45 protein-coding genes, 1 tRNA gene and 1 pseudogene (1 of these 47 running past the window's edge) are annotated in these 57,671 nt (G+C 70.7%); 29 read left to right on the top strand and 18 right to left on the bottom strand.

What is annotated here, in order from left to right; genetic code table 11:
• The 9 genes from ACIA73_RS36410 to ACIA73_RS36370 form a co-directional block, all read left to right on the top strand.
• Window positions 1–2,367: the 3' portion of a ThuA domain-containing protein gene (locus tag ACIA73_RS36410; RefSeq protein ID WP_399443248.1), read on the top strand. The gene continues 1,374 nt to the left of window position 1, outside the view; only the last 2,367 of its 3,741 coding nucleotides appear in the window; the start codon falls outside the window, past its left edge; the stop codon is at window positions 2,365–2,367.
• A gap of 96 nt (window positions 2,368–2,463) precedes the next feature.
• A complete protein-coding gene (locus ACIA73_RS36405; protein WP_399443247.1) occupies window positions 2,464–3,660 on the top strand; it encodes an inositol-3-phosphate synthase in 1,197 nt (398 codons plus the stop codon).
• Window positions 3,657–4,718: an SCO3242 family prenyltransferase gene (locus tag ACIA73_RS36400; RefSeq protein ID WP_399443246.1), complete on the top strand. Its 1,062-nt coding sequence runs from the start codon at window positions 3,657–3,659 to the stop codon at window positions 4,716–4,718. The genes ACIA73_RS36405 and ACIA73_RS36400 overlap by 4 nt, the downstream gene beginning before the upstream one ends.
• Complete coding sequence (locus ACIA73_RS36395; RefSeq protein ID WP_399443245.1) at window positions 4,715–5,704, top strand: sugar phosphate isomerase/epimerase family protein; 990 nt, start codon at window positions 4,715–4,717, stop codon at window positions 5,702–5,704. Before ACIA73_RS36400 ends, ACIA73_RS36395 begins: the two co-directional genes overlap by 4 nt.
• Window positions 5,701–6,543, top strand: coding sequence for an EboA domain-containing protein (locus tag ACIA73_RS36390; RefSeq protein WP_399443244.1), 843 nt, complete (start codon window positions 5,701–5,703; stop codon window positions 6,541–6,543). The genes ACIA73_RS36395 and ACIA73_RS36390 overlap by 4 nt, the downstream gene beginning before the upstream one ends.
• Window positions 6,543–7,397 carry a TatD family hydrolase gene (locus ACIA73_RS36385; protein ID WP_399443243.1) on the top strand — a complete coding sequence of 285 codons (855 nt, stop codon included), beginning with the start codon at window positions 6,543–6,545 and terminating at the stop codon, window positions 7,395–7,397. The genes ACIA73_RS36390 and ACIA73_RS36385 overlap by 1 nt, the downstream gene beginning before the upstream one ends.
• A gap of 75 nt (window positions 7,398–7,472) precedes the next feature.
• Entirely contained in the window at window positions 7,473–8,711 is a 1,239-nt protein-coding gene (eboE, locus tag ACIA73_RS36380) for a metabolite traffic protein EboE (RefSeq protein ID WP_399443242.1), read from the top strand.
• The gene (locus tag ACIA73_RS36375) at window positions 8,708–10,258 is read left to right on the top strand and encodes an alkaline phosphatase family protein (protein WP_399443241.1); all 1,551 of its coding nucleotides are present in this window, start codon (window positions 8,708–8,710) and stop codon (window positions 10,256–10,258) included. Before eboE ends, ACIA73_RS36375 begins: the two co-directional genes overlap by 4 nt.
• Window positions 10,259–10,391: 133 nt before the next feature.
• Window positions 10,392–11,447, top strand: a complete 1,056-nt coding sequence (locus ACIA73_RS36370) for a sugar phosphate isomerase/epimerase family protein (RefSeq protein ID WP_399443240.1) — start codon at window positions 10,392–10,394, stop codon at window positions 11,445–11,447.
• A 93-nt stretch (window positions 11,448–11,540) separates the two neighbouring features.
• Here ACIA73_RS36370 and ACIA73_RS36365 read toward each other — a convergent pair whose 3' ends face one another.
• Window positions 11,541–12,890 (bottom strand): DUF2254 domain-containing protein, encoded by a 1,350-nt coding sequence (locus tag ACIA73_RS36365; RefSeq protein ID WP_399443239.1) that lies wholly within the window; start codon window positions 12,888–12,890, stop codon window positions 11,541–11,543.
• A 174-nt stretch (window positions 12,891–13,064) separates the two neighbouring features.
• Between ACIA73_RS36365 and ACIA73_RS36360 the strand changes: the two genes are divergently transcribed.
• Window positions 13,065–13,538, top strand: a complete 474-nt coding sequence (locus tag ACIA73_RS36360) for a hypothetical protein (protein ID WP_399443238.1) — start codon at window positions 13,065–13,067, stop codon at window positions 13,536–13,538.
• 96 nt (window positions 13,539–13,634) lie between these two features.
• Window positions 13,635–13,722, top strand: a tRNA-Leu gene (locus ACIA73_RS36355).
• A 370-nt stretch (window positions 13,723–14,092) separates the two neighbouring features.
• On the opposite strand, the pseudogene ACIA73_RS36350 reads toward ACIA73_RS36355, so the two are convergent.
• Window positions 14,093–14,602 (bottom strand): annotated as a pseudogene (locus ACIA73_RS36350) (XRE family transcriptional regulator); the annotation flags it as partial.
• Here ACIA73_RS36350 and ACIA73_RS36345 point away from each other — a divergent pair.
• Window positions 14,592–15,026, top strand: coding sequence for a glycine-rich domain-containing protein (locus ACIA73_RS36345; protein WP_399443237.1), 435 nt, complete (start codon window positions 14,592–14,594; stop codon window positions 15,024–15,026). The pseudogene ACIA73_RS36350 and the gene ACIA73_RS36345 sit on opposite strands and share 11 nt — an antisense overlap.
• 82 nt (window positions 15,027–15,108) lie before the next feature.
• On the top strand, window positions 15,109–15,738 hold the full coding sequence (locus ACIA73_RS36340; RefSeq protein WP_399443236.1) for a class I SAM-dependent methyltransferase: 630 nt from the start codon (window positions 15,109–15,111) through the stop codon (window positions 15,736–15,738).
• Between the two features lie 409 nt (window positions 15,739–16,147).
• Here ACIA73_RS36340 and ACIA73_RS36335 read toward each other — a convergent pair whose 3' ends face one another.
• From ACIA73_RS36335 to ACIA73_RS36310, 6 genes are all read right to left on the bottom strand, one after another.
• Window positions 16,148–17,191, bottom strand: coding sequence for a nucleotidyl transferase AbiEii/AbiGii toxin family protein (locus ACIA73_RS36335; RefSeq protein ID WP_399443235.1), 1,044 nt, complete (start codon window positions 17,189–17,191; stop codon window positions 16,148–16,150).
• Window positions 17,188–17,826, bottom strand: a complete 639-nt coding sequence (locus tag ACIA73_RS36330) for a hypothetical protein (protein WP_399443234.1) — start codon at window positions 17,824–17,826, stop codon at window positions 17,188–17,190. Before ACIA73_RS36330 ends, ACIA73_RS36335 begins: the two co-directional genes overlap by 4 nt.
• 139 nt (window positions 17,827–17,965) lie before the next feature.
• A complete protein-coding gene (locus tag ACIA73_RS36325) occupies window positions 17,966–18,337 on the bottom strand; it encodes a polysaccharide lyase family 8 super-sandwich domain-containing protein (protein ID WP_399443233.1) in 372 nt (123 codons plus the stop codon).
• A 522-nt stretch (window positions 18,338–18,859) separates the two neighbouring features.
• The gene (locus ACIA73_RS36320; RefSeq protein ID WP_399443232.1) at window positions 18,860–20,068 is read right to left on the bottom strand and encodes a GDSL-type esterase/lipase family protein; all 1,209 of its coding nucleotides are present in this window, start codon (window positions 20,066–20,068) and stop codon (window positions 18,860–18,862) included.
• Window positions 20,065–20,919, bottom strand: a complete 855-nt coding sequence (locus tag ACIA73_RS36315) for a hypothetical protein (RefSeq protein ID WP_399443231.1) — start codon at window positions 20,917–20,919, stop codon at window positions 20,065–20,067. Before ACIA73_RS36315 ends, ACIA73_RS36320 begins: the two co-directional genes overlap by 4 nt.
• Before the next feature lie 126 nt (window positions 20,920–21,045).
• Entirely contained in the window at window positions 21,046–21,279 is a 234-nt protein-coding gene (locus tag ACIA73_RS36310) for a hypothetical protein (RefSeq protein WP_399443230.1), read from the bottom strand.
• A gap of 132 nt (window positions 21,280–21,411) precedes the next feature.
• On the opposite strand from ACIA73_RS36310, the gene ACIA73_RS36305 reads away from it, so the two are divergent.
• The 4 genes from ACIA73_RS36305 (at window position 21,412) to fxsT (ending at window position 29,795) form a co-directional block, all read left to right on the top strand.
• Window positions 21,412–22,659: a hypothetical protein gene (locus tag ACIA73_RS36305; RefSeq protein ID WP_399443229.1), complete on the top strand. Its 1,248-nt coding sequence runs from the start codon at window positions 21,412–21,414 to the stop codon at window positions 22,657–22,659.
• Window positions 22,660–22,732: 73 nt separating this feature from the next.
• Window positions 22,733–24,340 carry a hypothetical protein gene (locus ACIA73_RS36300; protein WP_399443228.1) on the top strand — a complete coding sequence of 536 codons (1,608 nt, stop codon included), beginning with the start codon at window positions 22,733–22,735 and terminating at the stop codon, window positions 24,338–24,340.
• On the top strand, window positions 24,337–25,386 hold the full coding sequence (locus ACIA73_RS36295; RefSeq protein ID WP_399443227.1) for an AAA family ATPase: 1,050 nt from the start codon (window positions 24,337–24,339) through the stop codon (window positions 25,384–25,386). The genes ACIA73_RS36300 and ACIA73_RS36295 overlap by 4 nt, the downstream gene beginning before the upstream one ends.
• The gene (gene fxsT / locus ACIA73_RS36290; protein ID WP_399443225.1) at window positions 25,386–29,795 is read left to right on the top strand and encodes an FxSxx-COOH system tetratricopeptide repeat protein; all 4,410 of its coding nucleotides are present in this window, start codon (window positions 25,386–25,388) and stop codon (window positions 29,793–29,795) included. Before ACIA73_RS36295 ends, fxsT begins: the two co-directional genes overlap by 1 nt.
• Before the next feature lie 100 nt (window positions 29,796–29,895).
• Here the strand turns inward: fxsT and ACIA73_RS36285 are convergent, their stop codons facing one another.
• The 3 genes from ACIA73_RS36285 to ACIA73_RS36275 all read right to left on the bottom strand — a co-directional run bounded on the left by ACIA73_RS36285 (window position 29,896) and on the right by ACIA73_RS36275 (window position 33,270).
• A complete protein-coding gene (locus ACIA73_RS36285) occupies window positions 29,896–31,803 on the bottom strand; it encodes an aKG-HExxH-type peptide beta-hydroxylase (RefSeq protein ID WP_399443224.1) in 1,908 nt (635 codons plus the stop codon).
• A 45-nt stretch (window positions 31,804–31,848) separates the two neighbouring features.
• On the bottom strand, window positions 31,849–32,028 hold the full coding sequence (locus ACIA73_RS36280) for a hypothetical protein (protein ID WP_399443223.1): 180 nt from the start codon (window positions 32,026–32,028) through the stop codon (window positions 31,849–31,851).
• 150 nt (window positions 32,029–32,178) lie between these two features.
• Window positions 32,179–33,270, bottom strand: a complete 1,092-nt coding sequence (locus ACIA73_RS36275) for a hypothetical protein (RefSeq protein ID WP_399443222.1) — start codon at window positions 33,268–33,270, stop codon at window positions 32,179–32,181.
• Window positions 33,271–33,438: 168 nt separating this feature from the next.
• On the opposite strand from ACIA73_RS36275, the gene ACIA73_RS36270 reads away from it, so the two are divergent.
• From ACIA73_RS36270 to fes, 6 genes are all read left to right on the top strand, one after another.
• The gene (locus tag ACIA73_RS36270; protein WP_399443221.1) at window positions 33,439–34,137 is read left to right on the top strand and encodes a TetR/AcrR family transcriptional regulator; all 699 of its coding nucleotides are present in this window, start codon (window positions 33,439–33,441) and stop codon (window positions 34,135–34,137) included.
• 47 nt (window positions 34,138–34,184) lie between these two features.
• On the top strand, window positions 34,185–35,618 hold the full coding sequence (locus ACIA73_RS36265) for an MFS transporter (RefSeq protein WP_399443220.1): 1,434 nt from the start codon (window positions 34,185–34,187) through the stop codon (window positions 35,616–35,618).
• Window positions 35,619–35,831: 213 nt separating this feature from the next.
• Window positions 35,832–36,053, top strand: a complete 222-nt coding sequence (locus tag ACIA73_RS36260; protein WP_399443219.1) for a hypothetical protein — start codon at window positions 35,832–35,834, stop codon at window positions 36,051–36,053.
• A 131-nt stretch (window positions 36,054–36,184) separates the two neighbouring features.
• Window positions 36,185–37,054 carry a JmjC domain-containing protein gene (locus ACIA73_RS36255; RefSeq protein WP_399443218.1) on the top strand — a complete coding sequence of 290 codons (870 nt, stop codon included), beginning with the start codon at window positions 36,185–36,187 and terminating at the stop codon, window positions 37,052–37,054.
• An 82-nt stretch (window positions 37,055–37,136) separates the two neighbouring features.
• The gene (locus ACIA73_RS36250; RefSeq protein WP_399443217.1) at window positions 37,137–38,078 is read left to right on the top strand and encodes a JmjC domain-containing protein; all 942 of its coding nucleotides are present in this window, start codon (window positions 37,137–37,139) and stop codon (window positions 38,076–38,078) included.
• Window positions 38,079–38,142: 64 nt separating this feature from the next.
• Complete coding sequence (fes, locus tag ACIA73_RS36245) at window positions 38,143–39,420, top strand: enterochelin esterase (RefSeq protein WP_399443216.1); 1,278 nt, start codon at window positions 38,143–38,145, stop codon at window positions 39,418–39,420.
• A 69-nt stretch (window positions 39,421–39,489) separates the two neighbouring features.
• On the opposite strand, the gene ACIA73_RS36240 is transcribed toward fes, so the two are convergent.
• The 6 genes from ACIA73_RS36240 to ACIA73_RS36215 all read right to left on the bottom strand — a co-directional run bounded on the left by ACIA73_RS36240 (window position 39,490) and on the right by ACIA73_RS36215 (window position 47,309).
• Window positions 39,490–39,690: an MbtH family NRPS accessory protein gene (locus ACIA73_RS36240; protein ID WP_399443215.1), complete on the bottom strand. Its 201-nt coding sequence runs from the start codon at window positions 39,688–39,690 to the stop codon at window positions 39,490–39,492.
• Window positions 39,690–43,622, bottom strand: coding sequence for an amino acid adenylation domain-containing protein (locus ACIA73_RS36235; protein WP_399443214.1), 3,933 nt, complete (start codon window positions 43,620–43,622; stop codon window positions 39,690–39,692). Before ACIA73_RS36235 ends, ACIA73_RS36240 begins: the two co-directional genes overlap by 1 nt.
• On the bottom strand, window positions 43,619–43,873 hold the full coding sequence (locus ACIA73_RS36230) for a phosphopantetheine-binding protein (protein WP_399443213.1): 255 nt from the start codon (window positions 43,871–43,873) through the stop codon (window positions 43,619–43,621). Before ACIA73_RS36230 ends, ACIA73_RS36235 begins: the two co-directional genes overlap by 4 nt.
• A 4-nt stretch (window positions 43,874–43,877) precedes the next feature.
• Complete coding sequence (locus tag ACIA73_RS36225) at window positions 43,878–44,510, bottom strand: isochorismatase family protein (RefSeq protein WP_399443212.1); 633 nt, start codon at window positions 44,508–44,510, stop codon at window positions 43,878–43,880.
• A gap of 67 nt (window positions 44,511–44,577) precedes the next feature.
• A complete protein-coding gene (locus tag ACIA73_RS36220; RefSeq protein WP_399443211.1) occupies window positions 44,578–46,188 on the bottom strand; it encodes a (2,3-dihydroxybenzoyl)adenylate synthase in 1,611 nt (536 codons plus the stop codon).
• A 128-nt stretch (window positions 46,189–46,316) separates the two neighbouring features.
• On the bottom strand, window positions 46,317–47,309 hold the full coding sequence (locus tag ACIA73_RS36215; RefSeq protein ID WP_399443284.1) for an ABC transporter substrate-binding protein: 993 nt from the start codon (window positions 47,307–47,309) through the stop codon (window positions 46,317–46,319).
• A gap of 167 nt (window positions 47,310–47,476) precedes the next feature.
• On the opposite strand from ACIA73_RS36215, the gene ACIA73_RS36210 reads away from it, so the two are divergent.
• Genes ACIA73_RS36210 through ACIA73_RS36200 form a run of 3 tightly spaced genes read left to right on the top strand, consistent with a single transcriptional unit; the run spans window position 47,477 to window position 50,531 of the window.
• Complete coding sequence (locus ACIA73_RS36210) at window positions 47,477–48,565, top strand: FecCD family ABC transporter permease (RefSeq protein ID WP_399443210.1); 1,089 nt, start codon at window positions 47,477–47,479, stop codon at window positions 48,563–48,565.
• Window positions 48,562–49,716, top strand: a complete 1,155-nt coding sequence (locus tag ACIA73_RS36205; protein WP_399443209.1) for a FecCD family ABC transporter permease — start codon at window positions 48,562–48,564, stop codon at window positions 49,714–49,716. The genes ACIA73_RS36210 and ACIA73_RS36205 overlap by 4 nt, the downstream gene beginning before the upstream one ends.
• 5 nt (window positions 49,717–49,721) lie before the next feature.
• Window positions 49,722–50,531: an ABC transporter ATP-binding protein gene (locus tag ACIA73_RS36200; protein ID WP_399443208.1), complete on the top strand. Its 810-nt coding sequence runs from the start codon at window positions 49,722–49,724 to the stop codon at window positions 50,529–50,531.
• A 28-nt stretch (window positions 50,532–50,559) separates the two neighbouring features.
• Here the strand turns inward: ACIA73_RS36200 and ACIA73_RS36195 are convergent, their stop codons facing one another.
• Window positions 50,560–51,747 (bottom strand): M20 family metallopeptidase, encoded by a 1,188-nt coding sequence (locus ACIA73_RS36195; protein ID WP_399443207.1) that lies wholly within the window; start codon window positions 51,745–51,747, stop codon window positions 50,560–50,562.
• A gap of 134 nt (window positions 51,748–51,881) precedes the next feature.
• Between ACIA73_RS36195 and ACIA73_RS36190 the strand changes: the two genes are divergently transcribed.
• From ACIA73_RS36190 to ACIA73_RS36180, 3 genes are all read left to right on the top strand, one after another.
• Entirely contained in the window at window positions 51,882–53,552 is a 1,671-nt protein-coding gene (locus tag ACIA73_RS36190; protein ID WP_399443206.1) for a cytochrome bc complex cytochrome b subunit, read from the top strand.
• Between the two features lie 222 nt (window positions 53,553–53,774).
• Window positions 53,775–56,999, top strand: a complete 3,225-nt coding sequence (locus ACIA73_RS36185) for a M36 family metallopeptidase (RefSeq protein WP_399443205.1) — start codon at window positions 53,775–53,777, stop codon at window positions 56,997–56,999.
• Entirely contained in the window at window positions 56,999–57,532 is a 534-nt protein-coding gene (locus tag ACIA73_RS36180; RefSeq protein WP_399443204.1) for a hypothetical protein, read from the top strand. Before ACIA73_RS36185 ends, ACIA73_RS36180 begins: the two co-directional genes overlap by 1 nt.
• Window positions 57,533–57,671 lie beyond the last annotated feature (139 nt).

The following is a 57,671-nucleotide window of genomic DNA, read 5'->3' as shown; positions in this document are numbered from 1 at the left end:
CCGTTCCCGTGGACCGGCACCCAGGTCATGGACAGCGCCTTCGGCCCCGACGGCGCCCTGTACGTGCTTGACTACGGCACCGCCTGGTTCGGCGGCGACGAGAACTCCGGGCTCTACCGGATCGAGAACGCCACCGGCGGCCGCTCCCCGGTTGCGGTGGCGACGGCCGGCAAGACCTCCGGGCAGGCCCCGCTCAGGGTCCAGTTCTCCTCGGCCGGCACCACCGACGGCGACGGCGACGCCCTCACCTACAGCTGGGACTTCGGCGACGGCACGGCCCCCTCGACGGAGGCCAACCCCACGCACACGTACAAGAAGAACGGCACCTACACGGCGACCGTGACCGCGAAGGACCCGACCGGTCGCACCGGCTCGGCCAGTGCGCACATCGTCGTCGGCAACACCGCGCCCAAGGTGACCCTGGAACTCCCCGCCGAGGGAACGCTGTTCTCCTTCGGCGACGAGATCCCCTTCAAGGTGAACGTGACCGACCCGGAGGACCAGGCGGGCGGCAAGCCGATCGACTGCACCAAGGTCAAGGTGACGTACATCCTCGGCCATGACAGCCACGGCCACCCGATCACCTCGGCCAACGGCTGCTCCGGCACCATCAAGACCTCCTCCGACGGCGGCCACGACCCCAACGCCAATATCTTCGGGGTCTTCGACGCCGAGTACACCGACGGCGGAGGCGGCGGCCAGGCCGCGCTGACCACCCACGACCAGGCGCAGCTCCAGCCCAGGATGCGTCAGGCCGAGCACCGCAACGCCGAGTCCGGGACGCGGATCTACGACAAGGCGGCCGCCCACGGCGGACGTACCGTCGGCGACATCAACAACAACGACTGGATCTCCTTCAAGCCCTACAACCTCACCGGTACCACCAAGCTCACCGCCCGAGTGGCCTCCGGCGGGGTCGGCGGCTTCCTCGAAGTACGCACCGGATCGGTGAACGGGCCGATCCTCGGCTCGGCGCCCATCCCGGTGACCGGCGGCTGGGAGGTCTTCCAGGACGTCGACGTACCGCTGAGGGCCGTACCGAAGAAGACCACCGAGCTGTTCCTGGTCTTCAAGGGCGGAGCGGGCGCGCTCTACGACATCGACGACTTCACCCTGTCGAACACCGCCCCCGACAAGACCGCCAAGCGCGTCCTGGTCTTCTCCAAGACCGGAGGCTTCCGGCACGACGCGATCCCCGAGGGCGTCGCGGCCCTGAAGGAGCTGGGCAAGTCCAGCAACATCACGGTCGACGCGACCGAGGAGGCCGGCCAGTTCACCACCAGCAACCTGGCGCGCTACGACGCGGTGGTCTTCATGTCGACCACGGGTGAGGTCCTCAACGCCGACCAGCAGAAGGCGTTCGAGAACTACATCCGCACCGGTGGCGCCTACATGGGTGTCCACGCGGCGGCCGACACCGAGTACGACTGGCCGTTCTACGGCGGTCTGGTGGGGGCGTACTTCGACTCGCACCCGCAGATCCAGAAGGCGACCACCCGTGTCGAGGATGCCAGCCACCCGGCGACCGCGCCGCTCGGCAAGTCCGTCGAGCGCACCGACGAGTGGTACAACTACCGCACCAACCCGCGCGGCAAGGCCCGCATCCTCGCCACCCTCGACGAGACCACGTACACCGGCGGCACCATGAAGGGCGACCACCCGATCGCCTGGTGCCAGACGTACGAGGGAGGTCGCTCCTTCTACACCGGCAGCGGCCACACCAAGGCGTCGTACGCCGAACCGGCCTTCCGCCAGCACCTGTTGGGCGGACTGCGCTACGCGGCCGGCCAGGTCAAGGCCGACTGCAAGCCGCAGACCGGCTACCGGCCGCTCTTCAACGGTGAGACGGCGGAGGGCTGGAAGCAGGCGGGCCCCGGCAAGTTCAACGTCGCCGGTGGTGAGTTGCGGTCCGAGGGCGGCATGGGGCTGCTCTGGTACCAGGCCAAGGAGTTCAAGTCGTACTCCCTGAAGATGGACTGGAAGATGACCGCCGACGACAACTCCGGTGTCTTCGTGGGCTTCCCGGCCTCCGACGACCCCTGGTCGGCCGTCAACAAGGGGTACGAGATCCAGATCGACGCGAGCGACGCGGCGGACCGCACCACCGGCTCCGTCTACTCCTTCAAGTCGGCGAACCTCAAGGAACGCGACCGGGTGCTGCGCCCGCCGGGTCAGTGGAACAGCTACGAGATCCGGGTCCAGGGTGAACGTCTGCAGATCTTCCTCAACGGGGCGAAGATCAACGACTTCACCAACGCGGACCCGGCGCGCAGCCTGAAGGACGGCCACATCGGGCTCCAGAACCACGGGGCCGGTGACCAGGTGTCCTTCCGGGACATCCAGCTGAGGGAACTGCCCTCCGCCTAGGGGGTGTTGAACCTCGACGCGGTGGCGGGCGGGAGGCGCCGTACCTCCCGCCCGCCGTTCCCCCCTACCTCCTCTTTTGTTGCTTTGTCGCGCGATATGTCTTTTGCGTCATTCACGACCTACGACCCCACGGACAGGGAGGCTCCCGTGCCGAATCCCGCAGTCGAGGAAGCCGAGCAGGCAGGCGTGCGTACCGGAGTCTGGTTCGTGGGGGCCCGTGGCTCCGTGGCCACGACGGCGGTCGCCGGCTGGGCGGCCGTGGTGGCGGGTCTGCGCCCGCCGACCGGCATGGTCACGGAGACCGGACCCTTCACGGACGCGGGACTGCCGCCGCTGGCCTCGCTGGTCTTCGGTGGCCACGACACGGCGAGCTGCCCACTGCCGAAGCGGGCGGAGGAACTGGAGGCCGGGGGAGTCCTGCCGCACGGCCTGGCCTCGGCGGTGCGGGGCGAACTGGCGGCGGTGGAAGACGAGATCAGGCAGGGGGGCCCGCTCCCGGGGGACACCCGGCCGCACTCCGAGCTGATCGAGGGGTTCGCGGCCGACATCGCGGACTTCCGCGCACGGCGGACGCTGGCCCGGGTGGTCGTGGTCAATGTTTCTTCCACGGAGCCGGTGCCGCCGGACGACCACGTCCTGGCGCCGAGTTCGCTCTATGCGGCGGCGGCGATCCGCGCCGGGTGCCCATACGTCAACTTCACGCCGTCGACCGGGATGAACTCCCCCGCACTGGCAACGGAGTTGGCCGCCAGCGGCATTCCGTACGCCGGACGTGACGGAAAGACCGGGCAGACACTGCTGCGGGCCGTGCTGGCCCCTATGTTCGTCCAGCGCGCCCTGCCGGTACGGGCCTGGTCGGGGACCAACCTGCTCGGCGGCGGCGACGGGGCGGCACTCGCCGACCCGGCGGCGGCAGCGGCGAAGAACGCGGGCAAGAACCGGGTACTGACGGACTCGCTCGGCGAACTCCCGCAGGGAGAGGTCCACATCGACGAGGTCCCGGCGCTCGGCGACTGGAAGACGGCCTGGGACCACATCGCCTTCGACGGCTTCCTCGGCACCCGGATGACCCTCCAGACCACCTGGCAGGGCTGCGATTCGGCGCTCGCCGCTCCCTTGGTGCTGGACCTGGCCCGGCTGGCTGCGAGGGCCGGGGAACGCGGCCTCTCGGGACCGTTGCCCGCACTTGCCTTCTACTTCAAGGACCCGGACGGGGAGGGCTCGGCGTCCCTGTCCGACCAGTACGCGCAGCTGGTCGCGTTCGCGGGAACGCTGGGGGAGGGGGTCGCGTGAAGAGCCCCGTCCAGCTGTCCCCTCAGTGGTCCGCTCAGGGGTCCGCGTGGGCCGAACTCCTGCGGGTGTCAGCCGTGTTCAGCGTTCCTGGTGACGCGCTGGCCGGAGCGGCCGCCCTCGCCGTACGTCCGCACAGGGGTACGTTGCTGGCGGCCGCGGCATCCCTCTGCCTGTACGAGGCGGGCATGGTGCTCAACGACTGGGCGGACCGGGCCCAGGACGCCGTGGAACGGCCGCACCGGCCGATTCCTTCGGGGCGGATCGCGCCGGGGGCGGCCCTGGCGGCGTCCTGCGCACTGACGGCCGGAGGGCTGGCCCTGGCGGCGCGGGCGGGCAGGCCCACGCTCGCGCTGGCCACGGCGCTGACGGCCACCGTGTGGGCGTACGACCTCAAGCTCAAGCACACCGCGGCGGCGCCGGGGGCGATGGCGGCGGCTCGGGCACTGGATGTACTGATGGGGGCGGTGGGGACGGCGGGAGTGGGGGGTCTGCGGCAGTCGGGGCGCGGGAGTGGGCTCCGGGGGTCCCGCCCTTCGCCCCCGGGGGTGCCGTTGACCGCGCGCTCCGCCGGGCTTCCTGACGTGCTCGCCGCCGCACTGCCAACGGCTGCCGTGATGGGTGTGCATACGTACGCGGTGACCGAGGTGTCGCGGCACGAGGCGCAGGGGGGTTCGAGCAGGGCCCCGCTGGCGGCGCTCGCCACTGCGGGGGCGGTGGCCTCCGTGGTGGGCGCCGCGGCGAAGGGGGCAGCCCGCTCCGTTGCTGAGGCGGTGACGCAGGGACGACGCCCCGGCGCGGACGTCCGGGATCCGCTCCCGCTCCTGGCAGCCGGTGCCTTCGCGGCCGTCTACCTCCGTACCGCCGCCACACCCCTCCTTCACGCGGCTCTGCACCCGTCCCCGCCACTCACCCAGCGGGCGGTCGGCGGAGGCATCCGCGCCATGATCCCCCTGCAAGCCGGGCTCGCCGCCCGGTCCGGTGCGGCCGGGACCGGAGCCGCACTGCTGCTGATGGCCCCCCTCGCCCGGCGCCTCGCACGAAAGGTGAGCCCCACATGACGGTCTCCGCGACACCACCTGTGCCAGGGAACCCCCTCCGCTTCGGCTACGGCACCAACGGCCTCACCGACCTCCGCCTGTACGACGCCCTCGGCCTCCTCGCGGACCTCGGTTACGACGGCGTCGGGCTCACCCTCGACCACATGCACCTCGACCCACTCGCGCCGGAACTGCCCGCCAGGACAAGGGAATTAGCGCGCCGTCTGGAGCGTCTGGGCCTGACCGTCACCATCGAGACCGGTGCACGCTACGTCCTGGACCCCCGCCGCAAACACGGCCCCACCCTCCTCGACGAAGACCCGGACGCCAGGGCGCTCCGCGTCGGACTCCTCCGTACGGCGGTCGAGGTCGCCGCAGACCTCGGCGCCCACGCCATACACCTCTTCAGCGGCATCACCCCGGCGGGCACCGCACCCGGAACCGCCTGGCAACGCCTGACCGGCTCACTCGAACCCGTCCTGTCGGCAGCCACCGCCCACGGCGTCCCGCTCGCCATCGAACCCGAGCCGGGACACCTGCTCGCCTCCCTCGCCGACTTCCACCACCTGCGCCACCTCACGGGCGGCCCGGAGCTCCTGGGCCTCACCCTGGACATAGGCCACTGCCAATGCCTGGAGCCGACCCCGCCCGCCGACTGCATCCGTGAGGCCGCGCCCTGGCTGCGCCACGTACAGATCGAAGACATGCGGCGAGGCGTCCACGAGCACCTCCCCTTCGGTGACGGCGAGATCGACTTCCCACCGGTCCTGGCCGCCCTGGCAGCCACCGGATATCGAGGTCTGACCGTGGTCGAACTTCCCCGCCACTCCCATGCGGGTCCTCAACTGGCCCGCGATTCGATGGAGTTCCTGAGGTCGCACGGGCCCGCCGAAGCCGCCTCGGCCCGGACAGACGTGGCCCTTGCCGCGCCCCGGGCGGGCCTGGACTCCGTACCGCCCGGGGCAGGGCTGACCTCGGGCGGGCCCCGGGCAGGAGTCACCCCATGACGACGTATCCCTCGGCGTCGGCCACGCCGGCGCAACTCAAGTCCGCGCTCCTGGCCGGCCTGAGCCCGGCATCCCGCACCTGGCTGGACCAAGCGCTTGCCGCCGCACACCGATCCCGATCCGACGACACACCCTCGCCGCCCCACGAGCACGGGTACGGCGCCACACGAGCTTCCGTCCCCGCCCCCGCCTCTCCGCCCCCGCCCGGACGGCCCCGTATCCCTTCCTGGGAACTGCGCTTCGCCGAGGCCGGTCGCCGCTGTCAGGCACGTACGGCCAGCCCTCCGAACCCACCTCCCAGCAACACCATCTGCACCACCGGCCTCCCGGGCCGCCCCCACCCCGCTCCCACCACCACGGCACTTCCCGACCTCGCTGACGCCGCCCGTGTCCTCCTCCTCCACGCGGCGGACGCCGAGTTCGTCACCGTGCAGCGCCTCTACTCCACCGGCACCGCCGCCGAACGCCGTGCCGTCCTCATGGCGCTGCCCCACCTCGACCGCCTGCGCGACGGCTCGGCGCTGCCACTCGTCGAGGACGCCCTGCGCGCCAACGACACCCGGCTGGTCGCCGCGGCGGTCGGCCCGTACGCCGCCGCCCACCTGCCCCCGCACGCCTGGCGGCACGCCGTCCTCAAGTGCCTGTTCACCGGTGTCCCCGTGGCGGCGGCGGCCGACCTCGCCCGCCGCGCGCTCGGCGACAGCGAACTCGCCCGGATGCTCACCGACTACGCAGCCGAACGCAACGCGGCCGGCCGTCCGGTCCCCGCCGACCTCCACCGCGTCCTCGCTCTCGTCCTCACCGACCCTGCTCGCACGGCGCCCTCCGAGGAGTCCTGATGCGCATCTTCGACCCGCACATCCATATGACCTCCCGCACCACGGACGACTACGAGGCGATGTACGCGGCCGGTGTCCGTGCCGTGGTCGAACCCTCCTTCTGGCTGGGCCAGCCCCGCACCTCGCCGGCCAGCTTCTTCGACTACTTCGACGGGCTCCTCGGCTGGGAACCCTTCCGCGCCGCCCAGCACGGCATCGCCCACCACTGCACCATCGCCCTCAACCCCAAGGAGGCGAACGACCCCCGCTGCACGCCCGTACTCGACGAGCTGCCCCGCTATCTGTCCAAGGACTCGGTCGTCGCCGTCGGTGAGATCGGCTACGACTCGATGACCCCCGCCGAGGACACCGCTCTGGCCACCCAGCTCCAGCTCGCCGTGGACCACGGCCTGCCCGCCCTCGTCCACACCCCGCACCGCGACAAAATCACCGGCCTGCACCGCACCCTCGACGTCCTCCGCGAGTCCCATCTCCCCCCGGACCACGTCGTCCTCGACCACCTCAACGAAACCACCGTGAAGCCCGCCGCCGACAGCGGCTGCTGGCTCGGCTTCTCCGTCTACCCCGACACCAAAATGGACGAGGACCGCATGGTCGCGATCATCAAGGAACACGGCACCGAACGCATCCTGGTGAACTCCGCCGCGGACTGGGGCCGCAGCGACCCCCTCAAGACCCGCAAGGTCGCCGACGCCCTCCTCGCCGCCGGATTCTCCACCGACGACGTCGACCAGGTCATGTGGCGCAACCCCGTCGCCTTCTACGGCCTCAGCGACCGCCTGCACCTCGCCGCCCCCGCCGCGCCGCCCCCACCTCTGCACGAAGGCAACTCCATCCTCCGCGGCGGCGGTTGACACGGCGCTCGTCCCCGCGCCCACCCCCGCCCACGCCACCCGCCCCGGACACCGGAACGGAAGGGGACCCCCACCATGCGCTTCCGTCACCCCGACGGCTCGACCGTCCACCTCGCGTACTGCACCAACGTCCACCCCGCCGAAACCCTCGACGGCGTCATGGACCAGCTCCGCGACCACTGCGAGCCCGTACGCAAACGACTCGGCCGGGACCGCCTCGGCATCGGTCTGTGGCTGGCGAGGCCCGCCGCGCACACCCTCGACAGCGACCCTGCTGCCCTCCGCGCCCTCCGCGCCGAACTCGACCGGCGCGGCCTCGAAGTCGTCACCCTCAACGGCTTCCCGTACGAAGGCTTCGGCGCGCAGGAGGTCAAGTACCGCGTCTACACACCCGACTGGACCGACCCGCAGCGCCTCTCCCACACCACCACCCTCGCCCGCCTGCTCGCCGCCCTCCTCCCCGACGACGTCACCGAGGGCAGCATCTCCACCCTCCCGCTCGCCTGGCGCACCCCGTACGACGCGGATCCCGCAGCCGCCGCCACGGCCCACTCCGCGCTGACCACCCTCGCGACCCGCCTCGACGCCCTGGAGGAACTCACCGGCAAAAGCCTCCGCATCGGCCTCGAACCCGAACCCGGCTGCACCATCGAAACCACCGCCGACGCCCTCGCCCCCCTCTCCGCGGTGGCCCACCCCCGTATCGGTATCTGCGTGGACACCTGCCACCTCGCCACCTCCTTCGAAGACCCGACCACCGCCCTGGACGCCCTCACCTCCGCGGGCATCACCCTCGCCAAGGCCCAGCTCTCCGCCGCCCTCCACGCGGACCACCCCCACCTCCCCGAAGTCCGCGCCGCCCTGGCCGACTTCGCCGAACCCCGCTTCCTGCACCAAACCCGCGCCCAGCCCCGGCCCCAGCCCCCTTCCCCGGCGGCCCCCGCGCCGAGCGGCCACCCTCACCACCGGCCCACCCCCCTCCTGGGCACGGACGACCTCGCCGAAGCCCTCACCGGCACCGCCCTCCCCGACGACACCCCCTGGCGCTCCCACTTCCACGTCCCCCTCCACGCCCCGCCCGCCCCGCCACTCACCTCCACCCTCCACGTACTCAAGGACGTCCTGTCCCGCCTCGTCGCCGGCCCCACCGGCCACCCCCTCACCCGCCACCTGGAGGTCGAGACCTACACCTGGCAGGCCCTCCCACCCGAGCTGCGCCCCCGCACCCGCGCCCAGCTCGCCGACGGCACGGCCGCCGAACTCACCCTCGTACGCGACCTCCTGACGGACCTCGGCCTGAAGGAACTCCCATGACCAGCCCACTCCGGCCCGAGCCCCAGCGCCACCCCGAGCCCCAGCGCCGGCCCGAGCCCCAGCGCCACCCCGAGCCCCAGCGCCAGCCCGAGCCCCAGCGCCACCCCGAGCCCCAGCCCGTGTCCGCGCCGCACCCCGCGCCACCCCCCTCCAGCGGCCCCAGCCCCAGCCCTGCCCCCACCCCCCTCCTCGTCCTGGACGTCGTCGGCCTCACCCCCCGCCTCCTCGACCACATGCCCCGCCTCAAACAGCTGGCGCAGTCCGGTTCCAAGGCGTCCCTGGGCACCGTCCTGCCGGCCGTCACCTGCGCGGCGCAGTCCACCTTCCTCACCGGCACCACCCCCGCCGAACACGGCATCGTCGGCAATGGCTGGTACTTCCGCGACCTCGGCGAGGTCCTCCTGTGGCGCCAGCACAACGGCCTGGTCGAGGGCGACAAGATCTGGGACGCCGCCCGCCGCGTCCACCCCGGCTACACCGTGGCCAACATCTGCTGGTGGTACGCCATGGGCGCGGACACCGACATCACCGTCACCCCCCGCCCCATCTACTACGCCGACGGCCGCAAGGAACCCGACTGCTACACCCGCCCCCCTTCCCTCCGCGACGAACTGACCTCACGCTTCGGTACGTTCCCCCTCTTCCACTTCTGGGGCCCGGGCGCCGACATCGTGTCCTCTCGCTGGATCGTCGACGCCACCCGCCACATCCTCCGCACCTCCCACCCCGACCTGGCCCTCTGCTACCTCCCCCATCTCGACTACGACCTCCAGCGCTACGGCCCCGACGACCCCCGCTCCCACCGGGCGGCCGCCGACCTGGATGCCGCCATGGCCCCCCTCCTCGACGACGCCAAGGCCGAGGGACGTACCGTCGTCGCCCTCTCCGAGTACGGCATCACCCGTGTCTCCCGGGCCGTCGACATCAACCGCGCCCTGCGCCGGGCCGGACTGATCGAGGTCCACACCCAGGACGGCATGGAGTACCTCGACCCCACGACCTCCCGCGCGTTCGCCGTGGCCGACCACCAGATCGCCCACATCTACGTACGCCGCCCCGAGGACCTGGAACCGGCCCGCGCCGCACTCGCCGACCTGGAAGGCATCGCCGAACTCCTCGACGACGAGGGCAAGAAGGCCCACGGACTCGACCACCCCCGCTCCGGCGAGCTGGTCGCCGTCGCCGCCCCGGACGCCTGGTTCACGTACTACTACTGGCTCGACGACGCCAGGGCCCCGGACTTCGCCCAGCTCGTCGAGATCCACCGCAAACCGGGCTACGACCCGGTCGAGCTGTTCCTCGACCCGCTCGACCCGTACGTACGCCTCAAGGCCGCCAAAGCGGTCGCCCGCAAGAAACTCGGCATGCGCTACCGGATGGCCGTGGTCCCCCTGGACCCGTCACCTATTCGCGGCAGCCACGGCCGCCTCCCCGAGAGCGACGACGAAGGTCCGCTCATCCTCTGCTCCACCCCCCACGCGATCACCGGCCGCACCGCGGCCACCGAAGTGAAGGCACTGCTGCTCCACCTGGCAGGCCTGCACTGATTTCCCACTGACTCCACTGAAGCAGACGCCACTGACAATCCGCCCAGGCCGAATCCGGCCCCACCCACCTCACCTCACGCAAGCACGTCACCTCACTCCAGCTCCCATCACACACCCGAGGGGATCCACGACCATGAACCACTCCAGCAAGGCCAACGACCCCGAACTCACCCACAGGCTCTCCAGACGCAACATGCTCTCAGTCGCGGTCGGCACCACCGCCGCAGCCCTCCTGGGCCTGGGCGCCACCTCCGCGACAGCGGCGGAAACCCCGTCAACCGCCGCTCGCGGCAAGGGCTGCGGCCGCCCGGTGCTGCCCCCCGGCCGCCTCGGCATCCAGCTCTACTCCCTCCGCGACAAGGTCTCGACCCTCGGCTTCGCCAAGGTCTTCGCCGAGCTGGAGCTCTACGGCTACGACGAGGTCGAGTTCGCCGGCTACACCCAGGGCTCCGCGGGCCCCATCACGCTGCCCCAGCTCCGCAGCCTCACCCGCGATCACGGCCTGCGCGGCATCGGCAGCCACGTCGGCTACTACGACGACAACAACCCGAACGCCTACACCTTCGCCCAGAACCTCACCAAGGTCCTCGACGACGCCCAGGCCCTCGGCCTCCCGCACATCGGCACCGCCTCGGGCCCCTGGCGCTACGGCACCACCGTCGACGGCTGGAAGCGCTGCGCCGAGGACTTCAACAAGTACGGCGAGGCGGCCCGCAAGCGCGGCATGAAGTTCTATCAGCACAACCACGCGGAGGAGTTCTCCTTCGCCACCGACAAACCAGGCGTCCGCCTCTACGACGTCCTGCTCGCCGAGACCGACCCCAAGCTGGTCCACCTCGAAATGGACATCTACTGGGCGTACGTCGCCCAGTTCCGCTTCTCCCAGCGGGTGGACGGCACGCCCGCCCCCTTCGACCCGCTCCGCTACGTACTCAAGCAGCCGCACCGCTACCCGCTCTTCCACGTCAAGGACGGCGAGCACGACACCGCCACCCGCGACGGCTACCGGATGACCGACGTGGGCGACGGCGACATCGACTACAAGCGCTTCATCTCCGCGGTCAACCGCACCCACCAGGGCCGCACCGGCCACCACTGGCAGGCCGAACACGACCAGCCCGCCGAGTCCTTCGCCTTCGCCCGCAAGTCCAGCGCCCACCTGCACTCCCTGCGCGAACGCGACTGCTGACGCCCCTCACCGCAGCACCGGGGCCCGGCCGATCCCCGCCCCTCGCCAGGACGCCGGGGTCGGCCGGTCCCCACCTCTCCGCCCCCGGCGGGCTCAGCCGATCCCCTGCCGGTCGGGCAGCAACGCGAACTCCCGCTCGGCGGGCTCAGGCACCGTGCGCTCCACCAGCTCCACCAGGAGTGCACGGTGCCGCAGCAGCGGCGCGCGCCGGTCCTCGTACCCCTCCTCACCCTCCTGCCCCTTCTCCGCCTCGGCAGCGAGCAGCACCAGATCGTCCAGCCCTGCCATCAACCTCCGCGACACCTGTGGGTTCCCCTCCGCCACCATCCTGACCTCGCTGAATGCCAGGTCCACCAGATCTCCCCAGGTCGGCACCGACTGCACGAGCCGCACCGTGCCGCCCTTGTCCAGGTGGTGCAAGGCGCCCAGCGGCAACCCCACCGCCACCGAAAGGAACTGCACGATCCGGTCGATCGCCTGGACCGCCGTCGTCGGATCGTTCACCGCGGGGGACAGGGCACGCAGCGCGATGTCCGACAACTGCCGCAGCCCGAACCCGAGATCCTGGTGAAACGTCCGCTCCACCCCCACCGACACACTGCGCCGCAGCGCCCCCCGCTTGGGCGCCCGCCCACCGTGCACCGCGAGCACCGGAGTCCCCGGAACCACGAAGTCCCCGATCCGCGGAATCAGCCGCAGCACCACCCCGGACCGCGCCGCCACCCGCACCAGCCGCGCGATGTGCACATCCCGCAGTACCCCGGCCCGCCCCTCGTACGCGATCCGCGCGGTCTCCTCACCCAGCTCCGCCCCCCGCTCCCACCCCCGCTCCTGCTTGCGCAGCACGGCGACGGCCTCCCGGCTGATCCGGTCGATGACGTACCCGACCCGCATCAGCCGCAGGGTGGAGTTCACATACGCGATGAACAAGGCCAGGCTCAACGCCACCATCGCCATGGTCAGCGCACTCTGCACCAACGGCACCGAGCTCACCAGCCGCGGATCGCCCTCACCGTCGTACGCCGCCATGACCAGCAGCGACATCACGAAGGTGGCCAGGAAGACACTGAAAGTGAGCTTGGTGATCCGGCTGCGGACGAAGATCCGTACCACCCGCGGCGTGAACTGCCCGCTCGCCATCTGCACCGCCACCAGCGAGATGCTGAAGACCACGCCGATGAATGTCAGCATGGCCGAGCTGACGGTCGTAATGATCGTCTTCGCGTCCTCCGCGATCCCGATCAGCTGCCCCAGTTCGTCGTACGACTGAGACTCCCGCAGCAGCTCAACGACCTCCGTATCGACGGCCGCCGCGACGCCCCACGCCACGAACGTCACCGCGAGCCCGAGGGCCGGCGCGAACCAGAAGGTGTCCCGCAGATGCTCCCGCAACGGCGAAAGTGCCCGCGGCCTGCGATAACGCGAACCAAGTGGAGTACTCACCCCGCGACAGTAGGTGGCCCCGACCCCCTAGGTGCTCACCCGTCCGCATGCCACCTCAGGCGTACGCACAACGGTCCTCCGGTCTGACCCGTACGGCCGAATCGCCCGAGAGGATTGACCCATACCGCCCCATTCGCCACATCCGCCCCCCTCGTGCGTCCCGGAGCTCCCGCCATGAAGACCGCAGTCATCCTCGCCACCACCGGAACCGTCGCCGCCGCGGCCTTCCTCGGTTTCGTCGCAGGCCCCGCCGTCCACGACTGGTACGAGGGCCGCCACCAGGAATCGGCCACCTACGCCACCGGCACCGCCGCCAAGGAGGCCCGCCCCTCGGTCCCGCGCTGGCTCCCCGACACCGCCCGCACCATTTCCTACTCGATGAAGACCACCGGCGGCGACCGCCTCATCAAGGCAACCCTGCCCGCCTCCTCCACCCCCGCCTCCCTCCCGCCCACCTGCAAGAAGCTCGACCACCCCGCTGCCCCCGCGGACCTCTCCCTCCAAGCCTCCTGGTTCCCGAAGGACGCCCGCAACAAGCCCACTCACCGCTGCGACCTCTACTACGCGTACACGGACGGCGACACCCTGTACGCCTGGCAGCTCAACGACGACTGGATCGCTTCCAACAAGGCAGCCGCAGGTCACTGACCACGCAATATGCAGGTGAAACCGACCCCGAACCCCTGGTATTGTTTTCCATGTCGGAAGGGGTCAGCGCAAAACGGCCCCCACCACACACACCTTGTCCGGGTGGCGGAATGGCAGACGCGCTAGCTTGAGGTGCTAGTGCCCTTTATCGGGCGTGGGGGTTCAAGTCCCCCCTCGGACACCAGCTGAGACCCCACTTCACGTGGGGTTTTTTGCTTTTCCGGGCTGTGGCGTGACCAACCACGTGACCAACAGCCGGGAGACCCTGATCAGTCCAGGGAAAGGCACTTCCCGGCATCGTCGTCACCGTGGAACGCTCCGGCAGGACAGGCCGCCCCTCCACCGTATTCACTCTGGAAGAGAGCGCCCCCGTTCCTGCGGAACCGTCTCCGATGCCCAATCACGTTCCTGAGCCCAACCCGTTCCGCTCCCTCCTCTGATCTAACGAACAAACCCAGAACACCCCCGCTGTGATCGGCGGGGGTGTTCCTTTGTTTCGGAGACCACTCAGATGGATCCTCCTGGGCCATGAAGGCCAGCGTGATGGTGCTCGCCTACTCCGGTACGACCGAATGGCGTTCGACGCTGGCCTTGGACGTGGACCGGTCGAGAAGCCGCAGTTCCCACGGCCCCGTGTTTACGTCGAAGTCCTTCCCGAACCCGACCCACTTTCCCGCCATGCGGCGGCCAGTCGGCTCAACGAGAAGCTGGATCGCCCCGTGGTAGCGGGCCCCGTTGTAGTAGCCGTCAGCAGCCGTCTGCTCAGTCCACGACCCTGTGACGACGTTCCGGTCCACGGTCAGGTCCAGATGAATCGGGCTGTCCGGATTGGACGACGAACCCGGCAGGGACTCGACCGTGAGCCGGTTGCCTCGGTGCACGACAAGCACGTGATGGGATGCCGTGAAGGTCTGTTCCCGGCTGGAGGAGAAGAACTCGTACCGCGAAAGCCAGATGCCAGAGAAGTCCTCTCCTGCTCGCGGAGCGGCCGTCTCCGTTCCGGTCGCGGGCTGGGTGATTCCGTCAGCCGCATGCTCCATGTCGTGACCTCCCGTGCCATCACTCCAGCGCGACCCGGACAACACCAGGGAGTTGGCGGAGCGCAAGTTCGGTCAGGCTGTCGCCTTCGTGATCACCTGCGGTGAGAACCCGGATCTCCTCATGGGTCCGTCGAAGGCTGTGGATGAGGCATGGCACTCCTTCATGCTCGACTCGGTTCCGTACCACCACTTCACCAACCGGCACTTCGGCCGGTACATCCACCACGTCCCGGAACTCCCTGACGCAACAGCCGAAACCGACTGTGCCACGGAGAACGACGTGGACGGCCACGACCCCAAGACAGGCAAGCCCCTCGTGCTGGCCCAGACCATCACGGCCATCAAGGCGGCGGGTTTCGAGGTCGACGCCGAGCTGTGGGGCATGGCGGACGCGGCGGACTGCAACCAGTGCCACGCCGGGTGTCACGACTCCCCGAAGAAGCAGTAACGCCGTCTCGCGGCTGATTGGCTGGGGCTCATCCCCGAACGTCGGGGGTGGGCCCTTCCCGCATGGAGAGGATCAACAAGCAATGACCCTGGCTGAGTCCTGGGACCGATACGCGGTCGGCAGTAAGCCACGTAGGACTACGAACGCCCGAGGTGAGACGACCTGGCTCAACTGGACCCAGTACCCCGACCACGGGCCGAACGAGCGTGTTCTAGGGCCGGTGGCGGGCCGATCCGTGTTGGAGCTGGGATCGGGAGTCGGGAGCAACCTTGCTCACCTTGTGACGCTGGGGGCTACAGGCGTCGGTGTGGACGTGGCCCCGGCCCGCGAGGAGAAGGCGCGGCAGGAGTGGGGTCACGTGGCGGGGCTTCAGTTCCGGACTGCGGAAGCTACGGCGTTCCTGGCTGCTACTTCCGAGACCTTCGATGTGGTGCTTTCGATCTTCGGCGCAGTGTGGTTCGTGGACCCGGAGAAGCTGCTCCCATTGGTCCGGGCTCGTATGGCTACGGGTGGCATCCTGGCGTTCTCCCACCTTCCCCCAGGCAGCCAGGCACCCCGGCCCGGTAAGGCGGGGATGCGACACGACCACACTCCGGATGAGTGGGTACACATCCTCGGATCGCACGGATTCGGAGACGTGAACGCCACGGTTCTCGCCCCGCCGCAAGGTGCGGAGGTAGCGACAATGCTGGTTCGGGCCGTGGCTTCCTGACTCACTTGAGAGCTCGTTGGTCACGTGACCAACGCATGACCAACAGCGGCCAGGAACGGGCAGAAACAGCAGGTCACAGGGGTAAGCCCTGAGGGCCCCGAAGGGGGACCCGAACCACGTTTCCCCAGGTCAGCTAACTAACTAGCTACCACCTGGGGCAAGAGTTCAAGTCCCCCCTCGGACACCAGCTGAGACCCCACTTCACGTGGGGTTTTTTGCTTTTCCGGGCCATGAAGGCCGACGTGATGGTACTGGCCCACTCCGGTACGACCGAATGACGTTCGACGTGGTGCTTTCGGTCTTCGGGGCCGTGCGGTTTGTGAACCCTGCAAAGCTGCCGCCGATTTTGCGGAGGCGGTGAATCCGCCCGCCGCAGTTGGCGCAAGAAGTGGCGGGGCGACGTCCGGTGTCACCGGGGGTCGTCGGTGAAGGTCGGGGCGAGGGCGTTGCGGAGGCGGTGGGTGAACTCGCCTTCGAGGGCGGCGAATTGGGGGTATTCGTCAGCGAAGTGGTTCCACTCGACGTACTGGAGGGCCTCGTTCAGGTGGGTGCCGAGGACCTGCTCGTGCGACGGGTCGGGCCACTCGCCTCCCAGCCGGAAGACGTCCTGGAGGAGGGCGTTGGGCAGGGGGTGGCGTTCGGCGAGGAGGGCGGCGTCGTAGAGGTCCTTGCCCTGGGAGTAGCCGTCGACGACGAGCCACATCACCTTCCAGGCGAGGGAGAGTGCGGGGGAGGCCGTGAGCAGGACGTCGCGGGTGGGGAGGGTGATCGGCTGCGGGGGTTCGGGGAGGGATTCACCGAAGACGAAGTCGAGCTGGAGCCAGCCGCCGGGGGTGCCCGGTGCGCTCCAGGGAAGCATCATGCGGCGTCCCGGGACGCGTTCGTACGTCCAGATGTCCTCGTAGACGGTTCCGCCGGCGTTGATCCGCAGGCCGTCGGGGCGGTTGGCGGCGCACTGTTCGGCGGCTTCGGCGACGCCGGAGAGCAGGGAGGCGGTGCGGGGTTCGGGCATGTCCCAGGAGGAGGGGACGACCACGAAGTCCAGGTCACCGGGCTCGCGGGCCGCTTCGCCGAACCACAGGGCCATCAGCATGCTGCCGCGCAGCACCAGGGACCGCGCCCACGGTGATGCGGCCACACCGTTCATGACCATGGTCAGTGCCTGAGACCTGGCGTTCTGCCAGGTGCGGGTGGCCTCGGGGGTGGGGAAGACGGGGTCGGAGGCTCGGTAGGCGTTGGCGTACTGCTTGAGGGCCGGGTCGAAGACCGCCTTCTGGACGGCTTCGGCGCTCATCACGCGCAGCAGGGTGCGGGGGGACGCGCTTTCGTAGCGCGACCAGCGGGGGAGGTCCGGCAGGACGCGATCCTGCGGTGGGTGGGTGGCCGGGGTGCCGGTCGCCGGGGTGCCTGTCGCTGGTGCGCCGCCGTCCGGTATGCCGTTCTCCTTGGTCATGCCGCCTCCAGCCATCCGTGGTCCAGTTCCGGTCCGCTGTCCAGCAGGACGTACTCCCGCTCGACGTCGATCACTTCGTACGCGGCCAGCTCCGCGAGCAGGTTGTTCAGGGCGTCCAGTGCGCGGTCGTTGCCCACCTGGTGGCAGCGCTGGGTGATGAATCGTTCCTGTTGGCCGTCGGGCCGTTGCCTTCGTGCGTTTCGGGAGACATGGGCGTCGTGGCGTTCGGCGAGGGCGACCAGGGTGGCGCGGTCGTACGAGGGGGGCAGTAGCAGTTTCATGTGGTGCTCGAAGTGGCGTCCGTCGCCGGGCCCGTCCCCGATGCCGAGCGGCGCGGCCGCCGCAGCGGTGTCGTCCTGCGGTACTTCGACCGCCCAGGGCGCACACTCCACCTTCCAACGGGCCACGGTGAAACCGTCGTCGGCCAGCCCCGCCGCCGTCTCCCGCACGGCGGCGACCTCGGCCGCGTACGTCGGTCGCGCACCGCGCAGCGTCAGCATGGGCTGGTCGGGAGTGCGACCCCGGTCCAGCGTGATGTGGGTGAACTTCACGTGGGCGGGGCGCGTGGCTGCCCAGCGCTCCAGCCTGCGCAGTTCGTCGCCGTGGCACAGCACGGTCAGATGGCTCTCGTACACCGGGACAGGATGTCGTACGGGGGTGCGCTCGGGCACATGGTTATCCGGGGTGAGGCGGCTGGCCCGGGGAAGGGGTGGCCTGGTGAGGGGGCCTGGCGAGGGGCTGGTACCCGGGGCCGGGAACGGTCCCGCCCTCACCTCAGCCGCCCCACACACCCCGCAGCGCGGCCGGTTTGCGGGGCAGGTCGCACTCCGCGCCGCCTTCACGCCCGTTGTACGGGAACACCTCGATCTCGGCCGGACCCGCATAACGGTGGAAGGCGGCGAAGTCGGTTGAGGAGGGGCAGATCCGGTCCATCAGACCCACCGAGAACCGGGTCGGATCGACGGTCGGCCAGTAGTCATCGCTGTAATGACCCAGGTCGGAGGGGGTGTGCAGCATCAGCATGCCGTCGGAGAGGTGCCAGTCGTGCAGGTTCTCGTACTGGATCGACTCGTAGGTGGAGACGTGGGTCGAGTAGGCGGAGATGCCGAGCGTGAACGCGGGCCGGCGGTGGTCCGCCTTGTCCATCTGGGGGTGCTGGTTGGGGTGACGAGGGGGCCGCGGGCCCAGATGGGAGAGGCCAGCACTTGGCGGGCGGCCACCAGCGCGGTGAGGGCGGCGCCGATCTCCCAGTCGTAGTTGTAGTTGTAGTCGTTGTCGAAGCGCGGGCGCTCGTCCCCGCCTTGGCGGCCCGTGCCACGGCCGCGGCGATCAGCGGATCGGCGAGGTCGAGCCCGGGGCCGCCGGTGAGGAGACCGTGCCGGCGGGTCCGGAGGGCGGCGGGGGAGGAGTCGGCGGGGACGTCGACGGGGTCAGGGTTACGGAGCGGGGCGGGTCCGGCCGCGTGCGCCCGGGGAGCGGCGGGCAGGACGGCGAGGGCGCCTGCCGCTGCGGCGCCGAACAGAACGGCCCGTCTGGGGGCGTGTTGCCCGGCACCCGGCGGAGTGACACCTTGCGTGTGCGAACTATCCATGAATGCCTCGCAGGGGGAGGGAGCGGCAAGGGGGAGGAGCGTGCGTAGCAGTCGGTCGTACGGTGCGGGCCGCGACCTCAGTCGAGTCCGACGGCCCGCCGCCCGACGGCCCCCGCCAGCGCCGTCGCACCGGCGGCGTTCGGGTGGAGGTGGTCCCCGGTGTCGTACCCGGGCAGCAGTCGCGCGGGCCGGGCCGGGTCCCGTACCGCCAGATCGAAGTCGGCGACCGCGTCGAAGACCCGGCCCGACCGCAGCACCCGGTTGACCTCCTGGCGTACGGCGTCCAGTTCGGGACTCCAGCGCACCCACCCCTCGAACGGGGTGATGGTCCCGCCCACCACCCGCGCCCCGGCATCGTGCCCGCGCACCACCAGCTGCCGGTACGCCGCGACAAAGCGGCCGGGATCCCGCTGGTTCGGCTCCTGCTGAAGGTCGTTGACCCCCAGTGCGACGATCAGCGTGCGCAGCCCCGGCAGTGCGCGCACGTCACGGTCGAATCGGGCCTGCCCGCCGGGGCCGAACCGCACGTCGTCCAGCAGCAGCCGGTTCCCGCTGACCCCGAGGTTGGCGACGGCCACCCCCGGAAAGCGCCGGGCGAACTGGTCGGGCCAGCGCAGATTCGCGTCGTCCGGGGTGCCGACGCCCTCGGCGATCGAGTCCCCGAACACAGCGACCGGGCCCCCGAAAACGGTGTCCGAGGGAGCCACGGGCTCCGCCACATCCACCCCGGTCAGCAGGAACACCGAGGTGGTGCGCACCCCGTCGATCCAGTGCGAGGCATGGGTGTTGCGGTGGAACGACAGCGGCCCGGTCGGCCCCGGCAGTGCGGTCTCGACCGTCAGGTCCGAGCCCGTCGCCACCCGCAGCCCCGCCACCGGATCGCTGGTCAGCGAGGCACCGGCGTACAGCCACGCCTCGCGCTCCCCGCCGAACGTCACCGGCCTGCCGCCCGCCGTGACGGGCCCGATCCGCACCGGTACGGCGCCGAAGGCGTGCCCGTACCGCAGCCGCACCCGCCGCCCGCCCGCCGAAAGCCGCGCGACCGCCCGGAAGACGGCCCCGGTGACGCCCTGGTGGGCGACCGTGTCGGCCGGGGTCGGTGCGGTCTGTGCGGTGGCCCAGGACGTCACCCACGAGGGCCTGATGGCGGCGGGCCACGCCGGGGGCTCGGCCTGCGCCGGTGAACCGGTCGCGGTCACCGCGGCCAGACCCGCAGCGCCCGCGATCCCCGCCGCCCCCGTCAGCAATCCCCGTCTGGCGACCTCCCGGCCGCGTCCCGCCGTCATGACGCGCACGCCCCGGTCGGCGCGTACTGCGAGCCGTACGTCCCCACCGAGTCGCCGCCGAGCTGGATGCCCGCGCCGTTCTTGCCGCCGCCGAACCGGCAGCCGGCGAGACCGCAGCCGGTGATGGTGTTGTCCGAGACGTCGGCGCCGGTGACGCCCTCCAGGGCCGTCCGGTCGTGCCGCACCTGGACGATGCGGGAATTGCCCGCCACCCTCACCACCGCAGAAGCGGGCCCGGTGAGGGTGGCCCGGGCGCGCCGGGTCGTGAAGTCCTGGCGGTACGTCCCCGGGGCGGGCGAGGGGGTGAGTACGGGCGCTCCGGCCGCGAGGGAAGCGGCGAGAGTGGTGGTCAGGAGGCGGTTCATGAGAGATCCCTCCGGGGGTCGGCGAGAAACAGGGCGAGAAGTACGGTCACGCTCGGCCCGCGCGGCGAGCGCCACATGGTGGATGACGAAAGCGGCGCCGATACCGGCCTGGGCGGCCAGGACGAGAAACGCGAGGACACTCGAACCACCCAGCAGGAAAGGGGATTTGGCGGCCAGGAGGAATGCCGACACGGCTGACAGCAGGCCGTGCTTCCACAGTGCGCGCCAGTAGCGGGGGAACGCGGCGAACACGCCGGTGAAGCACCGGGTGTCACCCTCCTCGCGCCACCGCTGCAACGCGTGCGCCAGCGCCGCGAGCGCGGGCAGCCAGGTCACCACCCCGAGCGCGAGCACGGTGAAAGCGGCACCGGCTGCCGCCGGACAGGCCAGGTACTCCAGGCGGCGCAGCAGGGTCGGCCAGGTGACCAACAGCCTGGAGGGCGCGGCCGGAGCCACGGGAGACGAGGGGAGCAGGGGTGTCGTCATCTCAGCGGACCGTTCCTGTGAGGGGCTCCCGTACATTGAGGACCAACTGGCCCCGGAGCAACACCCGTTGCGCGGCCACCACGGTCAGCCCGGATCCCGACAGCAGTACGGCTGCCACCTCCGCGCTCACTTCGGCGGTACGGATCCGGCGGGCGACGGGGGACAGCAGGACGGTCCCGTCCCCGCCGCCTCTGCCAGATCGAGCAGCACCAGCCGCCCCGCCGGGGTGAGGACCAGGGTGCGGTCCAGTCGTTCCACTCCCAGCGCCGGGTCGTACATCGCGGCGATCTCCGCCGTGGCGTGCGCCGAGCCGGGCCCGTCGCCCTCGTCCAGGACCACCGCCGTGTCGTGACACCGCATCGGTCGGCCGTCGGTTCACGGCGTTCGGTGCGCGCGGAGCTGACGATGTGCCAGGCTTGGCCGTACGGTCCCAGCGAGCACACCGGAACCAGTAATTCACCCTGTGTGCACCGGAGTTGGCAGGAGTCGCGAATGATCACGGTCTTGTTCGTGCATGGCACTGGTGTCCGCGAACCTTCCTACTCCCGGTCGTTGGACCGGATACGGGACGGACTCTCCCGCTTCCGGCCCGATGTGCGGGTCGAACCCTGCGACTGGGGCACCCCACTCGGCTCGTACCTGCGAGCGGGCGGCGTATCCATACCCGGGTACGAGGAGTACGCGGCACGCACCGCACCCACTGTTCCACCGGGCGGTGCCGAGGAACGCGAGTGGGACGAGGACCGGCTGCGCTGGGCGATGCTGTACGCCGATCCCTTCACCGAACTCGGCGCCTGCGCCCTCGCGCAGGGGGCGTCCGGCGGGAGTGGGGCGGCGGGTGGATTCGTGCCGGGGGCGGTTTCGGCGGGGGACCAACTCCTCGACGCACTCGGCAGGTTGGAAGGCTCGGACGCCGTGCGGGAAGCGTGGGACGCCGTCCTCTCCGAGCGGTCGGTGGCGGAGGCGGTGGCCGCGGTGGCGGCAGCCGCCGAATTCCGGTCGGCGATCGCCTCGGCGCCCGCGGAAGGCAGCGCCCTGCCCCGGCTCACCGCGCGCTCCCTGACGGCCTGGGCCATGGTGCACGCCACCGTCGAGCCCGGCGACGTACCCGTTTCGGCGCGGGACGAGCTGACCGATGCCCTGACCGTCGAACTGGGCGGTGACATCAAGGGGTTGAGCGAGATGCTCGTCTCCGCGCTCGGCTTCTCCGCGCGGCTCTTCGAACGCTCCCTCGGCTCCCGGATGCTGGTCTCCCGCCGCGCCCCGCTCAGCGACCGCTCGGTGGGCTTCGTCGGCGACATCCTCAGCTATCTGGTCCGGGGCCAGGCCGTACGGGAGCACGTGGCCAGTAGTCTGCGCACCCTGCAAGGGAGCGGACCGGTGGTCGTCCTGGGGCACAGCCTGGGCGGGATCATCGCCTTCGACCTGCTGGCCGACCCGGCGTCCGGTGTCACCGCGGACCTCCTGGTGACCGTGGGCTCCCAGGCGCCACTGCTGTACGAACTGGACGCGCTGCCCTCGCTTCCGTACGGAAGCGAGTTGCCCGGATCGTTCCCCCGCTGGCTCAACGTGTACGACCCCCGCGACCTGCTGTCGTACCTGGCGACCGGCGTGTTCGGCGGCGACCCCCGTATCACCGACGCAGCGGTGGACAACGGCCAGCCGGTTTCGGCGGCCCACAGCTCGTACTGGGCGAACGACGACTTCTTCCGGCAGCTCTCCGCAGCACTTCCCGCGTGACCGAGGAACACCTACCCTTGGCCTCCCTTGCGGTTCGAACAGACGATCAGAGCCGGTGCACGAGAGGAAGCGCGTGGCCACGGGAGGATTCGACACCGCGCAACGCCGGGTGCTGCGTGCCGTGATCGAGGCACTGGAGGACCCGGCAGGGCGGCTCGCGGGCGACGGCGCCCGGGACCTCTGGCGCCAGATGGTCCACGAGCACGTCCCGGCCCTGGGGCCGACCGGCTTCGCCGGATCACGGCAGGAATTCGTCAGCGTCGTGTACGCCTGCGCCGAACTCACGGACGGGCTCGACCTGTTGGTGGAAGCGACCTGCCTGGTCGCGCCCGTCCTCGAAGCGCCCCTGCTCCTGCTGCTCGCCGAGTGGAAGGCCCGGCGGGCCTTCCCCGCCCTCGACTGGGAGCCGCTGCGCCGGGTGCTGGACGTGCCGATGGCCGATTTCGGCGCCCTGATGAATGTGGCCACCGACGGCCTGATGCCGTTCCCCGAGCACTGCGCCACCCCGTGGGAGGCATTCATCCACCTTGCCGATCACAACGCCCGCCCCGGTCGGCTGCTGCCCGCGATGGTCTTCCTCGAACACCTCTCGATGCTTCCGGAAGTAGCCGCGAACACAGGGGAGTTGCACGGCTGGAACGACCACTTCTGTCAGCTGTGGGACCTGACCGGACCGCTCGCGGAACTGCGGGTCGGCCTCCAGGTCGACCTAGGGCTCACCCCGGACCCCGAAGAGCCCGCCGGTGAAACCCGCACCGCACCGGGCGGTTCCACCAGGCGACTGATCCGCATATACGTCAAGGTGGAACCGGATCGCGCCCCCCACGCCGGAAACGGCCGGCGCCGCCCGCTGCGGGCACAGCGCTACTTCGTGTCCGCGTGTGTGAAGTACGCGGACTCGAACACGCTCCAGCGGGATCCGCACACCGAGCCGCGCACCTCTGTGACGCGAGCCCAACTCCCTTCGTTCGTGGCAGAGTTACTCATGCATATGGCTCAGCTGCGGCATGCCCGCACCGAGAACGCTGCCCTGGAGATCTTCCTGCCTGCGGAACTGCTGACCGAGCCCGTCGAGTGGTGGGACCGCGATCCCTCGCTGGGCTTCCCGAACGCCCTGCTCAACCGCTACCGGGAGATCCTGCTGCACAGCCTGGAGCGGATCCAGCGACCCTCGTTCCACAACGCGTGGCGGGCCCGCTGGGCACACTGGCAGGAGGGGGCAGGGCCCGGCCGGGTGTACGAGTGCACGCCCGAACCGCTGACCGACTCCGAGCATCTGAGCCTGCTGGACGTGAAGATCGGCCGCGACGACGACGTGGTCGGCATGGTGCTGAGCAGACCGCCGCACCGCGACAGCGACCTCGGTCTGCGCGAGCTGTACCTCGCACTGGACCTGGGGGTACCCGTGGTCGTCTACCACCGGGCCGATCCCGCGTCAGCGGAATTCCGGAGCATTATTCGCGAAAGCTTGGCCAATGATGGGCTGGCATGTCTTCCCGAACGTGCGCAACAGTGGAAATCCGATGTCGCCGCCCGCGCGACGGCCCCTGCCGAGGCAAGCGCGGCACAGGCCCGGGACGTCGACGCGATCCGGTCGATGAGCATGATCTGGGACGACCCCGAGCATCTTCTTGAGGGCGGGCAGAACGCTCCCGCCACTTTCGTAGGGGGGACCGAGTGAAGCCGTCGCACCAGGGAGGGCCGCTCTACCGGGGCACCGGGGAGCTGTTACCCGATACGGCGTACGAAAAACGGAGCTGGCCCGAGGGCCCGCCCTGGCGCACCTTCCGCAGCGAGGCCAGGATGCCGGAGCCGCCCGAGGACGACGAGGCGGACCGGCGGCTCGGCCCGTCCGGCAGGCCCCGAGTCCCGCGCGACGAGGAAGTGCGACTGGTCAACGCGGCACTGCTGCTCCGCAGGCCTCTGCTGGTGACCGGCCGCCCGGGAGTCGGCAAGTCGGGTCTGGCGTACCGCATCGCCCGTGAGCTGAGGCTCGGCCGGGTACTGCACTGGCCGGTCACCAGCCGAACGACACTCGCCTCCGGCCTGTACGAGTACGACGCCATCGGCCGCGCGCAGGCGACCCAGGACGCCTCCGCGGGGCACGCGCGCCCCGGTATCGGGAATTACGTCCAACTGGGCCCGCTGGGTACGGGAATGCTTCCGTACCGGCTGCCCAGGGTCGTCCTCATCGATGAGATCGACAAGTGCGACGCGGACCTGCCCAACGATCTGCTGACCCTGTTCGAGGACGCGTGGTTCGAAGTCCCCCCACTCGTAAGGGTGAAGCAGACGGAATCTACCGCGACCGTCCATACGGCTGATCCCGGTCACGCCGCGGTGATCGAGGACGGAGTGGTGCGCGCGCACGCGTTCCCGGTCGTCGTGATGACCTCGAACGGTGAACGCGAGTTCCCCGAGGCATTCATGCGGCGGTGCCTGCGGCTCGAAATTCCGGATCCCGATGCGGAGACTTTGGGAGAGATGGTTTCCGGCCATTTCGGTGATCTTCTCGGCGAGGGCCAGGAGAGCCTGATCCAGGATTTCCTCCGGCGCAGCACCAAGGTGGGCGGGCTGGCCGCCGACCAGTTGCTCAATGCCGTCCACTTGGCGACATCGGGTCTCTACCCCCAGGACTCCCAGGACAGGAGGGACGTCAACGAGTGGCAGTCGGTACTGGCCGCTATTTGGCATCCGCTGGGCGGTGAAGGGGCGGACACGGAGTGATGGGGGCAGAACTGCCGGACAACGACGCGGGTGCACAGCACCGGCGGGACGGTCCGCCGCACCCTGGGGGCGGCCGGAGGCTGTCCCTCACCGACCTGTACCCCACCGAAGTGGCCGACGCCGTATGGCTGGCCGCGCACTACCCGTGGCTCACCGACGCCTCGGCCAACGGGGCGGAAGTGCCTGCCGGTCCGGTGGAGGAGACGCCGTCCGCCGACCCGCCGAAGGAAACCGTGCACGTATCACCGCTCCAGGAGCAGGAGCGGACCGAGGAGGCACCGGACCACGAACCGTCCGGCAGCAGTGAGTTGTCCGTGGGTCCCCGTACGGACGATTCCCCCGCGGGCGAGCAAGAGGTGCAGGAGACCGAGGAGGACCTCGCAGCCGCCGCGTCCGGCAGTGATCTCGCCGGCCGCGCGCCCCTGGCGCAGGGGTCTGTTGTCGCGCGCCTCCGCACCGACCCTCTCTCCCTCGGCCGTGCGCTGCGGGCGTTGCGCGCACTCGTCCCCTCTGCCCACTCGGAGGTGGTCGACGAACCGCAGACGGCCGAGCGGATCGCGGTCGCCCCGCATCTGCCACCCGTACTGGCCGCCGAACCGGAACGGCTGCGCAGCGCGACCCTGGTCGTTGACGACGCCCCGCAGATGGCTCTCTGGCAGCCCGCCGTACGGCACTTGCGGTCCATGCTGCGGCAGTACGCCGGACTGAGCGACGTACCGCTGATGACCCTCGACACCGCCGACGCCACGCGTGCGGTACTGCGCAGTCCCGACTCCTCCCGTGCGCAGCCGCCGCGGAGCCTGGTCGATCCGACGGGCCGGCGCATGGTGCTGCTGGTGACGGACGGGTCCGCGCCCGCCTGGCGCTCGGGGGCCGCCCAGCGGCTGGCCGCGATGTGGGGCAAGCAGCAGCCGGTGGCGGTGGTGCAGGTGCTGCCCCAGCGGCTGTGGCCGAGTACGGGACTGTTCCCGGTACGGATGCGGCTGAGTGCCCAGGGGCCCTGGTCGGGGAACGGGCAGGTGCACTGGGAGGCGGCCGAGCCGCTGGCCGCACCGCCGCCCCCGGGTCCGGGCGGGTGTGTCGTTCCCGTTCCGGTACTGGAGCTGGACGCCCGGTGGTTCGGCCCGTGGGCGCGCTTCGTCGCGGGCACGGACCCGCGCTGGGCGGACATGCCGGCCATCCTCGCCAGTACCGGTGCGCTGCCCTCGCACCGGCCCTCCCCGGTGTCCCGTGCGACCGCCGCCGAACTGGTCGCCCGGTTCCGCACCCGGGCGTCGATCGACGCGTTCGCCCTGGCGACCCGGCTGGCCGCGGTCCAGCTGGATCTGGAGACCATGACGGAGGTGAAGCGGCAGATCATGCCGCGCGCCTCCCGGGCCCATCTGGCCGAGCTGCTGATCAGCCCTCTGGTGGAACCCCTGCCGGGCTGCGCGGGGAGTTCCTATGTCTTCGTCGACGGTGCCCGCGAGGAATTACTCGCCTCGGGCAGCCGGACGGCCACCGAACGCACTTTGCGGCAGGCCGCCGAATTCCTGGCCCCGCACAACGAGGCGGCCCGGGAATTACTCGGCTACCTGCACGGATCCAGCCAAGCGCCGCACCGGGAAGAGGCACTGACGGCCGTCGAATCCACGGCCGAGAACCTCCGATTCCGACAGGCGGAGCACGCGGCACTACAGGCGATTTCGGGAGCACATCTGCACCGTGCCCGCCGGCTCGGCGAGCACATCGGGGCGGCCCCCACGCATGCTGTGGATGCGGCCCGGGGCGACCTCGTGCCTCTTCCCGCCGGTGAGACACTCCCCGACGACCATGACAGCACCACGAACACTGGAGGTCCACAAGTGAGTACGGTCCCCGCGCCGGCGCAGAGCCAGGCCCAGCCACCCCCTGCCGGAGGCGTCGCGCGGCCGACCATGCCCGCGGTTTGGGGCAATATGCCACCCAGGAACCTCGTGTTCACCGGCCGGGAAGAGCTGCTGGTCGCCCTGGAACACGGATTGCGTGACGGCCCGACCGCCGTACTCCCGCACGCGCTGCACGGAATGGGCGGTGTCGGAAAGTCACAACTCGCTCTGGAGTACGTATACCGGCACGCCGCCGAGTACGAGGTGGTCTGCTGGATTCCCGCCGAACGCCCCACCCAGATCCAGCAGGCATTCGTGGAACTGGCCCGGCGTCTGCATCTCCCGGTGAGCAATGAGGCGATTACCGCCGTGCCGGCCGTCCTGGAGGCACTCCGCACCGGTAATCCGTACGGGAAATGGCTACTCGTGTTCGATAACGCGGAAAGCCCGGCAGCGGTGCAGGAATACTTCCCGAGCACCCCTGAGGGCGGACCGGTAGGCTCCGTCATCGTGACATCGCGTAATCCTCAGTGGAATACCCTGGCCCATCCGTTGGAAGTCGACGTGTTCGAGCGGCAGGAGAGCATTCAATTGCTCCGCCGCCGGAACCCGGACCTGTCGATCGAAGACGCGGACATGCTCGCCGCGGTTCTGGGCGACCTCCCGCTCGCCGTGGAGCAGGCATCGGCGTGGCGTGCCGAGACCGGCATGCCACCGGCCGAGTATCTGAGGGTGTTCGAAGAAAAGAGCGCTGAGCTGATGGCGGTTTCTCCGCCGACTCAGTACGAGAAGACGGTCGCGACCGCATGGAACGTCTCCCTCGACCATGTCGAGGGCAAAAACGCGGGGGCCATCCAACTTCTGCAACTGTGCGCCTATTTCGCGCCGGAGCCGGTATCGCGGCAGTTCTTCTCCAACGCGGTGTCGGAACCCATCGCACCTGAGCTCGACCGGATTTTCACGGACCCGATCCGTCTCAGCCGGGCCATCCGCGAGATCAGCCGCTATTCACTGGCGAAGATCGACCACCGCACCAATTCGATCCAGATGCACCGGCTGGTCCAGGCGGTGCTCGAAGCGCGTATGACGGAGGAAGAACGCCGGACCTTCCGCCACGGTGCCCATCTGCTGCTGGCCGCCAATGCGCCGAGCGACCCGAAAGAACCCCAGAACTGGGCGCGTTTCGGTGAACTCGCCCCGCACGTCATCGCCTCCCGGGCCCCCCTCTCCGCCCATCGCAACGTCAGGCAGATGGTCTACAACGTGGCGGAGTACTTCTTCCGCTGGGGCGACCATGTGGCCGCGCTGGAATTCTCCAGCGAAACCTATGAGTCGTGGCGCCGGCTCTTCGGCGAGGACGACCCGCAGACCCTGATGCTCGGCCGCCATGTGCGCTTCATCATGTGGACCATGGGGCAGTACCCGCAGGCCGCGGAACTCGGCCAGCAGATGCTCGCCTCCCTGGAGGACTCCGGTCCCGATCTGGAGGAGGAGTACCTGCGTGTCAAGGGTCAGGTCTCCGGCGACCGGCGGGCCAGCGGAGACTTCCGCGGGGCGCTGGAGTTCGACCAGGACGTCTACGCCCGCGCCGTCCGCTCGTACGGGGACGAGGACCCCGAGACCCTGCTGCACGCCCACAACCTCGCGGTCACCCAACGCGGCAACGGCCTCTTCCGGGAGGCGAAGGCGCTGGACGAGTCGAGCTGGCGGGCCAAGGTGCAGATGTTCGGCGCCGACGCTCCCACCACCCTCCACTCCGAGGCGTCGCTCATTTTGGACCGGCAGGAACTCGGTGAGTACGCCGAATCCGAGAAGGCCTGTGTGGAAGCGGTCGACGCCTTCCGCGGGACGTTCGGCGATCTGCACCCCTCGACGCTGCGGGCCGTCGCCCGCCTCGGCGTCGCCCATCGCAAGGCGGGACACCACGAGGCGGCCGAGGCGAACACCCGGGTGGCCAGGAACGCGCTCATCGAGCGCTACGGGGACCGCAGCCCCGACACGCTGCAGGCTTCGCTGAACCTCTCCATCGACCTGCGGCAGAACGGCGATCTCCCCGGGGCACTCAAGCTCGGGGAACGGACCCGGACCCTGTACAGCCAGGTCTTCGGGAAGGACCACCCCCACACCGTCGCGGCCGACGCCAATTTGGCGGTCACCTTGCGACTGCTGGACCGGGTGGACGAGGCCCGCAAACTGAACGAGTCGGTGATCGCCCGCTTCCGGGGGCCGCTCGGCGACGCGCATCCGCACACCCTGTGCGCCGCGATCAACCTCGCCAACGACCTCTTCGCACAGGGCGAGGCGGCGGCCGCTTTCACCCTCGACGAGGCGACGATGCAGGGCATCACCACGGCGCTGGGCGAGGAACACCCGACGGTGCTGCTGCTGCGCAGCAACATGGCCACCGACCTGCGGGCACTGGGGCGTACCGGCGAGGCGGAGGAACTCCACCGCAGTGCGGTCGACGCCATCGTCGCCAAGCTCGGCGGCGATCACCCGGCCTGCGCCGACGCGCTGGCCTGGCGCCGGGCGAACTGCGACATCGACCCCATGTCGATCTGATCGGCGGGGTGCCGGGCCGGGGCCACCGGGGCTCGGTCCGGCACCCCGGGCTCGCGTCCGGCCTCCTCGGCTCGGATCAGGCACCCCGGGTTCCGCATGCCTAAAGGGGTGCGGGTGCCGGGCCCTTCGGCGCTCGACCCAGCCAGAGTGCGAGTGCCACCGGGTCCGGAGGCTTCCCGTCGGCCCGCAGCACGGCCCGGTGGAGCGCGGCAACCAGTTCGGGCGCGGTCCGCAGGGCCCGGACCGCATCCGGCGCGGTCCCGGCATCCGACAGGGCCAGGCCCAGCCCCGACCAGGCTCCGGGCACAGCGACGCCGCTGCCGATGTCCTGGACGTACCACCGGGCCGCGGCCCCGGGGTCACCGGTGGCCCACAACAGATCCGCTCGGGTGGCTCCCGCGACACCCGGCACGGTGTCTCCCGGGCCGTCCCTCAACTTGTCCAGCGCTGCCGGGTCGGTGAGGCCGATACGGACGAGCATGGCCCGGGCGTCGAGATGCAGCGCCCGCGAGCTGCGGACGACCGGCCGCGCACCGCTGACGAGTGCGGGCGGTCGCTCCCGCGCCGCACCCCAGGCGGCCGCCAGACGGGTCACGACGTCTGCCGGGGGCCGGACATGGGCCACGCGCCAGGCTGCCCGGTGGTCGGCCGCCATCCTGCGTGCCAGTGTCTCGTCCGGCGTCTCGTCGGGCCCCTCACCGAGTCGCCCGCGCGAACGTGCCACGGCCTCTTGCAGGGCCCCCAGTGCCTGCCGACCCAATGCGGTCAGTACCGGATCGGCCATCAACTCCGTTATCACTTGGCCGAGTTGATGCAACCACAGGGCGCTTTCGAATCTGGCGAGTCCGCTGTCGGGCCCCTCGGCCAGGGCCGAACGGGCCTGCCAGAACCGCGCCACCGCGGTGAAGGCGTAGGTGCCCTGGAGCATTCCGCCCAGCGGCCTGGGATCGTCGCGCCACGGCGCGTAGTAGAGCCGCTCGGTGCCGTCGGCCGGGATCCGTGGCTGGTGCAGGGGGTACAGGTGCATCAGCGCGCTGAGCTTGGTGTGCTGGAGTTCGTGGACCAGCGTCGCCGCCCACAAGCTCGCGGAGTCGGAGGTCGAAGCGGCCAGGCCGCCCACGCCGTGCCCGTTGGAGACGCTTCGTATACGGAAACGTTCGTGGGTGGCCATCGGCTGAACGGACCGCAGGAGCGCCTCGGCAGCGTCGGCGGTCGGTGGATCCACGGCGGACACCAGGTCGTACGCCTGCTGAAGCAGCGTGCTCCATGAGGCGTACGCGCTGCATGCCAGCCGATGGGCGGCACCGTCGGGCAGCGGTGCGATGCGATGGGGGCCCAGGTCGTCCAGCAGGATCCCGCGGGTGTGGCCCGCCGTGAGGGTGATCCTGCGCTGCGGAATCCAGTGTGCCGCCGACTGCTCCGGGTTTGCGGGGAGCGTCAGTTGGCCGTGCGTCCCGAGGAGGGTGAGGTGTCCGTGTGCCGCCCGCACCTCGACCGTGGTCCACCCGGTGGGCCGGCGGCGTGCCGAGGGGAGCCGTGCCATCCCCAGGGTGGGCAGCCAGATCCGGCCGCCGTGAGCGGGGACGGGAAATCCGAAGGTGAGGCCCGCGCGGGCGGCGGCGACGGAAGCGAGGGTGTGGAGATGGCCGATCTCGGCCCACAGCGGGGTCCGGTCACCGCGGGGCGCGCGCAGCCGGCCGAGCAGCCCGGTCAGCCAGAGGCCCGTCTCCGGGAGGAGCACGAGTTCCTCGACGGCCCGCGGGTCCTCCTGCTGCGCGGCCGCGAGCAGATCCCAGGCCCGTGCGGCCGCCGGAAGCGGAGCGGACGCCCCCGCCAGCGAGTTGAGGCAGTCCATCAACAGGTCGAACAGCAGCAGGCGGTGGCTGAACTCGGCACGGGCCAGCGCGGCGAGTGTGGCAGGACTGCCGCTGCCCGCGGCGAGTTCGCGGAATTGCTCCTGAGTCAGTGAATGCGTCGCCTGCGCGTCGTACGGTAAATCGGGGCGCATACGTTTCCTCTGCCTCGGCACCGGATCGGGTCGGACAGGGACCGTTCAGACGGTCCAGCTATTGTCCCCACCCGTCGACACGCTCCGCGCCGCCCGTCCAACCTCTTCCAGCAGCCGCTTCCTGGCAGGTGCATCGCCGATTTCACATCGGGTACGCAGCACTTCCAGAGACATGCCCGTGAGGTCGGGCAGATCCGATGTGACGACGCTTTCCGGCTCTTCCACTGCCGAGAGACCTCCCCCGAGTCGGACACGGTGTTCGATCCGTCTTTACATGATGTCCTACCCACGGGCCACTGGAAACATAGTCAACCGGTCAGCCTGGGTTGCCCGACGTGCCCCGGATGGCTGAATCATGAAACATCAATTCATTCTTCACTGTGGCGGAGTAAACCAGTCCGGATATTCCCGGAAGATCTCCAGCAGCTCGCCGAGCTCCATGGTCCCGGGGTCGACCAGGGAGATCGCATCCCACAAATGCGTCAATCCCTCCCGAAATGACAAGCACGTTTCGATGAGCCCCAGGATTTCCAGGCGCATCACCTCGGAGCGCGCGACATTTCCAGCCATCTGTTGAGGAAGTAGGCCAATTATTCGGCCTCGTGAGGTGGGTTGGCGCATCACTTCCAACGCCGTCAGTGCGTCGAGCAATCGCCGGCGGTCGGAGAGTGCGAGCTGCCGCCGTGCCTCCGCCATTCGCACAGGCTTCGGCCGGGGTGCGGGGGCGGGGGCCCGGCCGGAGGTCCGGAGCGCCTCCCCGCCGCCGTCGAACCAGAGCGACGTGGTGGACCCGAACCTGTCCCGCAGGGCATCGGCCAGTGGCCGGGGAGTGCGGGACCAGTCGGGGTGCTCGCGCAGCAGCCGTATCGCCTCGGAACTGAACTCGCTGGTGCGCAGTGCGCCCCGGGCGCTCTGGCCGGGCCCGCAGGCGAACAGCACGTGCTGGTCGGCCTGTTGGCGGGGGGTGAAGTGAGGAAGGGGGTCGGGGCGCAGTATTCCGGTTGTCGTGGCCGGGTCCGCATGGGTCTGGCAGGCGTCGACCAGCCAGAGCTGACGGGGATGGCCCGGTGCGCCGTCGGACCGGTACAGGGCGAGGGCCGCGTCCATGTCCAGGCAGCGCAGGTCCTTCGGCCCGGCGTCCGCGAACAGCAGCCGGCGGTTGCGTTCCGCGTCGATGAGGCCGTGCCCGGACCAGGCCACGAACAGCCAGTCGCTGCGCTCTTCCGCGAGTTCTCTGGTCAGCACCTTGTGCACGGTGTCCCGGTCGGCGGGCCGGTGGTCCAGCCCGCAGCTGTCCGCGAGCCGCCGGTTGCGGTCCAGCGGGGACAGCAGGAGGGTCACCGACTGGGGCGGCACACCGTACCCCCGCAGCCAGTCCACGTAGCCGAGGGCGTCACGCACCGGCCCGTCGAGCTGCCAGGCCGACCCCGCCTCGTACGACTCCACCCCGACCACGAGTGCCCTCATCCGCATCCCCCGACGCCTCCCGACTCCCGACCCCCAGTGTCGGCCATCCGGGAGCGGACCGCCTCCCCCTCGCAGGGGACGCAACCGTCTTGACGGGAAGGGCAGTTGGAGCGGTGCCTCCGGGAGTGGGCATTGACGGAGTGAGTGCTCACTCCGTACTGTACGCGTATGACTGAGCCCTCCGCGAGGCGCCGTGCGCCCGCCATGGATCCCGACCAGCGCCGCGCGATGATCGTCGCTGCGGCCCTGCCCCTCGTCGTCGAGTACGGTGCCGCCGTCACCACCGCGAAGATCGCCCGGGCCGCGGGCATCGGAGAAGGAACGATCTTCCGGGTCTTCGACGACAAGGACGCGCTGCTCGCCGCTTGTATGGCCGAGGCGCTCCGGCCCGAGGACACCGTCGCCCATCTCGCGGCGATCGAGCTGGACCAGCCGCTGGCCGCGCGGCTCATCGAGGCGGCCGAGGTGCTGCGCGGCCATATGAACCGCATCGGGGACGTCGCCGGAGCGCTGGCCTCCGTCGGCAGGTCGAGGCGTCCCGAGCTTCCGCAGGCGGGCCTCGCGAAAGCAGGCCTCCCGGAGGCTGAGAAGGGCGGACGGCTGCCCGACCGCGAAGCAGGGCTGGCCGCGCCGCGTGCCGCGCTGGCCGCTCTGTTCGCACCGGATGGGCAGGAGCTGCGGCTGGCGCCGGAGCGGCTCGCCGATGCCTTCCAGATGCTGTTGATGGCGGCCGGGCGGTCCGGCGCCCCCGAGCCGTTGACCACCGACGAACTGGTGGACCTCTTCCTGCACGGGGCCGTCGCGACACCCGGGGGCGCGGCACCGGAAAGGGCGGCACCAAAGAGCCGGAAGGGCGGGGCGAGGTGATGGGCGCGTTAGATCCGTACGGCCAACTCGCGCCGCAGCACAGTAAGTTGATCACCTATGCCCTGCTCGGCTGTGTCTTCCTGGCCATGCTCGACGGCACCGTCGTCGGTACCGCCCTGCCGCGCATCGTCGAGCAGGTGGGCGGTGACGACTCCCGGTACGTCTGGCTGGTCACCGTGTATCTGCTCACCTCCTCGGTGAGCGTGCCGGTCTACGGCCGGTTCTCCGACCTCTACGGCCGCCGTCGGCTGCTGCTCGGCGGCGTCTCCGTCTTCCTCATGGGCTCACTGCTCTGCGGGCTGGCCGGGTCCATGGAACTGCTGATCGCCGCGCGCGCCGTACAGGGCCTGGGCGCCGGAGCCCTGCTCACCCTCGGCATGGCGCTCGTCCGCGACCTGCACCCGCCGTCCCGCACGGAGGCCCTGGTCCGCCTCCAGACGCTGATGGCCACGATCATGATCGTTGGCCTGGTGGGCGGACCACTGATCGGCGGACTGCTCGCCGACCACGCCGGCTGGCGCTGGGCGTTCTGGATCAACCTCCCGCTCGGACTGGCGGCCCTCGCCGTCCTCATCCGCCTCCTCCCCGACCGCAAGCCCGCCGCCGGGCCCACCGGACGGCTGGACAGCGCAGGCATCCTGCTGCTCGCCGCGGGACTCTCGCTGGTCCTCACCGCCTTCAGTGTCAAGGGCAGTTCGGTCGACGGCCGCACGCCGGCCTGGACGGAACCCGCCGTGCTGGGCTGCCTCCTGGGTGGGGCGGCGCTGCTCGCGCTCCTCGTCCCGGTGGAGCGAAAGGCCGCCGTGCCGGTGCTGCCGATGGGGCTGTTCGGCAACCGTTCGTACGCCGCGCTGCTGTCCGCCGGGTTCTTCATCCAGGTCGCGGCGCTGCCGGTGGGGATCCTGCTGCCGTTGTACTTCCAGTTCGTACGCGGAGACTCGGCCACCGTCTCCGGACTGTTGATCCTCCCGCTGCTCATCGGCATGACCCTCGGCAACCGGCTCACCGCCGTGGCCGTCCTGCGCACCGGACGCACCCGGCCGGTACTGCTGGCCGGCACCGGGCTGCTCACCCTCGGCACCACCGCCTTCGCCGTCCTCGGCGCCGCGACACCACCGGCCCTGACCGCCGGGTGGCTGCTGCTCGTGGGGCTGGGCTCCGGCCCCGCCATGGGCGGGCTCACCCTCGCCACCCAGAACGCGGTCGAGCGCTCGGACATGGGCACCGCCACCGCGGGCTCCGCCCTCAGCAAACAGATCGGCGGCGCCTTCGGCCTGGCCGTCACCCAGTCCCTGCTCGGCACCCACACCGGGCCGGGCCCGGGCGCCACGGCCATCGGCTCCATCATCGCCTGGTGCGGAGCCGTCGCCGGACTGCTCGCCCTCGGCGCGCTCCTCCTGGTGCCCGGCGGCACGGCGGGCGGACCGCCGGAGGGAAAGGTGCGCGGCAGGTTTCCGGTGCGCACCGCGAGGCCGGAATGACGGCCGCCGCCTGACGGAGGGCCCCCGCAAATCCCCGCGCTGGGCCCGGTGCTGGACCCGCGTCGGGCCCTCGGGCGTAGCGGAGGCGTCAATACCGGAGGTACGCCGTATGGATCACGTCATGGGGAGTCCTGGCCTCCGGAAACGGTGCTGATCATGGGTGCGGGCCCCGGATCCGGGGTTCCAACTCGCACCCGTACCAAGGGAGTTCCCATGCGCATTTCCCCGCAGGTGACCGCCGCCCAGGCCCTTACCACGCAGGCCCCCACCGCCCGCCGCACCCTCGTCTCCCAGCGGGCCGCGCTCTCCGTGGCCGCCGCGGCCGTCGTCGGTGGGGCGCTGTTCGTGCCGTCCGCCGCCGCCCAGCCGGCCGGGCCCTTGGCGCAGCAGAGCGTCGTGGCGGGCTGCGGGGACTGCTACCCGGACGTCATCTAGCCCTTTCGGGGCCGGTGACGAGGAGGGGCTCGCGCAGTGGCCGGCGGGCGGCGCCGTGAGCCCCTCCGCCCTGGGTGGGGGGCAGGGCGAAGAACGACGGACCAGCGCACAACGACAAGGGAGGGCGGACCATGGACTGGTTCGGACGGTGCGTGCCCGATGCGGACGCGTTGCTCAGCTCGTACTGGCGGAAGGCGCCGGTGGTGCTGCGGCCGGAAGATCCTCCGCTGGAGGTGTTCACCGCGGCAGACCTCGATACCGTCCTCGACGCCGGGCTGCTGAGGGTTCCCTACGCCGGGCTCTACACCGCACACGGGCAGATCCCCGACGAGCGGTTCTGCCCGCGACGGGTGGTCACCGGGAAGCCGATGGACGGATACGTGGACGCGACAGCGGTCCGCGGTCTGATCCGCGACGAGCGCGCCACCCTGCAACTGCGCTACCTCCATCAGTGGCAGCCCCAAGTCCGTTCGCTGACAGATGACTTCGCGACGCGATTCGGGCGGCTGGTCGAGGCCTTCCACTTCTTCTCGCAGCCGGGCAGACGCGGCCCCGTCCACCGTGACGACGGCGATCTGCTCGCCATTCAGCTCGGCGGTGCCAAGCACTGGCAGGTGTACGCAGGCCCCGCCGACGGCCACTGGGAGCCGGTACGGGCCGAAGAGCCGGGGCCCGTGCTCCTGGACACCGTGCTGCGCACCGGTGAAGTCCTCTACGTACCAAGGGGGTTCGCGCACACGGCCGCCGCGGTCGGCGACGAGCCCTCCTCCCACCTGACGGTCGTCATCCGCGAGGCGGGCACCGACCACCTGCGGCAGAAGCTCTTCGAGCGGATCACGGAGGGACTGGTGCTGCCCGGCCGCCCCCTCGACGACCCGGCCCTGCACGCCACCGCGTCCGACCTCCTCGGCCACCTCCGGGAGCGACTCGCGGCGGTCGACCCGCGCGAACTGGTCGCAAGCGCCCGCCCGCACGCGTTCAGCAGCCGTCCGACCGCCTGAGAACGCACGCGATCGGCAGCCGCTTCGCGCGCCTGAGAACGACACCACTCCCCGAAGCCCCGAGAGGACCCGAAAACCCACCATGGACTGGCTCGCACGCTGTGTGCGCGACGAGGAGACCTTCTTCGCCCGCCACTGGCGGAAGGCGCCCGCCGTACTCCGCCCCGACCACCCGCCGCTCGACGTCCTGACCGTCGCCGAACTGGATCACATCCTCGACGCCGGGCTGCTCACCGCCCCGTACGCCCAACTCGTCCACGAGAACGACACCGTACCGGCGGGACGCTTCTGCTCTCCGCGCCTCGTCCTCGGCGAGATCGCCGACGGATACGTCGACGCCACGGCCGTCCGGCGCCTGATCCGCGACGAGCGGGCCACCCTGCTGCTGCGTTACGTCGACCAGTGGCACGCGGGGGTGCGTGAGCTCGGCGAAGGGCTGGCCGAACGGTTCGGGCGACAGGTGGAGGCGTTCTGCTTCCTCACGCCGCCGGGCACCCGGGGGCGGCCCGTGCACCGCGACGACGCGGACGTACTGGCCGTACAACTGCACGGGGAGAAGCACTGGCAGGTGTACGGCGGCCCCACCGACGGCAACTGGCAGCCCGAGCGCGAGGACCGCGATCCGGGGGCTCCGCTGCTGGACACCGTGCTGAAGCCGGGCGAGGTGCTGTACGTACCGCGAGGATTCGCGCACGCGGCGACCGCCGTGGCCGACGGGCCGTCCGTGCATCTGTCGCTCACCGTGCGTGAGGCGGGGGCCGCCCAGCTGTACGCCCTGACGCAGGCGCTGCTCGCGGCGGAGGGCGGGGAGCTGCCCGCCCGGCCCAACAGCGACGAAGCCCTGCTCGCCACGGCCACCGACCTGATCGACGCCTTCGCCCGCACCCTTGACGACGTCACCCCCGAGGAACTGGTGGAGCTGGCGCGGGACGTCATGCGACCCCAGTGGGCGCGGCCCGGCCCCGGGGACACCCTCGCTGAGCTGGTGCGGGGGGCCTCAGGACGGACGGCGGCACCCAAGTAAGGTGAGCCTTATCCGATGACGCGGCGGGTCACCGATCGCCGACGCAAGCCGCTGGAGGCCCCCCATGCCGCTGCCCGCCCCACCCGCCGGGACCACCCGTCGGCCGCCCCGTATCGCCAGGCCGGAGCCCGTGGAGCGTGCGGACAGCGCGTGGGTGGCGGGCGCCGTGGCCGGGGGCGACTTCTGGGGTGCGGTACGGCGGGCCGGCGGCGGACCCCTCGTCGAGCCGGATCCGGGCGGTGACCCGGCGTACCGCGTGGTGACCTTCCTGTGGCGGGGGAGTGCGGCGACCCGCGCCGTGCTCGTCATGCCGAACAAGGTCGTCGACCCGCGCGATCTGGGCCGCAATCTGATGGAACGGGTGACGGGCACCGACATCTGGCACTGGTCGATCCGGATGCGGGCGGACTGGCGGGCCACCTACGGCTTCTGCGTGGACGAGGGCGACGGCCCTCCCGCAGGGAGCGCGGGTTACTGGGCGTGGCTGCGAGGCAAGCAAGTCAGCGACCCACTCAACTCACGCGTCCTGCAAAGGCGTTGGGGTGGCGACCCGGTCGCCTGCGTCGAACTCCCCGAGGCGCCGCAAGGCCCTGAATGGCAGCGCCGCGAGGGTATCGCGCGCGGGAGCGTCAGCGCGCACACCGTACCCAGCGAGCTGCTCGGCAACGAACGCCAGGTGCATGTGTACGAGCCGCCGGGCGGCGGCCGGGACCTGCCCGTGCTGGTGCTGATGGACGGGGAGATGTGGCAGCCGGGACTGGAAGTGGCGACGCTGCTCGACAACCTGATCGCCGACGGGCGCATCCCACCGCTGATCGCACTGCTGCCGGAGTCGCTCGGATCGGACGTGCGATGGGCCGAACTCGCCTGCAACGAAAGGTTCGTCGGGTTCCTGGAGACGGAGCTGCTGCCGTGGGCCGGAGAACGGCTCCCGCTCACCGCGGACCCGGCCAGGACCGTGGTCGCGGGCCAGAGCCTGGGCGGTCTCACCGCCGCCTACGCCGCCGTGCAGGCGCCCCACCGCTTCGGTTGCGTACTGGCACAGTCGGGGTCCTTCTGGTGGCCTGACGGGCCCGACCTGGAAAGCTCCGAGTGGCTCACCGGGCGGATCGAGGCGGCCGAGCGGCTGCCGGTGCGGTTCTGGCTGTCTGTCGGCGAGCAGGAGTGGGTGGCGCTCCCCGCGGCCCGGCGCCTGCGAAAGGTGCTGGAGCACAAGGGATACGCGGACGCCGCGTACCGGGAGTACAACGGCGGCCACGACTATCTGTGCTGGCGGACCGAACTGGCGGACGGGCTGGTGGAGTTGCTGGGCGGAGCCGGGGGCGGCGGGGTTTCCGCGTAATCGCTCCCGGCCGATCCGACGTACATCCTCGACGAAGGGGCCGCCCCCACCGGGAGCGGCCCCTTCGCCCTATGCGGGTGACTCCTGCAAGTGCGCCACGCAACTCCCGTGCGCGGCCGGGCCGTACACGGATTCCCAGCCCTGGGGGATCTCGCGGAAGACCGGCCAGAGCGAGTGGGCGCCCGCGGAGTTGCGGAGTACCAGGTGGGTTGGCTCGGCGGCTGCTTCCGGTCCTGAGCCGGGGGCGTCGAAGGGGGACTGCGGCAGCATCAGTGGTCCAGCTCCTTCAGGTGGGCGGCGAGTGCCGTGCAGATCTCGTCGAGCGGGCCCGGCTGGGTCAACTCCGGGTGCAGGCAGTCGAGATCGCGGTTGGTGAGGCTGCCGGAGAGGTACGGGGCCCAGGCGTCCGGTGTCAGCCAGTCCTCGAAGCGGGGGGCGGCCGCGGTGAAGAACAGCATGTCGCCCTCGAAGCGGCGGTGCTGGTGGGCCCGCATCAGGCGCGCGTTGTTCACCACGATGTCCACCACGGCGGACAGAGTGCGGTCGGGGAGGCCGGCCAGGGCGCTGCCCTCGCGGTGCAGGGTGGCGAGCACGTCCTCACGGGTCAGCTCGTCGGTGCGGTCGTAGCCGGCCATACGGAGCAGGGCCGTGAGGGCGTCCGTCTCGGCGGGGATCGCCGAGTCCCGCCACTGGTCGGACGGGTAGGCGTCGAGCAGTGCGAGCAACTCAACCTCCTCGCCCGCCTCTTGGAGCTGTACGGCGACGGTGTGCGCGAGCACTCCGCCCACCGACCAGCCGAGCAGCCGGTACGGGCCGTGCGGGCGCACGGTGCGCATCTGCTCGATGTACTCGGCGGCCATCTCCTCCATGGTGGAGGGGAGCTGGGCCGCCGGGTCACCGGACAGGCCGCGCGCCTGGAGGCCGTACAACGGCTGGTCGGTGTCGAGGCGCGAGAGCAGCCCCGAGTAGCACCAGCTGATGCCGCCCGCCGGGTGGAAGGCGAAGAGAGGGTTGCGCCCGCCGGTGGCACGCAGCGGGAGGAGCAGGTCCAGGGCGTGGTCCGCGCCGTGGTCGCCGGCGTCGAGACGGGCGGCGAGGGTGGACGGGGTCTGGGCCTGGAACAGGGTGCCGATGGTCAGTTCGGCGCCGAGGGTGTCGCGGACCCGGGCGACCAGACGGGCCGCGAGCAGCGACGTACCGCCGAGGTCGAAGAACGCGTCGTCGACGCCGACCCGGGGCACCCCGAGAATGTCGGCGAAGAGCCGGGCAAGGGTTTCCTCCCGGTGGCCGGACGGGGCCCGGCCGGTGTCGGCGGTGCCGGTGAGGGCGGGGACGGGCAGGGCGCGGCGGTCCAGCTTGCCGTTGGGGCTGAGCGGGAGTGCGCCGAGGACGACGATCACGCCGGGCACCATGTGCTCGGGGAGGGTACGGGCGAGTCGGGCGCGCAGGGCGTCGGGGTCGACGGACCCACCGGGGGCGGGGGTGACGTAGCCGACCAGCCGCTGGTCGCCGGGACGGTCCTCGCGGACCAGTACGCCGACCGCGCCGACCGCCGGGTCCTGCGCCAACTCGGCCTCGATCTCGCCGAGTTCGATGCGCTGGCCGCGCAGCTTGACCTGGTGGTCGGTACGGCCCAGGTACTCGATCCCGCCGTCGGCCCTCCAGCGTGCCAGGTCGCCCGTGCGGTACATCTGAGTACCGGGGAAACCGTACGGGTCGGCGACGAAGCGGGACGCGGTGAGGGCGGGGCGGCCGAGGTAGCCGTCCGCCAACTGTGCGCCCGCCAGGAAGAGTTCGCCGGGAACGCCGGGCGGGCACGGCTGGAGGGCCGCGTCCAGGACGTACAGCCGGGTGTTCCAGACCGGCCGTCCGATCGGGACCGGTCCCGTGGCGTCGAGGTCGCACGGGTGGTACGTCACATCGACGGCCGCCTCCGTCGGACCGTAGAGGTTGTGCAGCGGTACGACGCCGCCCAGCACCCGGCCGAACTCGCGGACCGTCTCGCGGGGCAGCCCCTCACCGCTGCAGAAGACATGGCGCAGCCCGGTGCAGGACGCGGCGGCGGGCTCCGTCAGGAACACCTGGAGCATCGAGGGCACGAAGTGGCATGCGGTGATGGCCTGCTCGCGGACGACCCGGGCCAGATAGGCGGGATCCTTGTGGCCGCCGGGCTCGGCGACGACCAGGGTGGCGCCCTCGCGCAGCGCCCAGAAGAACTCCCAGACGGAGACGTCGAATCCCGAGGGGGTCTTCTGCAACACCCGGTCGGTGGAGTCGAGTTGGTACGCGGCCTGCATCCAGCGGAGACGGTTGTCGATCGCCGCGTGCGGGACGACCACGCCCTTGGGGCGGCCGGTCGAGCCCGAGGTGTAGATGACGTAGGCGGGGTGCTGCGGAGTGAGCGCGGGGACCGGGTCGGTGGTCGGGCGCGCCGTGGTGTCGAGCTGGTCCAGGGCGACCAGGGGGATGCCGGAGGCCGGGACGCGGTCGGCCCGGTCGGCCAGGACGCAGGCCGGTTCGGCGTCGGCCAGCATGTAGGAGAGCCGGTCCGACGGGTAGTCCGGGTCGAGCGGCAGATAGGCGCCGCCCGCCTTGAGCACGGCGATCAGGGAGATCACCAGGTCGAGGGAGCGGGGCACGGCGACTGCGGCCACCGCGCCCGGACGTACACCCAGCTCGATCAGGTGGTGGGCGAGTTGATTGGCGCGGGTGTTGAGCTCCGCGTACGTCAGGGACTCGTCGCCGAAGACGAGGGCGGTGGCGTCCGGGGTGCGGGCGGCCTGCTCCTCGATCGGAGCGAGCAGGGTGGTGACGGGTATCTCGCGGTCGGTGGCGTTGAACTCATCCAGAACCAGGGCGAGTTCGGCCTCGCGGGCGATGGTGTGCGCGGCCAGCGGGGTGTGCGGTCCGGCGTGTGCGACGCGCTCCAGGAGCTCCAGGAAGCGGGACTGGTGGAGGGCGAGTTCGTCGGCGCCGTAGAGCGCCGGATTGCCGTCGTAGTCGATGCGCAGACCGCTGCCGTCGGTGCGGTCGTAGACATTGACCGTGAGGTCGTCGACCGGGCCCGCCGAGAGGTTGTGGGCCTCGGTACGGGCGCCCGCGAAGGTCAGCGCGTAGTCGAACGGCATCACATTGATCAGCGGTCCGACCAGCGAACGGCCCTCGCCGAGCAGACCCAGATCGCGGCGGATGTCCTCGTACCGGTAACGCTGGTGGCGGCGCGCGGCACGAATGCCCAGCACCACCTGACGGGTCAGCTCGGCGAAGGTCGCCGAGGGGGTGACGGTGAGCCGCAACGGCAGCACGTTCATCACCATGCCGGGGACGCGCAGCGCCACCGAGCCCATCCGCCCCATCATCGGCAGGCCGAGCACGACCTCCTGGGAGTGGGTGGCGCGCGACAGGTACAGCGCCTGCGCGGCGATCAGCACCTCCGGCCAGGTCGCCCGGATCGACGACGCCACCTCGCGCAGCTGGTCGGTGGCCGTCGGGGAGAGGTGGGCGGTGCGCCGGTGGAAGGTGCGCGACGGCAGCGCGGTGCGCCCGGCGAGATTCGCGACCTCGGGCCGGTCGGCGAAGGCGCCGTCCCAGTAGCGGCGGTCCTTGTCGTACGTCTCCGACGCCCGGTAGCCGGCGTCCTCCTCGACCAGGTCCGCCAGCCGCCCGAAAGGGCTGTCCGCGGGCGTCTCGCCCGCGGCGAGCGCGGTGTACACCTCGGCGGTGCGGCGGGCCAGCAGCGAATAGCCGAAGCCGTCCATCACCGCGTGGTGCACCCGCTGGTACCACAGCCAGCGCTCGTCCCCCACCCGGAACAGGGCGTGCGCGAACAGCGGGCCGTCCGCCAGGTCGAACGGGGTGGCGAGGTCGGTGTCCATCCACTCGCGCGCCTCCGCGAAGGGGTTGGCGGACGTACGCAAGTCTGCGGTGTGCAAAGGCAGTCGCAGATTGTCGATCCCCAACTGCAGCGGTCCTTCGGCGGCCTCGACGATGCGCACGCGCAAGGCGTCGGCCTCGTCCACGACCTGACGGAGCGTCCGGGCGAAGACCTCCGGGTCGATCGGGCCGTGGATCTCCAGGCACTCGGCGGTGTTCTGCGCCGGGCTGCTCGGGTCGAGCGCCTGCGCGAACCACATGCCCATCTGGGCCGCGGTCAGCTTCAGGGGCTGCATGGCGGTCGGCGCGGGCGCCGTCGGGGCCGTCATGAGGCTGCCCCCAGGAGCGGTGCCCAGGCCTCGATGGCGGGCTGCTCGGCCAGGTCGACGAAGGAGGCGGTGGTGCCGTGGTCGCGGCGCCAGCGTTCCAGCAGGGCCATGATCCGCATCGAGTCCAGGCCGTAGTCGACCAGGTTCTCGTCGACGGGTATGTCCTGGGGGTCCTCGCCGAGGACGTCCGCCACATCGGCGCGTATCAGCTCGACGGTGAGAGGGGTGGCCGTCGTGTCGTTGTCGCTCATGTCCTCAGATCCCCTTCAGGACGGTGTCGGTGGTGGTGACGACCGCGCACCGGCCGGCCGCGTACTTCAGCGCCATGTCGTGGTCCTCGCGGGAGAAGTCGGCCACCGCGTCGGCCACCACGAACGCCTGCACATCGCGCATCCACGCGTCGCACGCCGTCATCAGTACCCCGATGTGCGCATACACACCGACCACCACGATCTGGTCCCGGCCCGCCTCGCGCATCCGCTGTTCCAGATCGGTGCGGACGTACGCGCTGTACTTCCACTTGGTGATGACGGTGTCACCGGGCTCCGGGGCGACCGGGCCGGCGATCGCCTTCGCGTGCTCGTCGTCCGGCAGGCCGGAACCCCAGAAGTCCTGCTGCAGACCGCGCTCGGCGGGGGACTGGCCGCCGGGCTGGGCGGAGTACAGCACCGGGATCCCGGCGGCGCGGGCCGCCTTCGCCAACTGGCCGACGTTCTCAAGGAGTTCGGTGGTCGGCGAGGTGCCCTCGGTGTACGCCGTCAGGAAGTGGTTCTGCAGGTCGTGCACGAGCAGTACCGCGCGCTCGGGGTCGACGGTCCAGGAAACCCGGTTCTCCGGCAGCTCGTTGGGGGTGGGCATGGAGTACGGGGCGACGGCGGGCAGGGCCATGGGGGAGGGCCTTTCGTAGAGCGGGGTGACGCGTGTGCGGTGGGAATGGGTGCGGGACGGCAGGCTCTCAGTGCCCCGGAGAGACCGCGATCGACCGCTGGTCCTTCTTGCTGATCTTGCCGATGCCGGTCTGCGGGAACGCCGTCACGAACTCGACGCGGTCCGGGACCTTGTACGCCGCGAGCCCCTTGTCCCGTACGAACTTCTTGATCGCGAGGGACTTCGGCGGCTCGGCGCCGGTGCGCAGGATGACGTACGCCAGGGTCCGTTCGCCCAGGTACTCGTCCGGGACGGCGACCAGTGAGCAGTCGTGCACGGCGGGGTGGCCGAGGATGATGTTCTCGATCTCCTCGGGGGCGATCTTCTCGCCGCCCCGGTTGATCTGGTCCTTCGCCCGGCCCTCGACGACCAGGTGGCCGGTGGGGGTGCGGCGCACGATGTCGCCCGTGCGGTAGAAGCCGTCGGCGGTGAACGACCGGGCGTTGTGGTCGGGCGCCCGCCAGTAGCCACGGATGGTGTACGGGCCACGGGTCAGCAGGTGACCGGCCTCGCCCTCCGGGACGGCGTTGTCCTCGTCGTCGACGATGCGTATCTCGTCGGCGTCGGAGATCGGGCGGCCCTGGGTGGTGACGATCGTCTCCGGATCGTCGTCCAGGCGCGTGTAGTTGACCAGCCCCTCCGCCATGCCGAAGACCTGCTGGAGGGTGCAGCCGAGCGCCGGGCCGACCCGGCGGGCCGCGGCCTCGCTGAACTTGGCGCCGCCGACGAGGAGCACCTCCAGGCTGGAGAGGTCGTACGAGGTGGTGGCGCCGGACTCGGTCCAGACCAGGGCGAGCGGCGGGACGATGCCGGTGATCGTGACGCGTTCGCGCTCGATGATCGGGAACGCGGTGTCCGGGTCGGGCTGCGGGCACATGACCACCCGGCCGCCCGCGTAGAGGATGCCGAGCGAACCGGGGGAGGAGAGCGGGAAGTTGTGGGCCGCGGGGAGGGCGACCAGATAGACGGAGTCGGAGGTCACACCGCAGAGGTCGTTGGAGCCCCAGAGCGAGTAGATGTAGTCGTCGTGGGTGCGCGGGATCAGCTTGGGGACGCCGGTGCTGCCGCCGGAGAGCTGGAGGAAGGCGAGGTCCGAGGGGGCCGGGCCGTCCAACTCCGTTGCGGGGAGCGGTACGTCGGTGAGGGCGGTGTGCTCGCCCGGGTCGCCGACGACGAACACCTCGCGGAGGGTGGGGACTTCCGCGCGGACCTTGGAGGCAAGGGCGCGGTGGTCGAAACCGGCGGCCTTGTCGGGGATGACATAGGCGACGGCCTCGGTGAACTCGCAGAAGTAGCGGATCTCGGTCTCGCGGTGCGCGGGGAGGGCGAACACCGGGAGTGCGCCGAGGCGGAAGAGGGCGAAGACGACCTCGAAGAACTCCGCGACATTGGGGAGCTGGACGACCACGCGGTCGCCCCCGGTGATACCGCGGGCGGCGAAGCCCGTGGCCAACTCCGCTGCGCGAGCGTCCAGTTCGGCGTACGTCCAGTGGCGGTCGCCGTCGGATATCGCGACGCGGTCGGGGTGGGACTCGGCTCGGGTGCGGAGCATCTCGCCGAAGGTTTCGCCGTTCCAGTAGCCGGCGGCGCGGTACTGGGCGGCTAGGTCGGCGGGCCAGGTGGGGGCGTCGGGCAGCACGGGGGTCCTTGGCGGGGTTGGGGTGGGGTGGGGGGCCGGACCTGGGCGGGTGGTCCGGCCCCGGTGGGCGACGTTGTGCGGGGGCGGGGGCGGGGGCGGGTGTGTGTGGGGGCTGTGGGGCGAGGGGCCTACTTGGAGGACATGGCCTTCTTGATGTCGTCCAGGACGGAGACCGCGGCCTGTGCGCCGCCCAGGCTGGTCCACTTGGAGCCGTCGATCTCGGTGACGTGGTTGTTCTTCACCGCGTCGAGCTGCTTGTACGCGGGCTTGGCCTTCAGCTCGGTGAAGAGCTTGGCGTCCTTGCCCTGGGACGTCAGCGTGCCGATGAACAGCCAGTCGGCGTCGATCTGCTTCAGGTCCTCGTCGCTGAGCGGCGTCGAGTGGCCCTGGCCCTTCTCGTTCTGGATGCCGGGACGCTTGAGGCCGAGCTCCCCCACGACGTCCGAGATGAACACGCCCTGCTGCATGACCGCGGTGCCCTTGGCCGAGTAACGCGCCACCGACACGTTCTTGCCCGCGTTCGCGCCGAGCGCCGCCTTGGTCTCGGTGACCTTGGCGTCGTACCCCTTGAGGAACTCGGCGGCCTCGTTGGACTTGCCGAGCACCTTCGCGGTCAGCTCGAAGGACTTCTTCCAGTCCTTCTTCTTGTCGATGGTGACAACGGTCGGCGCGATCTTCGCCAGCTGCGCCAGGACCTGCTTGTCGGCGAGCTGACCGGCCAGAATGACGTCCGGCTTGGCCTGAATGACCTTCTCGATGTCGGGTCCGGTCACCGCGCCGACGACCGGTATGCCCTTCGCCTGGTCGGCGAGGTAGCCGGGGGCGCCCTTCTGGCCCCGGCCCGCGGAGATGCCGACCGGCTTCACCTTGAGGGCGAGCGCGGAGTCCAGGTCCATCTCGCTCAGGGCGACGACGTTCTTGGGGGCGGCGGGAACCTTCACCTCGGCGCCGGTCGCGTCGGTGACGGAGACCTGGGATCCCGCGTTCTTGGCCTTGCCCGCGGCGTCCGAGCCCTTGGCGCCGGAGTCGTCCGAACCGCAGGCGGAGAGCGTGAGAGCGGAGGCGAGGGTGAGGGCTGCCACCGCGGTCAGCCGGGTGCGCGGGGTGAGGTTCGAGGACATGTCCGTGATCTCCATGCTGGTGAAGGCGAAATGATGACCGGCCAGAAAACCGGACATACGGGGTGACTCACCCCGAGTGGGAGCATCTTGAACTGGTCCTGCGGCAGCAGGGAGTTCGCGATGCCCCGGCCAGGGGCTCCACGTCGTAGTTAGGTTAGGCTAACTTCATGTTGGTTGCGCAAGAGGGGCGGGTCCGGGAGTCCGGATCCGAACCCCCCATACCGGGTTCGGCGAGGTTCCATCGCCCCACGCTTCTGGCGGCCGCCGCCCTGGTCCTGCTTCTGGCGGGGCTGTGCGTGCTGTCGCTGCTGATCGGCTCGGGCTCGAACCCGATGGCGCGGGCCTGGGGGTTCCTCACCGGAGACCCGGCCGCCCGCGCGGACGCGCAGATGCGGCTGGCGGTCATGGACGTACGGATGCCGCGCACCCTCGCCGGACTCCTGGTCGGCATCGCCCTCGGCGCCGCCGGCTGCCTCCTCCAGGCCGTCACCCGCAACCCGCTGGCCGAGACCGGACTGCTCGGAGTCAACTCCGGTGCGGCACTGGGCGTGGTGATCGGTCTCACGTACTTCCAGGTGACTTCGGCGTACGGAGTCCTGGTGTGGGCCCTGGTCGGCGGGATGGCCGCCAGCGCGGTCGTACTCCTGCTGGCGGCTTCCGGGCGGGCGGCCGGATCGCCGCTGCGGCTGGTGCTCGCGGGCAGTGCGCTCGGGGCGACCTTCCACGGAGCGACCTCCTACGTCCTGCTCGGGACCCAGTCGACGTTCGACACCTACCGCTACTGGACGATCGGCTCCCTGGCGGGGATCGAGACCAAGGACATCTACCCGCTGATCCCGTTGATCGCGGTCGGGCTGCTGATCGCCTTCGCCTGTGTACGTCCGCTCTCGGCGCTCGCACTCGGTGACGACAGCGCACGTTCGCTGGGGCATCACCCGGGGCGGATCCGGCTGATCGTCGCGGTGTCGGTGACCTTGCTGGCGGGCGCGGCGGTGGCGCTGGCCGGGCCGATCGCCTTCCTCGGGCTGCTCGCACCCTATGCGGCGCGAGCGGTCACCGGACCTCGGATGGCGGGGCAGTTGGTGCTGTCCGGGCTGGTCGGAGGGGTCGCGATGATTGCGGCGGACCTGCTGGCGCGGGTGGTGATCCGGCCCTGGGAGACGCCGGTGAGTGTGCTGCTGGCCTTCATCGGGGGGCCGTTGCTGATCTGGATCGCCCGCTCGCGGCGGATGTCCACGGCGGGGGCGAGCGCGTGACGACGTATCGGAGCACTCCGGAGACGACGGACGCGACAGGTGTCACCAAGGCCACCTCCCTCACTCCGCCCGACTCCACCACCATCCGTCTCGGCGCCTTCTCCTGGCTCTTCCCGTACCGCAGCGCCCTCGCGGCCGTCGGGCTGACGGTGCTCATCGGCGGGATCGTGGCGCTCGCCGCCTTCGCGAGCTCCACCGGGATGAGCTTCTCCGACACCGTGGCCGGGCTGCTCGGAACCGGTGACTACGCGACCGTGATGCTCGTCCAGGACTTCCGGCTGCCGCGCATCGCCGTCGGCCTCATGGTCGGCGCCGCCCTCGGCATCGCGGGCTGCCTCACCCAGACCCTGGCCGGAAACCGGCTCGCCACCCCCGATGTCATCGGCGTCAACGACGGCGCCACCGCGGCCGTGGTCGCCTCCGTCGTCGGTTCCTCCACCGGCATGATCGGCGACTGGTGGCTGGGCCCGCTCGGCGCGGCGGCCGCCGCCATGGTCGTCGTCGCGTGCGCGGGCGGAGCGGGACGCGGCGGCTACCGCATCCTGGTCGTCGGCATCGGCGTCTCCACCGTCATCGGCGCCGTCACCGACCTGGTGATGTCCCGCGAGAACGACAACACGGCGGGCGGCGTCTTCCTCTGGACCGTCGGGTCGCTCAACGGACGTGACTGGGGCGTCGGTACGCCGCTCTCGCAGCTCCTCCTGGTCCTCGTACCCCTGGCCCTGATCGCGGGCAGCCGCCTGCAACTCCTGCGCTTCGACGACGACATGGCCGCCACCCTCGGCGTCAACGTCTCCCGGGTGCGCGCGATCACCCTCCTGCTCGCGGTCGCCCTCTCCGGCATCGCCGTCGGCATCGGCGGGCCGATCGCCTTCGTCGCCCTCGCCGCACCGGTACTGGCCGCCCGCCTCAGCGGCCCCACCCGGATCCCCGTGGTCGGCTCCGCGCTGGTCGGCGCGGCCCTGGTCGCGGGCGCGGACGCACTGGGCCGGGTCATCGCCCCCGTGGAGATCCCGGTCGGTGTCGTCACCAGCGTGCTCGGCGGGCCCTTCCTGCTCTGGGTCCTCTTCGGCAAGAAGCCCTCGGCGCAACCAGCCGGACCCTCGAAGTCCGCCTCCCCCTCCAAGTCCAGCCGGACCGGAAAGGCCTGACCCCCGTGGAACTGACCGTAGAGGCCCTCACCGCCGGATACCCCGGCCACCCCGTCGTCGACGGCGTCGACCTCACCGTCCCCAGCGGGCAGGTCGTCGCCATCGTCGGCCCCAACGGCTGTGGCAAGTCAACCCTGTTGCGCGCCGTCGCCCGCCTCCACAAGCCCGAATCGGGCACCGTACGCGCCGGGGACGCCGACGTCTGGCAGCTCACCCAGCGCCGGGCCGCCCACCGGATCGCCCTGCTCGCCCAGTCCCCGCAGGCCCCCGAGGCGGTCACCGTCGCAGGTCTCGTACGGTACGGCCGCCACCCCCACCAGGGCCTGTTCCGGCAGTGGTCCCGCGAGGACGAGGCCGCGGTACGCGCCGCCCTGGACGCCACCGGCACCACCGCCCTCGCCGAACGCCGTCTCGACCAGCTCTCCGGCGGCCAGCGCCAGCGCTGCTGGCTGGCCATGGTGCTCGCGCAGGAAACCCCGATCGTCCTCCTCGACGAGCCGACGAGCGCCCTCGACCTCGGCCACGCCGTCGAAGTGCTCTCCCTGGTCCGGGAGGTCGCGGCAGCGGGCCGCACCGTCGTCATGGTCCTCCACGACCTGGCCAGCGCCGCCCGCTACGCCGACACCGTCGTCGCCATGAACGAGGGCCGCATCGTCGCCCAGGGCCCCGCCCGCGAGGTGGTCACCGCCGCCCTGGTCAAGGAGTTGTACGGCGTCGACGCCGACATCCTCCAGGCCCCGGGCGACGGTTCCCCCGTCGTCGTACCCACAGCCCCGACCCCCGTACGGGAACCCGCGGTCAGCCCCGCCGGCTGACCTCGCGCGAGCCCCCGCTGATCCCGCGTCAGCCCTTCCGGCCGAGAGCGAAGTCCGCCGCCGTCCACGCCAGCCCCACCGCCCCCTCCAGCATCGCCTGCTCGGCGGCCGGGGTGGCGGCCGCGGCCGTGAACTCCGGCTGGTGCGGGCCACTCGTACCACTGCCGATGTCGAGCACCGGGTGGATCGACGGCACCACGTGCGACACATTGCCCATGTCGGTCGATGCGAAGGGGCCGCGCAACTGCGGTTCGGGCCTGCCCAGTTCGCGGGCGTTCGCGGTCCAGAGGGCGACCAGTTCCGGATCGGAGCGGAAGTCCAGATAGTCCGGCGACGGCTGTACGAGGTCGACCTCGCAGCCGGTGGCGAGCGCACCCGCCCTGAAACAGTTCTCCACCCGCTCACGCAGTTCCCGCAGCTCCTCCACCGAGGGGGTCCGCAGGGCGTACGCGGCCCGCGCCCGCTCCGGGATGGCATTGAGCGCGGTGCCCGCCTCGACGGCGATACCGTGCACCTTCCACTCCCCGGGCAACTGCTGCCGCAGCAGCCCCAGCGCCACCTGAGCCACGGTCAGCGCGTCGGCCGCGTTCCGCCCGTCCTGCGGATTCATCGCCGCGTGCGCCGACTTCCCCGTGTACGTGACGTCCAGGGATCCCATCGCGAACGACCGGAAGTCCGCCACCTCGAACGGGCACGGATGGATCATCATCGCCGCGTCCACCCCGTCGAACGCCCCCGCGTCCAGCAGCAGTGCCTTCCCGGCGCCGCTCTCCTCGGCCGGAGTGCCCAACACCCGTACCGTCAGACCGAGTTCATCGACGTAGGGAGCCAGCGCCAGCGCCGCGCCCACCCCGGCCGCCGCGATCAGATTGTGTCCGCAGGCATGCCCCATCCCGGGCAGCGAGTCGTACTCGCAGGCCAGCGCGACGGTGGTGGGCCCGGAGCCGAGGGACGCTTCGAAGGCCGTCGTCAGGCCGTACGCGGGTGCGGCGACGGTGAAGCCGTGCTCGCGCAGTACGTCCACGCACCAGGCGGCGGCCCGGAACTCCTGGAAGGCCGTCTCGGGGTGGGCGTGGATGCGGCGGCTGAGCGCGAGGAGTTCTTCCCGCAGGGCGTCCGTCCGGGCCCGAATGGCGGTCTTCAGCTCGCGGCCGTTCCTGCGCTCCGACACCTGTTGTCCTCCTGACCATGAGCTTTGTGGGGTACCTGCCACCATACGGGGCACCGGGACAGCTCTGGGGCGCAGGACGTCCTGCGGTCGGCACGTCACATATCAACTCCCTGCTTCGTCAAGCTTGTTGGATCCGTATGGCGACGCGCCTACTCTGAAGGTCCGTATGAGGGGGTCGTATGAGCGAGCCGGACGACGGACGTGCCCAGGGCAACGGTCTTCGGGCCGCACCGCCCGGCAAGGGCGAGAAGCTGGCCGACTGGGCAGACGGCCGGCTGGGGCTGTATCCGCTGGCAAAGGCCAATATCCGCAAGATCTTCCCGGACCACTGGTCCTTCATGTTCGGCGAGATCTGCCTCTACAGCTTTCTGATCATCATCCTCACCGGCATCTACCTCACCCTCTTCTTCGAGCCCAGCAGCGCGGAGGTCGTCTATCACGGCGAGTACGTCCCGCTGAACGGCGTCCGGATGACCCGCGCGTTCGAGTCCACCCTCGACATCAGCTTCGAGGTGCGGGGCGGGCTGCTGATCCGGCAGATCCACCACTGGGCCGCGCTGATCTTCGTCGCGGCGATGCTGGTGCACATGATGCGGGTGTTCTTCACCGGGGCGTTCCGCAAGCCGCGCGAGCTCAACTGGATGTTCGGCTGGACCCTGCTGTTCCTGGGGCTGATCACCGGGCTCACCGGCTACTCGCTCCCCGACGACCTGCTCTCCGGGACCGGACTGCGGTTCGCGCACGGGGCGATCCTGTCGGTGCCGGTGGTGGGGACGTATCTGGCGTTCTTCCTGTTCGGCGGCGAGTTCCCGGGCGAGGACATCATCGCCAGGCTCTATCCGATCCACATCCTGCTGTTGCCGGGGATCATGCTGGGCCTGGTCGTCGCCCACCTGATCCTGGTCTTCTACCACAAGCACACCCAGTTCGCGGGCCCCGGAAGGACCGAGAAGAACGTCGTCGGCGCACCCTTCCTGCCCGTCTACGTCGCCAAGGCGGGCGGCTTCTTCTTCCTGGTCTTCGGCGTCATCGCCGTCATCTCGGCGGCCTTCGCCATCAACCCGGTGTGGGCGATCGGCCCCTACCGGCCCGACCTGGTCTCCACCGGCGCTCAACCCGACTGGTACCTCGGCTTCTCCGAGGGGCTGATCCGGGTGATGCCCAGCTGGGAGATCAACGCCTGGGGGCACACCCTCCAACTCGGTGTCTTCATCCCCTTCAGCCTGTTCCCGATGATCATGCTGGCGATCGGGGTCTATCCGTTCATCGAGGCCTGGGTCACCGGGGACAAACGCGAGCACCACATCGCGCAGCGCCCGCGCAACGCGCCCACCAGGACCGCACTGGGCGTCGCCTGGCTGACGCTGTACGGGGTGATGCTGATCGGCGGCGGCAACGACCTGTGGGCCACCCACTTCCACTTGTCGATCAACGTCATCACCTGGTTCGTGCGCATCGCCGCCTTCGTCGGCCCGGTGCTCGCCTTCGTGATCACCCGGCGGATCTGTCAGGGGCTGCAACTCAGGGACAGCGAAATGGCGTTGCACGGCCGTGAGAGCGGCACCCTCAAACGGCTGCCGCACGGTGAGTACGTAGAGGTGCACACCCCGCTCTCGCAGGCCGAGCTGCACAAGCTGACCTCGCACGAGCAGCCCGTGCCGTTCGAGGTCGGACGCGAGGTCGACGCGAACGGGGTGCGCCGGACGATCAAGCGCTCCGACCGGCTGCGGGCCAGGCTGGCCAGGGCGATGTACGGGCCGGGGACGCATGTGCCCAAGCCGACCGCGGAGGAGTACCGGGCGCTGCACTCGGGCGACTCCCACGAGCACAGTGGGGACCGGCAGCACTGAGTGACCGTCAGTGCTGACCAAACGTCAGTTCACTGTGGAAGAAGGGTCCGTGGGGCGGGGGTGCGCGTTTCGGCCACCCCCGCCCCACGGACCCTTTCCGCCATTGTCATGCTCACGTAGCTTGTTCCGGGTTGTGTCCCGAGTGAACCAGTGAGCAGGGGGAGACAGTTGCTTTCCGCACGCGCACGCAGAGGCAGAGCACGAAGAACCCGGACCGTACTCGTGGGAGCGATACTCGCGGCGCTGCCCGCGACGGCACTGGCAGCGACGGCCACCGCCGCGCCCGCCCCTTCCGGCGCGGCGCCCTCGCAGCAGGCGCCCGCGCGAGCCGCCGCCGGGGAACATCCCGAGCAGGCCCCTCCGTACCCGGACGTGGACGTACGGGGCGAAGCGCGCCGCGCACCCACCGCCGCCCAGTTCGAAGCGGCCAGGGAACTGGACGGGGCCGCCGTCCGCTGGGGCGGCTTCGGTACGCCGCGACTGGTCACCCCGCAGGGCAAGGGCGCCACGCTCACCAAGGCCGACGCCGCTTCCCCGCGCACGGTCGCACTGGACTACGTACGGGAGAACGCCGAGCTGTACGGGCTGACTGCCGCCGATCTGGGGGGACTTGAGGTCACCAAGTCGTACCGCACCGTGCACAACGGGGTGGAGCACGTCTTCGTCGGACAGCGCGCGGGCGGCGCGCTCGTGTACGGCGGCAGGCTCGCCGTCGCCGTCGACAGGCAGGGCCGGATCATCACCGCCACCGGCAGCCTCGTACCCGGCGTGCAGACGGGCGGCGCGGCGACGGTGAACCGTACCGGCGCACTCGACAAGGCCGCCGCAGCCGTCGGCACCGGGACCGTGCCCGCCGACGCCCGCGCCGAGCAGGTCCTCTTCCCGCTCGCCGACGGCACCACGCGCACCGCCTGGCAGACCTCGCTCACCGCCGACAACGGACACATCTACGAGAGCGTCGTCGACGCCGCGGACGGGCGCGTCCTGCTGCGTACCGACCTGACCAGCAACGAAGGCCCCGAGGGCAAGGTCTTCACCGGCCAGAACGCCTCCGTCGGCAGCCAGCAGACCGTCCCCTTCAGCGGCGTCGGCCACTCCTGGGCCGAGGCCCGCACCACCACCGGCAACAACGTCCAGACCTCGCAGAACCTCGACGGCAAGGACGCGCTGGGCTACCAGCCGCAGACACCCGCCGCCCCGGACCCCGCCTACCAGCACTTCGACTACACCTTCACCGACGCCTTCCGCAACAGCGGCGGCACGGACCTCACCACGGACCGGGACGCGGTCGTCACTCAGGGGTTCTACTACGCGAACCGGATGCACGACTTCCTCTACGAGCTCGGCTTCGACGAGGCGTCCGGCAACTTCCAGGAGGACAACTTCGGCAAGGGCGGCCAGGGCAGCGACCGGGTGCAGATGTACGTCGACTACAACGCCTCCGGCTCCAGCGCCTGCAACGCCAACTTCGGCACGCCGCCGGAGGGTCAGAACCCGACCATGCGGATGTTCGTCGGCCGGACCTCCTGCAACAACTTCAACACCCACCGCGCCATGAACGGCGACACCGTCGCCCACGAGTACAGCCACGGCCTGTCCCACCGCCTGGTCGGCGGCGGCAACCTGGGCTCCGGCGCCCAGGCCGGCGGTCTCGGCGAAGGCTGGGGCGACGCCATCGCCACCTCGATGTGGAGCGACCCGGTCTACGGCGAGTACAGCAACGGCAAGCCCTCGGGCATCCGCCGCTACGCCTACAACGCCAGCCCGCTCACGTACGCCAACCTCTGCGAGGGCGGCTGCCAGGTGCACCGCGACGGCGAGATCTGGGCCGCCACCATGTGGGAGACCCGCACCGCCCTGGTCGGCGCGCACGGTGAGGCCGGCGGCAAGCAGGCTCACGAGCAGCTGATGGTCGACGGCATGAAGATGACCCCGTCGAAGCCCGACTTCCTCGACGCCCGCGACGGCATCCTCGCCGCCGACCGGGCGAACCACGGCGGCGCCAACCAGTGCCTGCTGTGGGGCGCCTTCGCCAAGCGGGGGATGGGCGCCGGCGCCACGTCGTCCGCGCAGGACCAGGGCACCCCGGCGACCGACCTCCCGGCGACCTGCAAACCGACCGCGGACGCGGGTGGCCCCTACACCACCAAGGAGGGGGCGGACGTCCAGCTGAACGCGGGCGGCAGCACCACGCCCGGGGGCGGCGCCACGTACGCCTGGGACTTCGACGGCGACGGTGCCTACGACGACGCGACCGGGCCGGCCCCGGCCTTCGACCGGGTGGGCCAGGACGGCACCTACGAGATCGGGCTGAAGGTCTCCAACGCGGCCGGAGCCGCCACCGACACCGCGACCGTCACGGTCACCAATGTCTCGCCGGTCCTCGCCGTCAACGTCACCGGACCGCGCGAGGAGGGCGGCAGGCTCACCGTCAGCGGCACTGTCACCGACCCGGGCTGGCTCGACAAGCCCACCGCCACCATCGACACCGGTGACGGCAGACCCGTTGCCCTGGAAGGGGAGTTGGAGAACGGGCGGCCCGACGCCACCCTCACCTTCGCCAAGGAAGTCGTCTTCGGCGACAACGGCACCTTCACCGTGAGGATCTGCGGCAGCGACGACGACAGCACCGTCTGCGAGGGCACCGCGATCACCGTCGCCAATGTCGACCCGAAGGCGGCCATCGACAAGTCGAAGGCCGTCGAGCTCGCGGGCGGCAGGACCCTCGTGGCGAGGGCGGGCGAGGAGAACACCCTGTCCGCGCGCGTCACCGACCCCGGCAGCGACGACGAGACCCTCACCTGGAGCTGGGGCGACAGGACCCCCGACACCTCGGAGACCTCCCTGGTCAACCCGCCGGACCCGGACCCGGCCAACAGCCCCGGCGTCCAGCCCCGCGACATCGCCGACACCCAGCAGCACGCGTACAAGAAGCCGTGCGTGTACGACCTCGGGCTCGGCGTCCGCGACGACGACGGCGGCACCGGCGAGGACGGCGTCAAGGTCGTCGTGCAGGGCAACGCGCACCTCTCGCTGCTCGCCGACGTCTGGTACGTGAAGTACCTGACCGGCGACCTCACCGGGCTCGGCAAGGAGCGCCTGGACTGCTACCTGAAAATCGTCCAGCACGCGAGCGCGGTCTTCGGTGGGCCCGAGTCCGAGGTCGACATCTCCGACCAGGGCAAGGCCGTGCACGCACTGTCGCTCACGCTGTTCAACCCGAAGCGCGCCCTGGACCGCCAACTCCTGTCCGCCTGGCTGAACTTCGCGCACGGAGCGTTCCAGTCGGCCGCGAAGGTCGACACCGACGGCGATCTCAAGGTGGACACCCCGTTCCTGACGGTGCTTCAGAACGCCGAGAAGGTACGGCTCGACCCGAAGGCCACCGACAAGGACCTCTCCCGCCAGGCGAAGATCCTGCTCTGCGTCAACGTACCGTTGGTGTAATGACGTTACGTGCACGACGTGCGGTCGCCGCCACCCTCCTGGTGGGAGTGGCGGCGACCGGCTGCGCAAACTCGGGTGCGGGGCAGGGTGGTTCGAGCCCGCCCCGGAGCGCCCCCGGGAGTACGCCGGTGAGCGCGTCCCCCTCGGGCAGCGCGACGACCGGGCCCGTACCCTCGCCGCCCGCCCGGCCCCCGGGCACCCCGACGCCGCCCACGGCTTCACTGCCGCACCCCTCCGGCCCGTACCCCTCCGGCCCCCTCACCGAGGCAGACACCGGCCGCACGCTGGCTCTGACCGTCGGTGACACGGCCCATCTGCGGCTCTCCAGCAAGTACCGGTGGACCGGCCCCGCCGCCGACGGAGTCACCACCGGCGGTCCGAGCCTGCTGCTGGTCCCCGTCGGCTACGAGGGTGACCCCGGCTTCCTCGAATGGGAGATCCGCGCGCTCCGGCCCGGCACCACGACCGTGCGAGCCACCGGGAAACCGGGCTCACGCGCCCTGAAGCTCACCTTCCGGGTCACCGGGAGCTGAACCCGCCGCATCCCACCCGTGAACCCGCTCCCCAAATTCTGCTTAGAGGTCATCTCATTTGGTTGACTCGGTATTCTGTGGGTCATGATGGGGATCGTTGAGCGGCTGGTGCCGGACGAGTTGTGGGAGTTGTTCCAGC

The sequence above is a fragment of the Streptomyces sp. NPDC051561 genome, from assembly GCF_044454195.1.
In the GTDB taxonomy this organism is placed as follows: Bacteria; Actinomycetota; Actinomycetes; order Streptomycetales; family Streptomycetaceae; genus Streptomyces.
The sequence above is the reverse complement of the archived record's forward strand: the minus strand, read 5'-3'. Positions and strand labels throughout refer to the sequence as shown.

Excerpts from the sequence above, each read along its gene's own strand:
- fes (WP_399443216.1), top strand. The coding sequence starts at position 38,143 with ATGCCGCTGCCCGCCCCACCCGCCGGGACCACCCGTCGGCCGCCCCGT.
- ACIA73_RS36195 (WP_399443207.1), bottom strand. The coding sequence starts at position 51,747 with ATGGTGGCAGGTACCCCACAAAGCTCATGGTCAGGAGGACAACAGGTG.
- ACIA73_RS36285 (WP_399443224.1), bottom strand. The coding sequence starts at position 31,803 with ATGCGCCCCGATTTACCGTACGACGCGCAGGCGACGCATTCACTGACT.
- fxsT (WP_399443225.1), top strand. The coding sequence starts at position 25,386 with ATGGGGGCAGAACTGCCGGACAACGACGCGGGTGCACAGCACCGGCGG.
- ACIA73_RS36315 (WP_399443231.1), bottom strand. The coding sequence starts at position 20,919 with ATGACGACACCCCTGCTCCCCTCGTCTCCCGTGGCTCCGGCCGCGCCC.
- ACIA73_RS36240 (WP_399443215.1), bottom strand. The coding sequence starts at position 39,690 with ATGCTGCCGCAGTCCCCCTTCGACGCCCCCGGCTCAGGACCGGAAGCA.
- ACIA73_RS36235 (WP_399443214.1), bottom strand. The coding sequence starts at position 43,622 with ATGACGGCCCCGACGGCGCCCGCGCCGACCGCCATGCAGCCCCTGAAG.
- ACIA73_RS36405 (WP_399443247.1), top strand. The coding sequence starts at position 2,464 with ATGTCTTTTGCGTCATTCACGACCTACGACCCCACGGACAGGGAGGCT.
- ACIA73_RS36335 (WP_399443235.1), bottom strand. The coding sequence starts at position 17,191 with ATGACCAAGGAGAACGGCATACCGGACGGCGGCGCACCAGCGACAGGC.
- ACIA73_RS36370 (WP_399443240.1), top strand. The coding sequence starts at position 10,392 with ATGAACCACTCCAGCAAGGCCAACGACCCCGAACTCACCCACAGGCTC.
- ACIA73_RS36360 (WP_399443238.1), top strand. The coding sequence starts at position 13,065 with ATGAAGACCGCAGTCATCCTCGCCACCACCGGAACCGTCGCCGCCGCG.
- ACIA73_RS36385 (WP_399443243.1), top strand. The coding sequence starts at position 6,543 with ATGCGCATCTTCGACCCGCACATCCATATGACCTCCCGCACCACGGAC.
- ACIA73_RS36375 (WP_399443241.1), top strand. The coding sequence starts at position 8,708 with ATGACCAGCCCACTCCGGCCCGAGCCCCAGCGCCACCCCGAGCCCCAG.
- ACIA73_RS36340 (WP_399443236.1), top strand. The coding sequence starts at position 15,109 with ATGACCCTGGCTGAGTCCTGGGACCGATACGCGGTCGGCAGTAAGCCA.
- ACIA73_RS36180 (WP_399443204.1), top strand. The coding sequence starts at position 56,999 with ATGACGTTACGTGCACGACGTGCGGTCGCCGCCACCCTCCTGGTGGGA.
- ACIA73_RS36310 (WP_399443230.1), bottom strand. The coding sequence starts at position 21,279 with ATGCGGTGTCACGACACGGCGGTGGTCCTGGACGAGGGCGACGGGCCC.
- ACIA73_RS36270 (WP_399443221.1), top strand. The coding sequence starts at position 33,439 with ATGACTGAGCCCTCCGCGAGGCGCCGTGCGCCCGCCATGGATCCCGAC.
- ACIA73_RS36215 (WP_399443284.1), bottom strand. The coding sequence starts at position 47,309 with ATGTCCTCGAACCTCACCCCGCGCACCCGGCTGACCGCGGTGGCAGCC.
- ACIA73_RS36190 (WP_399443206.1), top strand. The coding sequence starts at position 51,882 with ATGAGCGAGCCGGACGACGGACGTGCCCAGGGCAACGGTCTTCGGGCC.
- ACIA73_RS36305 (WP_399443229.1), top strand. The coding sequence starts at position 21,412 with ATGATCACGGTCTTGTTCGTGCATGGCACTGGTGTCCGCGAACCTTCC.
- ACIA73_RS36210 (WP_399443210.1), top strand. The coding sequence starts at position 47,477 with ATGTTGGTTGCGCAAGAGGGGCGGGTCCGGGAGTCCGGATCCGAACCC.
- ACIA73_RS36230 (WP_399443213.1), bottom strand. The coding sequence starts at position 43,873 with ATGAGCGACAACGACACGACGGCCACCCCTCTCACCGTCGAGCTGATA.
- ACIA73_RS36255 (WP_399443218.1), top strand. The coding sequence starts at position 36,185 with ATGGACTGGTTCGGACGGTGCGTGCCCGATGCGGACGCGTTGCTCAGC.
- ACIA73_RS36395 (WP_399443245.1), top strand. The coding sequence starts at position 4,715 with ATGACGGTCTCCGCGACACCACCTGTGCCAGGGAACCCCCTCCGCTTC.
- ACIA73_RS36260 (WP_399443219.1), top strand. The coding sequence starts at position 35,832 with ATGCGCATTTCCCCGCAGGTGACCGCCGCCCAGGCCCTTACCACGCAG.
- ACIA73_RS36250 (WP_399443217.1), top strand. The coding sequence starts at position 37,137 with ATGGACTGGCTCGCACGCTGTGTGCGCGACGAGGAGACCTTCTTCGCC.
- ACIA73_RS36320 (WP_399443232.1), bottom strand. The coding sequence starts at position 20,068 with ATGACGGCGGGACGCGGCCGGGAGGTCGCCAGACGGGGATTGCTGACG.
- ACIA73_RS36225 (WP_399443212.1), bottom strand. The coding sequence starts at position 44,510 with ATGGCCCTGCCCGCCGTCGCCCCGTACTCCATGCCCACCCCCAACGAG.
- ACIA73_RS36325 (WP_399443233.1), bottom strand. The coding sequence starts at position 18,337 with ATGGACAAGGCGGACCACCGCCGGCCCGCGTTCACGCTCGGCATCTCC.
- ACIA73_RS36275 (WP_399443222.1), bottom strand. The coding sequence starts at position 33,270 with ATGAGGGCACTCGTGGTCGGGGTGGAGTCGTACGAGGCGGGGTCGGCC.
- eboE (WP_399443242.1), top strand. The coding sequence starts at position 7,473 with ATGCGCTTCCGTCACCCCGACGGCTCGACCGTCCACCTCGCGTACTGC.
- ACIA73_RS36390 (WP_399443244.1), top strand. The coding sequence starts at position 5,701 with ATGACGACGTATCCCTCGGCGTCGGCCACGCCGGCGCAACTCAAGTCC.